General features: G+C 65.8%; 57 protein-coding genes and 1 tRNA gene (1 of these 58 only partly in view). 16 read left to right on the top strand and 42 right to left on the bottom strand.

What is annotated here, in order from left to right:
• The 12 genes in view from HAV22_RS26540 to flgB are tightly spaced (at most 45 nt apart) and all read right to left on the bottom strand, a layout consistent with a single transcriptional unit that may run on beyond the window.
• Positions 1 to 66: the 5' end (the start) of a hypothetical protein gene (locus HAV22_RS26540; protein WP_229421436.1), read on the bottom strand. 975 nt of this gene lie to the left of the window's left edge; 66 of the gene's 1,041 nt are visible here — the first part of the coding sequence; it begins with the start codon at positions 64 to 66; its stop codon lies off the left edge, out of view.
• A gap of 5 nt (positions 67 to 71) precedes the next feature.
• On the bottom strand, positions 72 to 983 hold the full coding sequence (gene flgL / locus HAV22_RS26535) for a flagellar hook-associated protein FlgL (protein ID WP_166863540.1): 912 nt from the start codon (positions 981 to 983) through the stop codon (positions 72 to 74).
• 11 nt (positions 984 to 994) lie between these two features.
• Positions 995 to 2,368: a flagellar hook-associated protein FlgK gene (gene flgK / locus HAV22_RS26530; protein WP_166863538.1), complete on the bottom strand. Its 1,374-nt coding sequence runs from the start codon at positions 2,366 to 2,368 to the stop codon at positions 995 to 997.
• Between the two features lie 45 nt (positions 2,369 to 2,413).
• Positions 2,414 to 2,770: a rod-binding protein gene (locus HAV22_RS26525; RefSeq protein WP_166863536.1), complete on the bottom strand. Its 357-nt coding sequence runs from the start codon at positions 2,768 to 2,770 to the stop codon at positions 2,414 to 2,416.
• A complete protein-coding gene (locus HAV22_RS26520) occupies positions 2,770 to 3,930 on the bottom strand; it encodes a flagellar basal body P-ring protein FlgI (protein ID WP_166863534.1) in 1,161 nt (386 codons plus the stop codon). Before HAV22_RS26520 ends, HAV22_RS26525 begins: the two co-directional genes overlap by 1 nt.
• Positions 3,931 to 3,937: 7 nt before the next feature.
• Positions 3,938 to 4,606 (bottom strand): flagellar basal body L-ring protein FlgH, encoded by a 669-nt coding sequence (gene flgH, locus HAV22_RS26515; protein WP_166863532.1) that lies wholly within the window; start codon positions 4,604 to 4,606, stop codon positions 3,938 to 3,940.
• A 2-nt stretch (positions 4,607 to 4,608) separates the two neighbouring features.
• Complete coding sequence (gene flgG / locus HAV22_RS26510) at positions 4,609 to 5,394, bottom strand: flagellar basal-body rod protein FlgG (RefSeq protein WP_208296381.1); 786 nt, start codon at positions 5,392 to 5,394, stop codon at positions 4,609 to 4,611.
• Positions 5,395 to 5,428: 34 nt separating this feature from the next.
• Positions 5,429 to 6,154: a flagellar basal body rod protein FlgF gene (locus HAV22_RS26505; RefSeq protein WP_166863530.1), complete on the bottom strand. Its 726-nt coding sequence runs from the start codon at positions 6,152 to 6,154 to the stop codon at positions 5,429 to 5,431.
• 12 nt (positions 6,155 to 6,166) lie between these two features.
• A complete protein-coding gene (locus HAV22_RS26500) occupies positions 6,167 to 7,348 on the bottom strand; it encodes a flagellar hook protein FlgE (protein WP_166863528.1) in 1,182 nt (393 codons plus the stop codon).
• Positions 7,349 to 7,392: 44 nt separating this feature from the next.
• A complete protein-coding gene (locus HAV22_RS26495; RefSeq protein ID WP_166863526.1) occupies positions 7,393 to 8,058 on the bottom strand; it encodes a flagellar hook capping FlgD N-terminal domain-containing protein in 666 nt (221 codons plus the stop codon).
• A gap of 2 nt (positions 8,059 to 8,060) precedes the next feature.
• A complete protein-coding gene (flgC, locus tag HAV22_RS26490) occupies positions 8,061 to 8,465 on the bottom strand; it encodes a flagellar basal body rod protein FlgC (protein WP_166863524.1) in 405 nt (134 codons plus the stop codon).
• A gap of 10 nt (positions 8,466 to 8,475) precedes the next feature.
• Positions 8,476 to 8,835, bottom strand: a complete 360-nt coding sequence (gene flgB, locus HAV22_RS26485) for a flagellar basal body rod protein FlgB (RefSeq protein WP_166863522.1) — start codon at positions 8,833 to 8,835, stop codon at positions 8,476 to 8,478.
• A 73-nt stretch (positions 8,836 to 8,908) separates the two neighbouring features.
• Here flgB and flgA point away from each other — a divergent pair, with 73 nt between their 5' ends.
• On the top strand, positions 8,909 to 9,622 hold the full coding sequence (flgA, locus tag HAV22_RS26480; protein WP_166863520.1) for a flagellar basal body P-ring formation chaperone FlgA: 714 nt from the start codon (positions 8,909 to 8,911) through the stop codon (positions 9,620 to 9,622).
• Here the strand turns inward: flgA and HAV22_RS26475 are convergent.
• From HAV22_RS26475 to fliE, 17 genes are read right to left on the bottom strand one after another with little or no spacing between them, the layout of a single operon-like run.
• Positions 9,612 to 10,334, bottom strand: a complete 723-nt coding sequence (locus HAV22_RS26475) for a glycoside hydrolase family 73 protein (protein ID WP_166863518.1) — start codon at positions 10,332 to 10,334, stop codon at positions 9,612 to 9,614. The two genes, flgA and HAV22_RS26475, sit on opposite strands and share 11 nt — an antisense overlap.
• The gene (flgN, locus tag HAV22_RS26470) at positions 10,321 to 10,749 is read right to left on the bottom strand and encodes a flagellar export chaperone FlgN (RefSeq protein WP_166863516.1); all 429 of its coding nucleotides are present in this window, start codon (positions 10,747 to 10,749) and stop codon (positions 10,321 to 10,323) included. The genes HAV22_RS26475 and flgN overlap by 14 nt, the downstream gene beginning before the upstream one ends.
• Positions 10,750 to 10,752: 3 nt before the next feature.
• Positions 10,753 to 11,031, bottom strand: a complete 279-nt coding sequence (flgM, locus tag HAV22_RS26465; protein WP_166863514.1) for a flagellar biosynthesis anti-sigma factor FlgM — start codon at positions 11,029 to 11,031, stop codon at positions 10,753 to 10,755.
• A gap of 29 nt (positions 11,032 to 11,060) precedes the next feature.
• Complete coding sequence (locus tag HAV22_RS31870) at positions 11,061 to 12,029, bottom strand: flagellar motor protein MotB (protein WP_166863512.1); 969 nt, start codon at positions 12,027 to 12,029, stop codon at positions 11,061 to 11,063.
• Positions 12,030 to 12,047: 18 nt separating this feature from the next.
• Entirely contained in the window at positions 12,048 to 12,938 is an 891-nt protein-coding gene (motA, locus tag HAV22_RS26455; RefSeq protein WP_166863654.1) for a flagellar motor stator protein MotA, read from the bottom strand.
• Positions 12,939 to 12,962: 24 nt separating this feature from the next.
• A complete protein-coding gene (gene fliA / locus HAV22_RS26450; protein WP_166863510.1) occupies positions 12,963 to 13,694 on the bottom strand; it encodes an RNA polymerase sigma factor FliA in 732 nt (243 codons plus the stop codon).
• Between the two features lie 23 nt (positions 13,695 to 13,717).
• On the bottom strand, positions 13,718 to 14,179 hold the full coding sequence (locus HAV22_RS26445) for a flagellar basal body-associated FliL family protein (RefSeq protein WP_166863508.1): 462 nt from the start codon (positions 14,177 to 14,179) through the stop codon (positions 13,718 to 13,720).
• Positions 14,180 to 14,231: 52 nt separating this feature from the next.
• On the bottom strand, positions 14,232 to 15,428 hold the full coding sequence (locus HAV22_RS26440) for a flagellar hook-length control protein FliK (protein WP_166863506.1): 1,197 nt from the start codon (positions 15,426 to 15,428) through the stop codon (positions 14,232 to 14,234).
• A 2-nt stretch (positions 15,429 to 15,430) separates the two neighbouring features.
• A complete protein-coding gene (locus HAV22_RS26435; RefSeq protein ID WP_229421435.1) occupies positions 15,431 to 15,760 on the bottom strand; it encodes a hypothetical protein in 330 nt (109 codons plus the stop codon).
• Positions 15,753 to 16,139 carry a flagellar export chaperone FliS gene (gene fliS, locus HAV22_RS26430; protein ID WP_166863505.1) on the bottom strand — a complete coding sequence of 129 codons (387 nt, stop codon included), beginning with the start codon at positions 16,137 to 16,139 and terminating at the stop codon, positions 15,753 to 15,755. Before fliS ends, HAV22_RS26435 begins: the two co-directional genes overlap by 8 nt.
• A gap of 10 nt (positions 16,140 to 16,149) precedes the next feature.
• Complete coding sequence (fliD, locus tag HAV22_RS26425) at positions 16,150 to 17,553, bottom strand: flagellar filament capping protein FliD (protein ID WP_166863502.1); 1,404 nt, start codon at positions 17,551 to 17,553, stop codon at positions 16,150 to 16,152.
• A 31-nt stretch (positions 17,554 to 17,584) separates the two neighbouring features.
• A complete protein-coding gene (gene fliJ / locus HAV22_RS26420; RefSeq protein ID WP_166863500.1) occupies positions 17,585 to 18,037 on the bottom strand; it encodes a flagellar export protein FliJ in 453 nt (150 codons plus the stop codon).
• On the bottom strand, positions 18,034 to 19,350 hold the full coding sequence (gene fliI / locus HAV22_RS26415) for a flagellar protein export ATPase FliI (protein ID WP_166863498.1): 1,317 nt from the start codon (positions 19,348 to 19,350) through the stop codon (positions 18,034 to 18,036). The genes fliJ and fliI overlap by 4 nt, the downstream gene beginning before the upstream one ends.
• Positions 19,347 to 20,039, bottom strand: coding sequence for a flagellar assembly protein FliH (gene fliH / locus HAV22_RS26410; protein ID WP_166863496.1), 693 nt, complete (start codon positions 20,037 to 20,039; stop codon positions 19,347 to 19,349). The genes fliI and fliH overlap by 4 nt, the downstream gene beginning before the upstream one ends.
• Positions 20,036 to 21,058, bottom strand: coding sequence for a flagellar motor switch protein FliG (locus HAV22_RS26405; RefSeq protein ID WP_166863494.1), 1,023 nt, complete (start codon positions 21,056 to 21,058; stop codon positions 20,036 to 20,038). The genes fliH and HAV22_RS26405 overlap by 4 nt, the downstream gene beginning before the upstream one ends.
• A complete protein-coding gene (fliF, locus tag HAV22_RS26400; RefSeq protein ID WP_166863492.1) occupies positions 21,039 to 22,772 on the bottom strand; it encodes a flagellar basal-body MS-ring/collar protein FliF in 1,734 nt (577 codons plus the stop codon). The genes HAV22_RS26405 and fliF overlap by 20 nt, the downstream gene beginning before the upstream one ends.
• Before the next feature lie 17 nt (positions 22,773 to 22,789).
• Positions 22,790 to 23,137 carry a flagellar hook-basal body complex protein FliE gene (gene fliE, locus HAV22_RS26395; RefSeq protein WP_166863490.1) on the bottom strand — a complete coding sequence of 116 codons (348 nt, stop codon included), beginning with the start codon at positions 23,135 to 23,137 and terminating at the stop codon, positions 22,790 to 22,792.
• Positions 23,138 to 23,490: 353 nt separating this feature from the next.
• Here fliE and HAV22_RS26390 point away from each other — a divergent pair, with 353 nt between their 5' ends.
• The 8 genes from HAV22_RS26390 to HAV22_RS26355 are packed head-to-tail and all read left to right on the top strand — an operon-like array spanning position 23,491 to position 30,473.
• On the top strand, positions 23,491 to 24,345 hold the full coding sequence (locus HAV22_RS26390; RefSeq protein WP_166863488.1) for a FliM/FliN family flagellar motor switch protein: 855 nt from the start codon (positions 23,491 to 23,493) through the stop codon (positions 24,343 to 24,345).
• Between the two features lie 5 nt (positions 24,346 to 24,350).
• The gene (locus tag HAV22_RS26385) at positions 24,351 to 24,704 is read left to right on the top strand and encodes a FliM/FliN family flagellar motor switch protein (protein ID WP_166863486.1); all 354 of its coding nucleotides are present in this window, start codon (positions 24,351 to 24,353) and stop codon (positions 24,702 to 24,704) included.
• Entirely contained in the window at positions 24,701 to 25,489 is a 789-nt protein-coding gene (fliP, locus tag HAV22_RS26380; protein ID WP_166863484.1) for a flagellar type III secretion system pore protein FliP, read from the top strand. Before HAV22_RS26385 ends, fliP begins: the two co-directional genes overlap by 4 nt.
• Before the next feature lie 21 nt (positions 25,490 to 25,510).
• Entirely contained in the window at positions 25,511 to 25,780 is a 270-nt protein-coding gene (gene fliQ / locus HAV22_RS26375; RefSeq protein ID WP_166863482.1) for a flagellar biosynthesis protein FliQ, read from the top strand.
• Positions 25,780 to 26,559: a flagellar biosynthetic protein FliR gene (gene fliR, locus HAV22_RS26370; protein WP_166863480.1), complete on the top strand. Its 780-nt coding sequence runs from the start codon at positions 25,780 to 25,782 to the stop codon at positions 26,557 to 26,559. The genes fliQ and fliR overlap by 1 nt, the downstream gene beginning before the upstream one ends.
• Complete coding sequence (locus HAV22_RS26365) at positions 26,552 to 27,694, top strand: EscU/YscU/HrcU family type III secretion system export apparatus switch protein (RefSeq protein WP_166863478.1); 1,143 nt, start codon at positions 26,552 to 26,554, stop codon at positions 27,692 to 27,694. The genes fliR and HAV22_RS26365 overlap by 8 nt, the downstream gene beginning before the upstream one ends.
• Complete coding sequence (locus tag HAV22_RS26360; RefSeq protein ID WP_166863476.1) at positions 27,691 to 29,787, top strand: flagellar biosynthesis protein FlhA; 2,097 nt, start codon at positions 27,691 to 27,693, stop codon at positions 29,785 to 29,787. Before HAV22_RS26365 ends, HAV22_RS26360 begins: the two co-directional genes overlap by 4 nt.
• Before the next feature lie 17 nt (positions 29,788 to 29,804).
• A complete protein-coding gene (locus HAV22_RS26355; RefSeq protein WP_166863474.1) occupies positions 29,805 to 30,473 on the top strand; it encodes an acetyltransferase in 669 nt (222 codons plus the stop codon).
• On the opposite strand, the gene HAV22_RS26350 is transcribed toward HAV22_RS26355, so the two are convergent.
• From HAV22_RS26350 to HAV22_RS26335, 4 genes are all read right to left on the bottom strand, one after another.
• On the bottom strand, positions 30,470 to 31,306 hold the full coding sequence (locus HAV22_RS26350) for a hypothetical protein (protein WP_166863472.1): 837 nt from the start codon (positions 31,304 to 31,306) through the stop codon (positions 30,470 to 30,472). The two genes, HAV22_RS26355 and HAV22_RS26350, sit on opposite strands and share 4 nt — an antisense overlap.
• 86 nt (positions 31,307 to 31,392) lie before the next feature.
• Positions 31,393 to 32,244, bottom strand: a complete 852-nt coding sequence (locus HAV22_RS26345) for a flagellin N-terminal helical domain-containing protein (RefSeq protein WP_166863470.1) — start codon at positions 32,242 to 32,244, stop codon at positions 31,393 to 31,395.
• A 206-nt stretch (positions 32,245 to 32,450) separates the two neighbouring features.
• Positions 32,451 to 33,623: a DegT/DnrJ/EryC1/StrS family aminotransferase gene (locus HAV22_RS26340; RefSeq protein WP_166863469.1), complete on the bottom strand. Its 1,173-nt coding sequence runs from the start codon at positions 33,621 to 33,623 to the stop codon at positions 32,451 to 32,453.
• A 9-nt stretch (positions 33,624 to 33,632) separates the two neighbouring features.
• On the bottom strand, positions 33,633 to 35,807 hold the full coding sequence (locus HAV22_RS26335) for an O-linked N-acetylglucosamine transferase, SPINDLY family protein (protein ID WP_166863467.1): 2,175 nt from the start codon (positions 35,805 to 35,807) through the stop codon (positions 33,633 to 33,635).
• Between the two features lie 455 nt (positions 35,808 to 36,262).
• Here HAV22_RS26335 and dusA point away from each other — a divergent pair, with 455 nt between their 5' ends.
• From dusA to HAV22_RS26315, 4 genes are all read left to right on the top strand, one after another.
• Positions 36,263 to 37,252: a tRNA dihydrouridine(20/20a) synthase DusA gene (gene dusA / locus HAV22_RS26330; RefSeq protein ID WP_166863465.1), complete on the top strand. Its 990-nt coding sequence runs from the start codon at positions 36,263 to 36,265 to the stop codon at positions 37,250 to 37,252.
• Between the two features lie 325 nt (positions 37,253 to 37,577).
• On the top strand, positions 37,578 to 39,356 hold the full coding sequence (locus HAV22_RS26325) for a methyl-accepting chemotaxis protein (protein ID WP_229421433.1): 1,779 nt from the start codon (positions 37,578 to 37,580) through the stop codon (positions 39,354 to 39,356).
• 73 nt (positions 39,357 to 39,429) lie between these two features.
• Positions 39,430 to 39,777: an energy transducer TonB gene (locus HAV22_RS26320; RefSeq protein ID WP_166863462.1), complete on the top strand. Its 348-nt coding sequence runs from the start codon at positions 39,430 to 39,432 to the stop codon at positions 39,775 to 39,777.
• Positions 39,778 to 40,026: 249 nt separating this feature from the next.
• Entirely contained in the window at positions 40,027 to 40,230 is a 204-nt protein-coding gene (locus HAV22_RS26315) for a hypothetical protein (RefSeq protein WP_166863461.1), read from the top strand.
• A gap of 3 nt (positions 40,231 to 40,233) precedes the next feature.
• Here HAV22_RS26315 and HAV22_RS26310 read toward each other — a convergent pair whose 3' ends face one another.
• From HAV22_RS26310 to HAV22_RS26275, 8 genes are all read right to left on the bottom strand, one after another.
• Positions 40,234 to 41,445, bottom strand: a complete 1,212-nt coding sequence (locus HAV22_RS26310) for a YbdK family carboxylate-amine ligase (protein ID WP_229421432.1) — start codon at positions 41,443 to 41,445, stop codon at positions 40,234 to 40,236.
• Entirely contained in the window at positions 41,442 to 42,650 is a 1,209-nt protein-coding gene (locus HAV22_RS26305; protein WP_166863459.1) for a cation:proton antiporter domain-containing protein, read from the bottom strand. The genes HAV22_RS26310 and HAV22_RS26305 overlap by 4 nt, the downstream gene beginning before the upstream one ends.
• Complete coding sequence (locus HAV22_RS26300; RefSeq protein ID WP_166863457.1) at positions 42,643 to 43,701, bottom strand: hypothetical protein; 1,059 nt, start codon at positions 43,699 to 43,701, stop codon at positions 42,643 to 42,645. Before HAV22_RS26300 ends, HAV22_RS26305 begins: the two co-directional genes overlap by 8 nt.
• A 286-nt stretch (positions 43,702 to 43,987) precedes the next feature.
• Positions 43,988 to 45,874 carry an asparagine synthase (glutamine-hydrolyzing) gene (gene asnB / locus HAV22_RS26295; protein WP_229421431.1) on the bottom strand — a complete coding sequence of 629 codons (1,887 nt, stop codon included), beginning with the start codon at positions 45,872 to 45,874 and terminating at the stop codon, positions 43,988 to 43,990.
• 216 nt (positions 45,875 to 46,090) lie between these two features.
• A tRNA-His gene (locus HAV22_RS26290) sits at positions 46,091 to 46,166 on the bottom strand.
• Between the two features lie 102 nt (positions 46,167 to 46,268).
• The gene (gene murI / locus HAV22_RS26285) at positions 46,269 to 47,108 is read right to left on the bottom strand and encodes a glutamate racemase (protein ID WP_166863453.1); all 840 of its coding nucleotides are present in this window, start codon (positions 47,106 to 47,108) and stop codon (positions 46,269 to 46,271) included.
• 43 nt (positions 47,109 to 47,151) lie between these two features.
• Entirely contained in the window at positions 47,152 to 48,678 is a 1,527-nt protein-coding gene (locus tag HAV22_RS26280) for a fumarate hydratase (RefSeq protein WP_166863451.1), read from the bottom strand.
• A 37-nt stretch (positions 48,679 to 48,715) separates the two neighbouring features.
• Positions 48,716 to 49,327: a TIGR00645 family protein gene (locus HAV22_RS26275; RefSeq protein ID WP_166863449.1), complete on the bottom strand. Its 612-nt coding sequence runs from the start codon at positions 49,325 to 49,327 to the stop codon at positions 48,716 to 48,718.
• 197 nt (positions 49,328 to 49,524) lie between these two features.
• On the opposite strand from HAV22_RS26275, the gene acs reads away from it, so the two are divergent.
• Positions 49,525 to 51,516, top strand: a complete 1,992-nt coding sequence (gene acs / locus HAV22_RS26270) for an acetate--CoA ligase (RefSeq protein ID WP_166863447.1) — start codon at positions 49,525 to 49,527, stop codon at positions 51,514 to 51,516.
• Between the two features lie 258 nt (positions 51,517 to 51,774).
• On the opposite strand, the gene HAV22_RS26265 is transcribed toward acs, so the two are convergent.
• Positions 51,775 to 52,044 carry a KTSC domain-containing protein gene (locus HAV22_RS26265; RefSeq protein ID WP_229421430.1) on the bottom strand — a complete coding sequence of 90 codons (270 nt, stop codon included), beginning with the start codon at positions 52,042 to 52,044 and terminating at the stop codon, positions 51,775 to 51,777.
• 164 nt (positions 52,045 to 52,208) lie between these two features.
• On the opposite strand from HAV22_RS26265, the gene HAV22_RS26260 reads away from it, so the two are divergent.
• Together HAV22_RS26260 and HAV22_RS31385 are read left to right on the top strand one after the other, a co-directional pair.
• Positions 52,209 to 53,135, top strand: coding sequence for an esterase/lipase family protein (locus HAV22_RS26260; RefSeq protein ID WP_166863442.1), 927 nt, complete (start codon positions 52,209 to 52,211; stop codon positions 53,133 to 53,135).
• Positions 53,132 to 54,082 (top strand): lipase secretion chaperone, encoded by a 951-nt coding sequence (locus HAV22_RS31385; protein ID WP_166863440.1) that lies wholly within the window; start codon positions 53,132 to 53,134, stop codon positions 54,080 to 54,082. Before HAV22_RS26260 ends, HAV22_RS31385 begins: the two co-directional genes overlap by 4 nt.
• Positions 54,083 to 54,219 lie beyond the last annotated feature (137 nt).

Below are 54,219 nucleotides of genomic sequence, written 5' to 3'. Positions count from 1 at the left end.
GTTCGTGCGCGTACCGAGGGTGCCGCCGGTTCCGCCGGCGGTCGTGGGTCTGAGCGTGGTATCCATGGCCATCAAAGTGCCGCGAACAGGGACAGGTTGCCGATCTTGCTATAGGCCTTGTAGCTGGCCTGGAGCGCCGTCTGGTAGCCGCTCAGTTCGATGGCGGCGGCGCCGTAGTCGAGCTGGCCGATGTCCGAGATCGCCTTCTGGTTCGACAGGCTGACGTTCTCGTGGTTGGCATCCAGCGTCTTCAGGATGTTCTGCTGGCCGCCGAGGACGGCGATCTTGCCCGACACGAGGTCCATGGCCTGGTCGAACCCATCCAGGCTGGCCTTCAGGACGCTGCGCACGGCCGGATTGTTGGCGTTGACGCCGCTGGCCGACAAGGTGCTGATCGTTTGGTCGAGCTGGTTCAGCAGCTGTTCCATGCCCTTGACGTTCTGGTTGGCGACCTGCGTGATGCCGTTGCCGACCACGACGAGCTGGTCGTTCGTGTTGCCGGCATAGGTGTAGCGGGAACCGAGCGGGGCGGTGGCGTCGTAGGCGATCGGGGCGGTGTCCGTCGCGGTGCCGGAAAAGATGTGGCGGCCTTCCTGGTCGATCGCGTTCGCCGAATACAGCAGGCTGTCGCGCAGCGAGGTCAGCGAGACGACCATCGCGTTCAGGTCGCTCGGCGTGTTCGAGCCGTCCGACGCCCACACGAGCAGGTCGCGCCCGGAGTGCATGTCGTTGACCATGTTCTGCAGCGAACCTTCGTTTTTCGACAGGCGGATCTGGACGGCGGCGATGTTGTTGCGATACTGCTTGACGGCCGCTTCCTCGCGATTCAGGCGCGACAGGCGCACGTTGTCGACAGGATCATCGGACGGCGTCTGGATGCGGTTGCCGTTGGCCATCTGCTGCGAGATGTAGCCGACACGCTCCTGGTTGACCTCGAGCGATTGAGTCATCATCGCCTGGTATTGGCTGGTGGCGATACGCATGCTGTTCTCCCTTAACCCATCATCTGCAAGGTGGCGTCGAACAGCGCATTCGCGACGGACATCACCTTCATGTTGGCCTGGTACATGTTCTGGTATTCGACGAGGTGCACGGCTTCCTCGTCCTGGTTGACGCCACTCGTCGATTGCCAGTCCGCTTGCGCCTGGTTGCGCATCGTTTGCGTGGTGGCGAGGGCGTTCTTGTTCTGCTGGCTGTCGACGGCGAGGCGGCCGACGAGCTGCGTGTCGGCGTCGCTGATCAGCATGGTGCCGATCTTGGTCACCGTGATCGACTGGCTCTTGATATCGACGAGTTTCTGCAGGTTGCCGGTGTCGCCGGGCGTGCCGTCGCCGGAAAATGCGAGATCGGACGTCTGGAAGCCGCTCGCCACCTGCAGCATGTTCGACGTGCTCCCCGGGTTGTAGACGAAAAGCGGCTTCCCGGGCGTGCTGCCGTCCATCGCATAGCCGGCCGCGAGCTGGGTGTTGACCTTGGCGGCGATTTGCTGGGCCATGTCGGCCACGCCTTGCTGCAGCGGCAGCAGGGTGTCCTGTTCATACGCCGACAACCCGCCCAGCTGGCCGCCCGCCTTGGTGGTATCGAGGTCGAAGCTGGTGCCGGCGAACGTCAAGCTGAAGGTCTGCGCGGCGCCGCCGCTGACGGACAGCTTGCCGGCCACGCCGCCCAGCACGAGCGACTGGCCGGTCTTGAGCGAGACGTTGCGCGTGCCGTCGGGCTGGTCGCTGACCTCCAGCCCCATCTGGCTGGCCAGGCTGTCGATGGCCTGGTCGCGCGCGTCCACGAGGGACGAGGAGTTGGTGCCGGACGCGTTGGCGTTGGCGATCTGCGCGTTCAGCGAGGCGATGGCCCCGATCGTGCTGTTGGCCGAATCGATGAGCGCGCTGCGCTGCTGGCGCACGGATTGCAGCTGGGCGTTGAACACGTTATTCAAGCTGTTGAAGCGCTGGCCCAGCAGGTTTGCCGCCGTCACCACCTGCTGGCGCAGCGGGGTCGACGTCGGGTCGACGCCGGCCACGGCGTTCAGCGCCGAGAAAAACCCGTCAATGCCGCTCGACAGGCTGGCGCTGTCGTCGCCCATCACCTGTTCGAGCTGCGTGAGGTAAGGCTGGGTCTGCGAATGTGCACCCAGGTCGGACGCGCTGCGCCACAGCTGCTGGGTCTTGTAGCTGTCGGAAAACCGCATCAGATCGGTCACGCGCACGCCGTTGCCGGCCTGGAACGACCCGGCTGCCGGTGCGACCGCGGACAGCAGGGCAGACTGGCGGGTGTACCCCTTGGTTTGCAGGTTGGCGATGTTCTGGCTGCTGGCCGACAGGGCCAGTTGGGAAGCAAGCGCGCCGGACAGGGCGTTGTTCAAGATGCTCATCGTGCGACTCTCTCTTGTGCGTGATCAGTAATGACAGGCGACCGTTCAGCTCGTTTTATTAAGCGGTGCCGGCAATATCTGCCGCAAAATCGCGTCGGCGACGCCGAACGCGCGCTGGTGTGCCATATTCCCTGCCAGCATGTTGTCCACCATGTCCGTCATGTCCTGGTTGACCTTGTCCTTGGTCGGGCTGTCGTCCGGGGCGATGGTGCGCGTGCTCTCGCGCATCTGGTGCAGCATGTGCGAGATGAAAAAGCTCTCGAACTCGATGGCTGCCTTGGTCGCCTTGGCGACGAGCGCCTTGTCGGGTGCGGCGGGCGAAGATGCGGCGGGCGCGACCTTGTCGTCGCCCGGGGCCTGGTCCGGCTTGCCCGGATCGATGGATTGGATGTTGTTCAGCATCAGATTACCACCAGTTCGCCTTCGATTGCGCCGGCCTGATCGAGCGCCTGCAGGATGGCCATGATGTCGTCCGGCGACGCGCCGAGACTGTTGACCGTGTCGATGATGGTCTGCAGGCGTGCGCCCGCCGGCCAGTGGAACATCTGGCCCGAGCCCTGGTCGACCGAGACTTTCGACTGCGGCGTGACTTGCGTCTGGCCCTTGGAGAACGGCCCGGGCTGGCTTACGGCCGAGCTTTCCGAGATCACGACCTTGAGCGAGCCGTGGGTGACCGCGGCCGATTTCACGCGCAGCCCGTCGGAGATGACGACGGTGCCCGTGCGCGAATTGAAGACGACGCGCGGCACTTCCTCGCCCGCTTCCACGATCATGTTTTCCAGCTTGGCGACGAACGCGACGCGCTCGGTCGGATTCGCCGGCGCGACGACTTCCACGCTCGTGCCGTCGGCCGTCGTGGCGACCTGGCCGAAACGGCGGTTGATCGCGTTCACGACGTTCGTGGCCGTGTCGAAGTTCGGGTGGCGCAGGCGCAGCAGCACTTGCGGGCGGGTGGCGAAATCGGTCGGGATCTCGCGCTCGATCTGGGCGCCGTTCGGGATGCGGCCGCCGGTCGGCGTGTTCACCGTCACCGACGAGCCGCTCTTGCCGGACGCGGAGAGGCCGCCGACGACGAGGTTGCCCTGGGCCAGCGCATACACTTCGTTGTCGGCCGCGCGCAGCTGGGTCAGCAGCAGCGTGCCGCCGCGCAGGCTCTTCGCATCGCCCAGCGACGAGACGGTCACGTCGATCTGCTGGCCGCGGCGGTAGCCCGGCGGGAACACGGCGGACACCATGACGGCGGCCACGTTCTTGTTCTTCGCTTCCTCGCCATCCGGCAGCTTGACGCCGAACTGCTTGAGCATGTTGACGACCGACTGGCTCGAGTATTTCACCTGCGTCGAGTCGCCGCTGCCGTTCAGGCCCACGACGAGGCCGTAGCCGACGAGCGGGTTCTCGCGCACGCCTTCGACGCTGACGAGGTTGCGTAGCGGCTGGGTGCGCGCCAGGATGGCCGCGTCGGGGCTTGCCGCCGCGGTCTTCGGCAGCGCGGGGGCCGCAAATGCCGGCAGGGCCAGCAGGGCGGCCATGGCCGCGGAAACGATGCGTTGGAATCGGGTCATGGGGGCGTCAGAACGGCATCAGGGGGCCGGTGAAGAAGCGGGTCAGCCAGCCGGGGCTGTTGGCATCGGCCAGCGAACCCTGGCCGGAATAGGCGATACGGGCATTGGCCACGCGCAGCGACGACACCTGGTTCTCGTTGTCGATGTCGGCGGCGCGCAGGTAGCCCTTGATGCGCACGAACTCTTCGCCCTGGTTCAGCTGCAGGCGCTTTTCGCCGGCCACGCGAAGCAGGCCGTTCGGCAGCACTTCCTGCACGAGCACGGTAATGGCGCCGGACAGCGCGTTCTGCTGGGTGCTGGTGGCGTCGCCGTTGAAGCTGCGGTCGCCGGAGACGCTCAGGCCCGTGCGGCCGAACGTCTTGCCGAGGGCGCCGATCGGATTGACGGACGCGGACGAGCCCTTGGAAAAGCTGGTCCCCGCCTTCTTGCTGGCCTGGGTCGTTTCCTGCAGCAGGACGGTGACGACGTCGCCCACGCGGAACGCGCGCGCGTCGGACGTCAGCGAGACGGTGTCGGTGGTGAACACGCCGCCCCCGACGCCGCCGCGCACCGGCTGCGTTTTCGGCAGGGCGAGGGCGTCGTCTTCCGGGACGTTGGTGGGCAGAGGGGTGCGCGAGGCGCATCCGGTCAGCACGAGGCTGGCCGCCATCCCGGCGGCGAGGGCGATACGTTTCATGGTCAGCGGGAAGCCTGGGACAGGTATTGCAGCATGTTGTCGGCGGCCGACAACACCTTCGTGTTCATCTCATAGGTACGCTGGGCGGCGATCATGTCGACCATCTCTTCGACGACCTGCACGTTCGAGCCCTCCAGCGCGCCCTGCTTGATCTTGCCGAAGGCGCCGTCGCCGGCCTTGCCTTCGTTCGGATTGCCGCTGGCGGCCGTTTCCTGGAACAGGTTCTCGCCCAGTGCCTGCAGGCCGGCCGGGTTGACGAACGTGGTCAAGGTCAGCTGGCCCAGTTCCGTCGGCGCGGTGTTGCCGGGGACGGTCGCGCTGACCATGCCGTTTTCGCCGATCGTGAGCGAGGTGGCGTTGTTCGGGATGGTGATCTGCGGCACCAGGGGCAGGCCCTGGGCGTTGACCAGCACGCCGTTCGAATCGACTTGCAGCTGGCCGGCGCGGGTGTAGGCCGGCTGGCCGTCCGGGCGGCGCACCTGCAGGAAGCCGTTGCCGGTGATGGCGACGTCGAGCGGCTGGCTCGTCGTCTGGATGCTGCCGTTGGTGAACACCTTCTGCGTGCCGACGATGTTCACGCCGTTGCCGAGCTGGACGCCGTTGCTGACGGTGTTGTCGGCCGTCTGCGCGCCCGGCTGCTTGTCGACCTGGTAGAACAGGTCTTCGAACACGACGCGGTCGCGCTTGAAGCCGACCGTGTTCACGTTGGCCAGGTTGTTGGCGATGGCCTGAAGTTTCGCATCCTGGGCCTGCACACCGGTCTTGCTGATCCACATTGCTGGATTCATGGTTTCACTCCTGTATTCGTAGGTTGGACGTGCGTCAGCCGCTGATCAGCTTGTTGCCCGCTTCATTCATGCTGTCGCTCGCCTTGAACAGGCGCATCTGCACCTCGAAGCTGCGGTTCAGGCTCATGGTGGCGACCATTTCCTCGACGGCCGAGACGTTGCTGCCTTCGAGCGCGCGCGGGCGCACCTTGACGCCCGGGTCGGTCGGCAGGTTGGCGCCGTCGCGGGCGACGACGAGGCCGGCCTCGTTCTTGGTCAGTTCGGCGCCCGTGGCGTTCACGAGGCGCAGCTTGTCGACGACCTGCATCTGCTTGGCGCCTTCGGTCAGCACGGAAATCGTGCCGTCCGTGCCGATCTCGACCGCGGTGTTCTGCGGCAGCACGATCGGACCGCCTTCGCCCAGCAGCGGATGGCCGTGCACCGACAGTGCGCCGTCGGGGCCGATCTCGATTTCGCCCGAACGCGTATAGGCTTCGCCGTCGCCGTACTGCACGGCCAGGAAGCCTTGGCCGCCCAGTGCCACGTCGAGGGGGCGGCCCGTCTCGCGGATGGTGCCGGCGCGGGTCGAGATCATGTCCGACTGCATGACGGACAGATGGCGGTCGTCGAAGCCGTAGCCGCCCAGCTGCTGCTGGGTCGCGACTTCCATGCTGGCGCGGAAGCCGGCCGTGTCGAGGTTGGCCAGGTTGTTCGCGTGCACCTGCTGCGAACGCATCAGGCGTTCGGCGCCGGAGACGGCGGTGAAGATCAGTTTATCCATGGCGTCTCAGGCTTACAGGGCCTGCATCAGGGCCTGCATCATCTGGCTTTCGGTGGTCAGGACCTTCGAGTTTGCCTGGTAGTTGCGCTGCGACGTCATCAGGCCCACGAGCTGCGACGTGATGTCGACGTTCGAACCTTCCAGTGCGCCGGTCGTCAGCTTGCCGGACAGGCCCACGCCCGGCGGATCGATCAGGGCGGCGCCGGACTCGGCGTTGGCGACCCAGCTGGTATTGCTGATCGACGACAGGGCGCCTTCGTTGGCGAAGGTCGCGAGGGCGACGGTGCCGACCACCTGCGACTGGTCGTTGCTGTACTTGGCCACGAGCGAACCGTCGCTGGACAGTTCCACGCCGACGAACGAGCCGGACGCATAACCGTCGCTGCGGTTCGTGGTGGTGCTGGCTTCGCCGGCGAAGCGGGTGGTGCCGGTGTAGTCGATGGCGACGCTGCCGGCCGACGCACCGTTGGCCGCCGGGATGGCGACCGTGCCGCCGGTCGCGCCGGTCAGCTGGCCGGTGGCGTCGAACGTCAGCACGGCCGGACCCGTGACCGGCTTGCCGTCCAGCGAGTAGTACACGTTGACGGTGTTCGCGTCCTGCTTGGCGAAGTACTGCGACAGCGTGTGCTGGGTGCCCAGCGAGTCGTACGCGATCGACTGCTTCACCATGTTGTAGGTGTCGCTCTTGGTCATGTCGAAGCTGGCGGCCGGCGTGACGGTCCAGTCGGCCGACAGGTTGCCGACGTACTTGATGCCGGTCGTCGCGACGGCCGGGATCTGGCCGGTCGGGATCTGGATGTCGCCCACCGGGCCGAGTGCGCCGCCCTTGGTCGGACCGTAGCCCTGCACCTTGTTGCCGTTGCTGTCGATCAGGAAGCCCTTTTTGTCGGGCGAGAAGATGCCGACGCGCGAGTACTGCGAGGTGCCCTGGCTGTTGACGCTGACGAAGAAGCCGCGGCCGTCGATGGCGGCGTCGAGGCCGCGGCCGGTGGTCTGCGTGCTGCCGTTCTGGCTGATGTTCTGCGTGACCGAACCGATTTCCACGCCGTTGACCTGGCTGCCGGCCATGACGGACGAGAAGTTGGCACGGCCTGCCTTGAAGCCATAGGTGGCGGCGTTGGCGATGTTGTTCGAGACGGTATCCAGTTGTTCGTTGATAGCCTGGATGCCGGACAGTGCGATGTCGAAACTCATGTCGATTCCTTAAATGCGTTGCGGTCGAGGGAGGGCGTCCTGCTTCAGGAGCCGGTCTTGCCGTTGAAACCCGTGACGGACGAGGGGTCGACCTCGCCGACGTTGGCCACCTGGAGCACGACCTTGGTACCGTTCACGTGCACGCTGTTCAGGCGTGCCGCGACTTCGACCGTGGGCGTGCTGCCGTCCGATGGCTTGGCCTGGATCGTGTACGAACCGGGCGCGAGGCCAAGGGCGTCCGGATCGATGGTGAACGGCTGCGCGCCCGTACCGGGGCCCAGGTCGATCGTATGCTGCTTGCCGTCGGTGCCGGTCAGGACCAGGCTCGTGCCGGCCGACAGGCCGTTCAATTGCACGGTGCCGGAGACCTTGCTGCCGTCGAGCTTGAGGGTGTTCGTCGCCACCGTGACGTCGGAGCCGACCTGGCCGCCCATCGCGAGCGTCTGCAGGCTTTGCAGCACGGTTGCGCTGGCCGTGCTGGTCGACGACAGGTTCTGCAGCGCTTCCGTCTGCGACAGCTGCGACAGCTGGTTGACGTACGCGGTCGGATCCTGCGGCGACAGCGGATCCTGGTTCTGGATCTGCGCGACGAGGAGCTTGGTGAACATGTCCTTGTTGGCGCTGGTGGCCGCCTGCGTCGACACCTTGTCGGCGTTCGCCGCCGCGGTGCCGCCGAACTGGCTGTTGGTGGTGGAGTTCGTCGTCACCATGATCAGGATTCTCCCAGCTTGAGCAGCGACTGCTGCATGGATTTGATGCGTCCGAGGACTTCGACGTTGGTTTCGAAGGCACGGCTGGCGGACATCATGTCGGCCATTTCGGAGACTTCGTTGACGTTCGTGTAATAGACCATGCCGTCGGCGTCGGCCTTCGGATTGTCCGGCTCGTGCACGCGGCGCAGCGGCTCCGCGCTCTCGACCACGTCGAGCACGCGCACGCCCGCGCTGCCCTCGTTGCCCATGACGGCCGCGAAGACCGGCTTGCGCGCGCGGTAGGCTTCCGTCTCGGAGCCGGCCGCGACGTCGGCGTTGGCCAGGTTGCTGGCGATCGTGTTCAGGCGCACCGTTTGCGCCGCCATCGCCGAACCGGCGATCTGAGAAATGTCCTTGAAGCCCATTGTTGACCTGTTATTGACCGTTGATGGCTTTTGCCAGACCGCGCAACTGCATGTTGATGAAGGTCAGGCTCGTATTGAAATCGGAAGAGTTCTGGCCGAACGCTGCCTGTTCGACGCCGATCTCGACGGTGTTGCCGTCGGCGCTCGGGTGGAACGGTACGCGGTACAGGGGCTGGTCGTCGGAGAGGCTGAGCTCGCCGTTCTCCGTGTCGATGCGGTCCTGGAGCATGGCGCCAAAATCGACGTCGCGGGCGGTGTAGCCGGGCGTGCTCTCGTTCGCGATATTCGCCGCCAACACCTTGGTGCGCTCGGCGCGCAATTCCAGCGCGTCGGCATGCACACCCAGTGCGTCTTTGAAATTAATCGTCATGTCAGGAACTCCTGTCGGTTGAACTTCGGTGTGATTGGTTAGAATCAGTTTTTTTCGCAGACACTATTCTCTAATGATTGCTTTCTGTAAGGCAACCCTTGCCGCTTCGTCACTGATATTTATTTCTGCGTTCGCGCAAGCCGCAGCGCCGTCCGTTCCGGTGCAAATTGAACAAGCGGCCCGTGCCGAACTGGAAAGGCAGATGGCGGCGTCGGGCTTGACCGAACCGCAATTCGAGATCGCCGTCGTGACACCGCGTCCGGCGCCGCCGTGCAGACAGCAAGTGGCCATCGAAGCGCTCGATACCCGTTCTCCCCAGCGGATGCGCTTCGTAGCGCGCTGTCCGGACACGCCCGGGTGGCGGTACGAGTACGTCGTCCGCGCCCGCGTGAGTGCCATGGTGGCAATTGCAGCAGCCCCTGTCGCGGCCAACGAGGCATTGTCCGACGCGCAAGTCACGATCGAGCGCCGTGATATTTCGAACATTGCCGACCCGATCAGTAATCCGGCCGACGCGGTCGGACAAATGTCTCGTCGAATGTTGCGCCCAGGAGACATTTTGCGTAGCGGCCAGCTCAGCAGCCCCGTTTTGGTGAAGCGGGGGGATGCCGTCATGATGGTCGCGCGACGCGAAGGCATCGAAGTCAGCATGGCCGGAGAGGCATTGGATGCGGGCGGGAAAGGCGCGGTCGTGCGCGTGCGCAATGCCGGCAGCGGGCAGGTGGTGCGCATGCGCGTCGCCGGGCCGGGCACGGTCGAGCCGATCGATATGGAGCTCAACCGCTGACGTTCTGCAGTTTGCCGGCCAGGCGTGCGAGCTTGGCCGCGTACGCCGGGTCGGTGGCATAGCCGCCCTTGGCCAGGCCGGCGGCGAACGCCTGGGCGTTGTTGCCTGCGCCGAGTGCCGCGTGGAAGCGCGGATTGTCGATCAGCATCTGCGCATAGTCGCGGAAGGCGCTCGCCTGGTCCGGGTAGGCGCGGAATTTCGCGCTCGTCTTGATCGCTGCGCCGCCCACGTATTCGGTCGTGGCCGATTGTGCGACGTCGCCATGCCAGCTGGCGCCGGCCTTGATGCCGAACAGGTTATGGGATGAACTGCCGTCGGTATTGCGCAGCGGACGCTGGCCCCAGCCGGATTCCAGTGCCGCGTGCGCGGACACGAGCTCGGGCGCCACGCCAAGCTTGTCGGCCGCTTCCTTGGCCCACGGGGCGATGCTCTGCAGGAAAGCCTGCTGGTCGGGCGACGTGTCGCTGCCGTCACCCATGACGGCGGCCGTCGCTTCCTGGCTGCGTGCGGCCCACATGCGGCCTTCGGCGCTGAGCTGCGCGCTCGTGGCGAAGTCGCCGCCGCCGTTCTGGATGAAGTCGGCCACTTCGCCCTGCACCTCGTTGAAGATGCCGCCGAACTTCCCGCCGCCGTTGCCGAGGGGCGCGGTGGGCGCGGTGGCTGCGGTGGGGGGGAGGGCGGGGATCGATGTCGTGAATTCAGCGTGGCGCATAGGTACCGTCTTCGCCGTGGAGCAGGCGTTGCATGATCGTAAATTGTTCGGCCATCAGGCTGCCGTTGCGGACGGTTGCCTGCTTGCAGTCGCGCACGAGTTCTTCCAGGCGGCTCCAGTCGGCCCGGCCGCGCGTGCGCTGCGGCGCGGGCAGGCTGCCCAACAGGTCGTCCATGGTGGCGTTCTGGCCCAGCAGCGCGCGGACGAGCTGGACGCGTTGGCGGCGGCGCTGTTCCATCGCGTCCAGCTCGGGCGTGAGCTGTTCGGCCAGCACGGTCAGCTCGCTGCCGTGGTGACGCATGGCGGCCTGGAACTGGCGCTCCAGCAGGTCGCGGATCGTGCCGCAGGCGCCGAGGTCGGCCTCGACGCCGTCCAGCAGCCGGGCAACAGCCTGGTCGCGGGTGATGCGTCCCATGGATCAGCCCTTGCCGCCGCCGTGGAAGCGCTGGATCAGGCCGGCCAGACGGCCCGCATCGAACGGCAGCTCGCCCTTGGCCAGCGCATCGCGCAGCTCGGCCACGCGGGCGGCGTCGAAGTCGGGCAGGGCACCCAGGGCTTTCTGCGCCGGTTGCAGCACGGCGGATTCGAGCGCGTCCGTGCCCGCTGGGGCGCCGGCCGGTGCCGCGGCCGGTGCGGCGGCACCGCCGGCGAGCGGCGTGATCGAGACGGAGGGCGTGGAGCCGCTGGAGATCTTCATGCGTGTTCCTCGGGTTTTCGATTGAATCGTCATGGTTTCTTTACCATCTGGCTGCGCAGCGCCTTCAGCGCCGCATCGTCCGTCCGGGACGTGGACACGTCCTGTGTCAGGGAGTCGGTGGCCGCCGGCGTCCCGAACATGGTCTTGATGGCAGCGGCTTGCTTGCCGGTCAGGATCAACAATTCGATACGACGGTTGGCCGAAGCGTCCGGATGGGCCGCGTCGATCGGGGCGCGGTCGGCCATGCCGACCAGTTGCAGGATGCTTTCGCTGCGCATGCCGCCGATGAGCAGTTCGGACCGCGCAGCCAGCGCGCGGTTGACCGACAGGCTCCAGTTGGAATAGCCGGTCGGTCCGGCCTTAGTGTACTGCAAGGAATCCGTGTGGCCTACGATCAACATCTGATTTTCCATTTTTTCGAACAAAGGTGCCATCGCGCGCAACAGTTTTGCGAAGCGTTCCGTGGGCAGCGGGCTGCCGCGCACGAACATGCCTTGGCGATCCGTGTCGTGCAACATCACGCGCAGGCCGTCCGGTGTGATCACTGCGGCAAGATTCGATGCGAGGCCGGCATCGGCGCTCATCTGCTCCAGCTGGTGCGCCAGCGCCGCGAGTTCGGACGGCGATTCGTAGCGCGTGCGCATCTCGGGCGTATTCGATTTGTTACCCGTGGCCGGGCCCTGGCTGCCACCGTTGCTATGCGGAAGCTGGAAGCGTTCGATCAGGCTACCGGCCGGACTGTTCTTGACTTCCGGCATGCCGCCCGAGCCTTCCATCAGGCCGGCGGCCGTGTTGTCGCGCACGACGGCCTTGGCCTGCTGGGCGTCGCGCGCCGCGATCAGCCACAGCACGAGGAACAGCGCCATCAGCGCCATGCAGAAGTCGGCGAACGCCACTTTCCACGCGCCGCCGTGCTCGTCGTCGTGATGCTTGCCGCCGCCCCGCTTGACGATGGTCGCTTCGTGGTGCTTCTCGGCGCCTTTTTTGGTTGCTTGCACTTATTGCTCCAGGTCCGGTCAAGCCTTGCGCCTGGCGCTCGGTTCCTCGCCATCGGCCATCGCGTTGATCCACGTTTCGAGCTGGGCGAAACTGGGCTTGGTGTTCAGCTGGATCAGGCGGCGGCCCGCGTCGATCGCCAGCAGCGGCGGTTTGCCGGCCACGTGGGTGCACAGCACGACCTTCACCGTTTCCATCGTCGATGCCTCGGAATTGACGAGCTGTTTCATCATGCCGGAGATCGGATCGAGCACGCCGTAGCACATGAAGATACCGATGAACGTACCGACCATCGCGGCACCCACGCGTTCCGCGATTTCGGCCGTGTCGGCGCCTTCGCCGACGGAGTTCATCGTCATCACGATGCCCAGCACGGCGGCCAGGATGCCGAAGCCCGGCATCGCTTCCGCGATCTTGTGCAGCGATTTCGAAGGCTGGGTCAGCTCTTCGTGGATGGCGTCGAGTTCCTGCTCGAGCACGCCTTCCAGCTCGTGCGCGTTGATCTTGCCCATTGCCATCAGGCGGAAGTTATCGACGATGAACGCCAGCAGTTTCGGCTCTTCCAGGATCAGCGGATAGCGCTGGAACATCGGGCTGTCCTTCGGCGCCTCGACGTGGGCGTCGAGCGCCTTCAGGCCGCCGGCCGCCGTCTGCAGCAGTTCGTACATCAGGAGGAGCAGCTGGCGCTGGAATTCGGAGTCGTGCTTGTGCTTGCTCGCGACGCGCTTGAACTGGGAAAAGAGCTCGGCCAGCACGTGCTTGGGGTTGCCCAGCACGAGCGCGCCGGTGGCGGCGCCGCAGATGACGATCAGCTCGGTCGGCTGCCAGATGGCGCCGGCCGTGCCACCCATCATCGTGAAGCCGCCGAACACGGCGCCGAGCACGATCAGAATGCCAAGGATTTGCATGATTATTGTTACCTTTCTTGTAATCGGTCAGGCCTGGGCCAGTGCCGCTTTCATCTTGGCCAGCGCACTCTTGTTGAGCTGGCACACGCGGGCATCGGACAGGTCGAGCACGGCAGCGATTTCCTTGTAGCTGAGCTCGAATTCGTAAATCATCTGGATCACGCGCTGCTCCCGTTCGTTCAGCGCGGACAGCGCTTGTTCGAGGCTGCGGCGCACGAGGAACTGGTCTTCCGGTCCCGGCGAGCTGTGCGCGCGCTCCGTCGCTTCCTGCAGGATGTCGTCGAAGCTGAGCAGCTCTTCCGCGCAGTCGTCCAGCAGGAACTGGCGCCACTCTTCCTGGCTGATGCCCAGCGCGTCGGCCGCTTCCTTGTCGTTCGGCTCGTGGCCGAGCTTGCGGGTGAGGGCGCGCACGGCGTCGCGCATCCTGTGGCTGTCCTGGCGCACGGCGCGCGGACGCCAGTCCTGGCGACGCAGCTCGTCGAGGATCGCGCCCCGCACGCGCAGCGACGCGTAGCTGCCGAAGCCGGTGTCCGGCGTGCCGTAGCGGCGCAGCGCTTCGAGCAGGCCCATCAGCCCGATCTGCTCCATGTCCTCGCGGCCCAGCGCACCCGATACCTGCGAGTTGAGCTGGCGCGCGATGCGCTTGACCAGCGGCGCATAGGCGACGAGGTGTTTCTGCTCTTCGGCGGCGCTCATGGCCGCGTGGATCGCGGCATCGGCATATTCGCTGCTGGCGTAGCTGTCGGCGTAGTCGGTCATGTAACCCACGTTGTCCCCGGTGGTTATTCGATGATCAGCTTGCCGATCATGACTTGCACGAACGGTTTTTCCGTGTGCTCGTGCTCATAATTGGCGTCGAAGGATTTGTTCAGCTGCTCCGCGTACTGCTCGACCGTCATGCCGGACGCTTCCTTCATCGTGTAGGCCGAGAGGGTGCGCACCGCCAGGCTGCGCAGCAGCGGCAGGTTTTCCTTCGTTTCCTTTTCCTTCGACGCTTCCGTCGACAGCACGAGGTCCGTGGACAGGTAGTGCGCGTCGCTGTCGTCCGGACCGCGACGGAGCATCACGATGACCTTGTCCAAGGTCACGTACTTGAGCGGCTTGCCGTCCTTCGGCTTGTCCGGTTCGACCTTCTTGGCCGCACCGGCTGCCGCCGCGGGCTTGGGCATGAACCACCAGACCGCACCACCCGCGCCGGCCGCACTCACGATCACGGCGCCGGCGATGGCGATAATCATTTTCATTTTGCTCATGTTGGTACTCGCACCTTATAGGCGCTATCGATGCATCCGTTGCTTACGAGTCGCGGCCGAGGTTGAACACGGACGCGGGGTTGCCGGCCTCGGCCAAACCGCGGCCAGGCTCGTTGTCCTGATCGCGGCCTTGCTGGCGGCCGCGGCCCTGCTGCTGCGGGTCGCCGAACGGCGCCGCGTTGTTCTTCGGTGTCGGGGTGACCGTCACGGCCACTTCCGTGTACTGCCGCTGCGACAGATCGTTGCGCAGGTTGTCGCTGACGGTCTGCAACTGGCGCAGCACGTCGCCATTCGAGGCGGAGATGTTCACTTCCAGCGTACCGGCGCTGTGGCGGATCGCAATGTCGATGCGGCCCAGTTGCGGCGGCTCGATGCTGATCGTGGCCTGCTGCACGTTGTTTGCGACGTGCACGTTCAGGCGGTCGCCCAGCGTTTCCTGCAGGCTCTGGCGCCATGCGGTCGGCGGACCGGCCAACTTGACGGTATCGGCGGCGGGCTGGGCCGGCTGCACCGCCACGGCGCCAGGCACGGCCGCGGCGACGTTCGTGCCGGCCGGGACGCCTGGCGCGCCCTGGGCGGCCGCGCCATCCGCATTCGCATCCTGGCCGCCGGTGGCGTTGCCGGTGGTGACATTGGCCTGCGCGACCGCGGCCACGGCAGCACGGGTGTCCGCCACCGGTGCGACCGTCGCGCCGGCGGGCGCCGTCGGCAGCGCCTGCGCGAGGAAGGCCTGCGGCAGGGCAGTGGGCGCGCGGCGGCCGTCCTGGCCGGAGACAGCCGGCGCCGGGGCCGGCGCGTCGGCCTTGACGGCGTCGCCGGTCGTGGCGCGGGTGCCGCCCTGTGCAGCCTGTACGGCCTGCGTGATCTGTTGCGGCGACAGCGGCATCAGCGGCATTGCCATCGCGGCCAGCAGAGCGCTGTCGGGCACGGCGGCGGCGGGCTTGCCGGCATCGGTGCTCTTGTCGTCGGTGGCCACCGGCGCGGCGCTCGGCGCCGGCGTGCTGCCGTCATCCGCTTCGGGCGCGGCCGGCACGGCGGCCTGCGCGACCGGCACGGTGACGTCGAACTGCTGGCCGAGCCAGCGCGCGAACGGCTGTGCCGGCACCTGGGCGGCACCTGCGTTGTCGGACGGTGCCGATGCCGCGGCCGGTGCCGGCGCCGCGTCGTTGGCGGCGGCCGGGGCGCTGGCCTGCTGGGCAGGCTGGGCCGGGGTCGAAGGGGATACGGTGTTGAGCATCATCGTCATTCCTGGATTGGGTCGAGTTCGGTTTCGCTGTACATCGCATAGGCGACCCAGCCCTCTTTGTTGGCGCGCATGTGTTCCAGACGCGATTCGAGCGCGCATGTCGCCACAGCCGCTGCCGTTGCAGCTGCCACGTGCTGGGTACGAACCCGCTCCAGCGCCGTGCGTTCCGCGGCAGTCCAGGGTCCCTGCTGGGCCAGCGCGTGCAGCGCCGGGATCAGGGCGCGGACTTGGGTCTCCACCCGGTTCCAGTCGGCGCGCGCGGCGGCGGCCTGCATGGCGTCGCCGAGCTGCGCGAGCTTGGCCCGGCGGTCGAGTGGATCAGCCATTACGCGACCGTACGCCGTCCCAGCCCTGGCGAATCGTGGTCATGATCTTCATGACTTCGTCGACCATCGCCGGATCCTGCTTGATGCCGGCGCCGTGCAGGTGCGTGACGCAGAAGTCGTACAGATTGGCGAGGTTCGCCACGACCTGGCCGCCGCTCTCGAAGTCGAGGGAGCTCGACAGGCCGTTGATGATGTCGACGCACTTGTTGATGCTGTTGGCGCGCTGCTCGTAGCGCTTGGCGACGATGTGTGCGCGCGCGCGCGCCAGCTCGTCGATCAGGCCGTCGGTCAGGACCAGCACCAGTTCGACCGGCGAGGCGCGCGACGTCTGCGCGTCGAGACTCGTGGCGTGGTAGCTGCTGTAGGCTTCGTAAGACATGGCTGTTCTCTCAGGACTTATTGTTGCCGAACATTGCGTCGAACATGGACAGGTTGCTGTTCATTGCCGATTGCAGGGCTTGCAGGTCAGTAAATTGCTTCAGGTAACGCTTATAAGCGGAATCGTATTGCGCGCTCAGGTCGGTCTGGCGCTTGCCCAGGTCCGACTGCAGCTTCGTGTTGGCATCGGTACGCTGCTGGATCTGGCCCGTGGTGCTGTTGCTCCATAGGTTCAGGTAGGTGTTCAGGTTGCCGGCGATGCCGGTCGGGCTGCTGATGCTGCTCGAGCCGATCAACTGGTCAAGGCCGTTCGGATTGCTGGCCAGCTGCTTGGTCAGGCGGGTCGAGTCGAGCGCCAGCGTGCCGTCGCGGTTGGCCGTGATGCCGTAGGCGGCCAGCGACAGGGTGCCGTTCGGGCGCACCAGGTCGACCAGGCGGGCTTGCAGAGCCTTGATGCCGGAATCGTCGGCAAAGATGCCCGCGGCCTTGTTGCTGCTCGGGCTGCCAGGATCGACGAGCGAATCGATCGTCGTCTTGAGCTTGTTGTACGCGTCGACGAACGCCTGCACGTTCTTGGTCGTGCCGGCGCTGTCGCTGTTGACCGTCAGCGTGATCGGGTTTTCCGTCGCGCTTTGTGCGCGGGTGAACGTCGCCGATACGCCGCTGATGTTCGTGAAGGTGTTCGACGACTGCTGCATCGGCGTGCCGGCCTTGCCGCCAAACAGGACGATGGCGTCCTGGGCCGCATTGACGATGGAGCGCGAGCCGAGGCCGGTCTTCAGCGTGGCGTCGGTCACGAGCGACGGATCGAGCGACACGGTGTTGGCTGCGCCCGTATTCTTCGAGGTCAGCACGAGGCGGGTGTCGGTGCCGATCGTGACGACACCGGCCGAGACGAGCCCCGTGTTGCCGGAAGAGCGGTTGATCGCGGCGGCCACTTCGTTGATGCTCAGTACCCCGTCGCCATCGGTATCCGCGGAGGCGGCCGACAGGTCGACGTTGAACGAGGCGGTCGTGGTCGCCGTCGTTTCGTTCGACAGCACCACTTTCAGGGTGCCGCCCGCCGTCCTGCCGTTGGACAGGTTGTTGTACGACACCTGGCTCGCCGTCGCCAGCTGTTGCACGAACAGGCTGTAGGTGCCGGCGGCGGCCAGTGGCTTTGCGGTGGCGCTGCCGACCGACGTGTCGGAGAAGGTGGCGCTCTGCGCCAGCATGGAGCTGCCGAGGCCGGTCAACGAACTCAGGCTCGTCTGGAAGGCGGAGATCGCCGAGCTCAGCGTCGACAGCCCGCCCGCGGTGGCGTTTGCCAGGGCGGTCTGGTTGTTGATCATCTGCTGGGGTTCTGCGACGGACTTTTGTGCCATCGCGGCCGCCGTGGTGGTCGGATCGTAGGCCGGTGCGGTAATGGTCGACATGTTGGCTTCTTCAGAGTGGTGAGTGGCCTGATCAAGCCTGGCGGGCCAGCCAGGATTGCGTGGCGGTTTCGTCTTCGCGTTTGCGCTGCGTGCGTTCCTGCGTGCGCGCGTATGCGGTCTCGTGCTGCTCCAGCACCTTGCCCAGCAGCTCGCGCCGCGTCCAGGCCTGGGCCAGGTTCTGCTGCGCGATGGCCATGTCGGCTTCATGCAGTTGCAGATCGGTGCGGTGGGTGTCCGCCAGCGCGAACACGGCCTGCTTGTAATTCCCGCAGTTCAGCGCGAGCGCCGGCGACAGCGGCCGCGTGCCGGCCGGCTGGCCCGACGGGCCGCTGCCTTCGGCCAGCGCGGTCAGGCGCTCCACGCTCGTCTGGTAGCGTGCGCGCGTCGCTTCCTTGCGGGCCAGCGCCGTCTGCAGGCGCTCGACCTCGGTGCTGCGCACGCGCACGAGGGTGTCCAGGCTGGTGATCGTCTCGCGCTTGCTCATGCCATCATCGCTTTCAGTTGGTCGATACAACCCTCGAACGGTGCGTCTTCGCGCGTGCCCTGGCACAGGAATGCTTCGATATGCGGGTGCAGCTTGACGGCGCGGTCGGTCTCCGGATCGGCGCCCGGCTGGTACGCGCCGAGCGGGATCAGGTCGCGCACGCGCGCATGCTTGGCCAGCGCCGCCTTCAATTTGCGCGCGGCCAGCGCGTGTTCCGGCGACACCACCTGCGCCATGCATCGGCTGATGGATTGCGCCACGTCGATCGCCGGGTAGTGGCCGCGTTCCGCCAGCTCGCGCGACAGCACGATGTGGCCGTCCAGGATCGCGCGGGCGCTGTCGACGACGGGATCCTGCTGGTCGTCGCCTTCCGCCAGCACCGTGTAGATCGCGCTCATGCTGCCGTTCTCGTTTTCGCCATTGCCGGCCGATTCCACCAGCTGCGGCAGGTTCGAGAACACGGACGGCGGATAGCCGCGCGTGGCCGGCGGTTCGCCCAGCGACAGCGCCACTTCGCGCAGCGCCATCGCGTAGCGCGTCAGCGAATCGCACAGCAGCAGCACGTTCTGGCCGCGGTCGCGGAAGTGGGCCGCGATCGAGTGGCACAATTCCGTCGCCATCACGCGCATCAGCGGGCTCTCGTCGGCCGGCGCCACGACGACGACGGCGCGTTTCAGGCCTTCCGGCCCCAGCGATTTCTCGATGAATTCGCGCACCTCGCGGTTACGTTCGCCGATCAGGCCCACGACGATCACGTCGGCCACGGTCTGGCGCGTGATCAGGCCGAGCAGCACTGATTTGCCGACGCCGGAGCCGGCCATCAGACCCACGCGCTGGCCCTTGCCCAAGGTGAGCATCGAGTTGATCGCGCGCACGCCGACGTCCAGCGGCTCTTCCACCGGCGCCTTCTTGAGCGGGTTGACCTTCGGCGGCGTGGTCGACAGCGTTTCTTCGCCACCGAGCTTGCCGCGGCCGTCGATCGGCTCGCCGAGGCCATTCACCATGCGGCCCATCCACGACGGGCCGATCTGGATGCTGGACGGACCGGTGGCCGGCAGCACGCGCGCGCCCGTCACGAGGCCGTCGGCCTGCTTGAACGGCATCAGGTACGTCACCTTGTCGCGGAAGCCCACGACCTGCGCATCGAGCCAGTTGCCGTCGACGGTCTCGACGCGGCAGCGCTGGCCCGTGTGCAGGCGGCAGCCCACGCTTTCGAGCAGCAGGCCTTGCACGGCCACGAGGCGGCCGGTCGGCGTCGCGACGGGCGGCGCCTTGATCTCGAGGCTGCGCAGGGTGGCGGCCAGGGCGCTCATTCGGCGTCCTCCTTGGCGGATGCGTCCAGGCTGTCGCGCACCTGCGCCATGCAGGCGGTCAGGCGGCCCTGGCAGCCGGCGTCCACTTCATGGTCGCCCGCGCGCACGCGGCACTCGCCGAGTTCCAGGGCGGGATCGGACATCAGGTTCCATTTCTTGGCGCGCTTCGGATCCAGTTCCTGGATGCGCTTGAGTTCTTCCGGATTCATGAACACTTCCACGTCGTCGCGCGTGGGCGGCATGGCGGCCAGCGCCTCGTCGACGAGGTTCAGCATCTGCACGGGCTGCAGCGCCAGCTCGGCGCGGATCACCTGGCGGGCAATCTTGCCGACCAGGTCCACGACTTCCTTGCGCTGGGCGTTGCGGAATTCGGTCTTCATCTTCTTCAGGCTGCGCAGCATCGCGTCGACCGGCTTGGCCATCTGTTCCAGCTCGGCCAGCGCCTGCTGGCGGCCTTCGGCGATACTGCGCTCCACGCCTTCCGCGTGGCCCGCGTCGTAGCCGTCGGCGCGTCCTTCGTCCAGGCCGACTTCATAGCCTTCGCGCTGGCCCTGGCGATAGCCGTCGGCCACCGCGCTCTGCCAGTCTTCGGTCGGCGTGGCGGAGGACGACGATTGTGCGCCCTTGGCCGCGCCGGCGGCGATGAACTGCGCCAGCGGCGGGAAGTGATAAGGCCGGAACTGCTTCATTCCGCGGTCGCCTCGGCAAACAGCTGGACTTCGATCTCACCGTTGTCGACGAGCTCCTTGACCTGCGCCATGATCTCCTGGCGGGTCTGCACGATGCGCGACATCGGCACGGGGCCGGAACGCTTCATGAGGTCGTCGAAGCTCTGTGCCTGGCGCTTCGGCATTGCGCCCAGCACCGCGTCGCGCAGCGCGGGTTCCGCACCCTTGAGCGCGATCGCCCACTGCTCCAGCGGGATCTCGTCGAGCAGGCGCGTGATCGTCTGTTCGGTCTGCGTCGACAGGATGAAGAAGTCGTACATCGACATCTCGATCTTGGACACGACGTCCGGATCGTGCGCGCGCAGCAGCTCGACCATCGTGGCGCGGTTGTTCGGCAGGCGGTTCAGGATGTCGGCCGCCTGGCGCACGCCTTCCACGGTGGCGCTCTGGGTGTCGAGCGCGGACAGGCAGCGCTGCACCAGCTCTTCCAGCTCGGACAGCAGGTCGCGGTCGATCTCTTCCAGGCGCGCCAGGTTCAGCAGCACCAGTTCGCGGCCGTCTTCCGGCAGCGCGTCGATGATCTGGCCGGCCAGCGCGGGCGGCAGGAAGGCGAGGAACACGGCCTGCATCTGCACGTGCTCGGCAGCGATGTAGTCCGCGAGCCACTTCGGCGACGCGTACTGCAGGCGCGCCATCATCGGGCGGATGGCGTCGCCGTAGATCGTGTTGAGCACGGAGTTCGCGATTTCGCTGCCCAGCGCCAGGTCCAGCGAGCGCTTCAGGTAGCTGCGCGAGGCGCCGTGCAGGCCGCTCTGCTGGCGATAGTCGTCGAAGAACTTCTGGATCGAGTTCTTGACGGCATCGACCTTGATGCCGCTCATCCGGCTCATCACCTGGGTCAGCTCGATCAATTCCTCGCGCTCGAGGCAGCGCAGCACGGCCGCGGCCGGCTCTTCACCGATGGACAGCAACACGATCGCGGCCTGTTCGACCGGGCTCAGCACTGCTTCCTGCACGTCGTTATTGTTCAGATCCGCCATTTTTCTTTTGCACCCATTGTTTGACCACTTCCGCGACCCGCTCCGGCTCTTTACCTGCCAGGACCTTCAAATGGTCGACCATCACATCCACGGCCGAACCGGCCGGGGGCAAATCGTATTCCTCGAGCAGCGCCTGGACCGGCAGCGTGCCGCTGGCCGTCGCCGGCTGTGCTGCCGCCGCACCCAGCGCGGCGTTCGCGGCCGGGGCCGGCAGGGCGCCTGCGTTGTGGCCAGCCGCGAGGGCGTTGGCTGCGCCGGCCTGGACGGTCGCCAGGTTCGGGGCCGCCGCTGCCTTCGGTGCCACGCGCTGGTTCAGCATGCGCATCAGCGGACGCAGCACGAGCAGCCAGCCGAGCAGGGCGCCGATCGCGTACATCGCGTAGCCGGCCATGTCGACGATGTTGTCGCGCTCCTGGTACCACGGCTCGCTTGGTGCCGGTGCCGGGAAGCTCAGCGACGACACCGTCAGCACGTCGCCGCGGTTCGTGTCGATGCCCAGGCCGCCGCGCAGGATCTTGTCGATGTTCGCGATCTCGGCCGGGCTCCAGCCCGTCTTCGGCGTCGCGGCCTTGGCGTTGTTCAGCACCACCGCCACCGACAGCTTCTTCAGGCGGCCGCGCGAGCGCTTGATCTGCGTGATCGCGCGGTCGTAAGCGTACTGGCGGGTCGTCGCGTTCTTGCGCGCGCTGCCGTCGTCGGCCTTGGCGTTCGCGTCGCCCGCGGCGTTGGCGGCATTCGGATCGGCCGGTGGATTGCTCGCGACCGGCGGACGGTTCGACAGCGTGCCCGGCACGCCCAGCGCCATGCGGCTCTTTTCCATTTCCTCGCGCATCGCTTCGCTGGTGACCTTCGGATCCGCGCCGTACTTCTCCTGCGTTTCCTCGATCTTGTCGTTGTCGACGTCGGCCGTCACGCTGACCTTGAAGTTGTCGGCGCCCAGCACCGGACCGAGCAGGCCGGCCACGTTGGCGCGCACTTCATCCTGGTAGCGCTTGGCGGCGGCATCGCCCTGGGCGGCGCCGTCGAAGCCTTCGGTCAGGTCGACGCGCGACGACAGGTAGTTGCCGCTCTGGTCGACGAGCGACACGCGCGCCGGCGCCAGGCCCGCGACGCTGCCGGCGACCATGTTCACGATCGCGGCGATCTGTTCGTTCGACAGGTTGTGGCCCGGCTTCACGGCGACCACGACGGATGCCGACGATTTGTCGCCGTCGCTCGCGACGAACGACGACGACTTGGCGATGGCCAGGTGCACGCGTGCCGACGCGATGGCGTCCAGCGTGAGGATCGACTGCGCCAGCTCGCCTTCCAGGCCGCGGCGGAAACGCACGTCCTGCACGAACTGCGACACGCCCAGCGGGTCGTTCTTGTCCATCAGCTCCAGGCCGGCCGGCAGCTGCGCGGTCACGCCCTTGGCGGCCAGCAGCATGCGCACCTTGCCCAGCTGGCCCGTCGGGACCATCACCTGGCCGGAATCCGGATGGATGCGGTAGGGCACGTGCTCGGCGTCGAGCACGCTCATCATGTCGCTGGCGGCGACCTTCTCGTGGGCACCGAACACGGGCTTGTAGCCGGCCTGGTCGTTCCACGTGTACAGCATGACGGCCGCGGTGATGCCGATGGCCAGCACCAGCATCGGGGTCAGGTTCTTGGACAGCGCGGGCGGCAGGGCCAGGCGCTTGCCGCCGAAGGCGGACTTGAGAGTAGCGATCACGGTCGGTTGTCTTCCTGTCAGACGGGCAGCTTGAGCAGCTCGTCGACGGCGCCCATGACTTTGTTACGAACTTGCATGAGCATCGAAAAGGACAGGTTGGCCTGCTGCGACGACAGCATGGCGCCGACCAGGTCGTCGCTCTTGCCGCTGTCCACGGCTTCCATTTTCTGGTTGGCCACCTGCTGGTCCTGGTCCACGCTGGCCAGGGCATTCTTCATGCTCTGCGCGAAGGAGAAGTTGCCGCTGCCATCGCCCAGAGTCGGATGGCCGGCGTCCACTGACGGCGCCACGACGGCAAGTCGGCTGGCGTCGTTGTTAAGGGCTGCCAGGTCGGCCCTGATCAGGCCGGCAAGTTCAGTTCCCATCGTGTTCATCACTCCCATGCTGTAAGGTTGTGGGTTGTAGCTTTTCGTAAATGTTGCTATCCGCTTCGGCTGTTACATTTAATGAAACAGATGTTGTCATTTAGAAAATTGTTAAATGTTCAGCGGCATACTGTGGCTTGGTTTCTGGCGCGGAACCGAGGACAATAGCATCGGTCTCATCGAATACCCAGAGTGAGTTTTTGTTTTCCCCAGCGCAGTAACCGCATCTTACCGTAGGGCAATGGCGAATTCAAAGGGGAAAATCAAATAGCGCGACACAATTTCCCAGGTATAATAGTTGCCCATAGGAATGAAAAGAAAGCATCTCTGCTTATCATCTTTTTAATTTGACCATGCCGATTGCAACCCCCGACACCACCGTGCAGCACCAAGTGCTCGACCCCTCTCTCCTTGGGCGTCCGGTACACCTGCTGCCCCAGTTCGCGACGCGCCTGCAGGATGACCTGGAGGCGGCGATGCAGGGCTATGCCCGTCGCTATTGGGCCGGATGGCGCCTCGATCACGTTGAATTCGGCCGTGCGCCGCAAGACCACAGCCTGCGCTGGATGGCCGTATTGGGTGCGCTGGGCACCGTCGCGGTGACGTTCGAGCGTGGTTTATTACTGACACTGTTGGAGCGGCGCTACGGCGGACGTGGCGCTGGCGCAACTCAGCGGGACCCGCAAACCGAGCGCGTCACGGCCACCGAAGAAAGATTGGGCGTCGTATTGACGCAACAGATGGTGGACCTGTTGTATGCACGCGTCGCTGCCAGTGTGGCAATGGACGTCGCGCCGCGGCCCGTCCAGGCCAGTGCCGTGGTTGCAGCGGCAATGCCCGGCGAAAGCAACTGGGCCATGCGCGTCCACGTACGTGATAACAACGACAACACCGGCCAGTTCTGGATCGCGCCCGACCAGCAACTGATGGCCACGATCCTGGGCACGCTGCGCCCGGAGACTGGCCGCCAGGCCGCCGCGCGCGGTCCGGCCGAGCCCCTTGCGACCAAGCTCCAGGTGAAACTGGATGGCCGCCTGGTCAGCAAGGAGATCACCTTGGGCGCACTGTTCGACCTGCGGGTGGGCGACGTGATTCCGGTGAACGTGGGCCGGGCCGACGTCCTGCTCGACGAGGCGCGGTTGTTTACCGCCGCCGTCGCCGAGCACAAAGGCAAGCTGTGTTTAACCTCTTTTGAAGACGCCGAGTAATCAACATGAACCTCAACGATCAATTCGCCGGTGGCGACATCCTCATCGACGACGAGCAGATGGACGAAACCGCACCCGCGGCTGTCGCACCGAAAGCTGCGCCGCGCCTGCCCCAGATGATGCGCCGCATCCCGGTGACGCTGACCCTGGAAGTGGGCTCGGCCCGCATCTCGCTGCAGGAACTGATGGCGATCGGGCCGGACAGTGTGCTGCCGCTCGACGTCATGGCCGGCGAGCCGCTCGTCATCAAGGTCAACGGCGCCGCGATCGGCCGCGCCGAAGTGGTCGTCGCGGGCGAGCAGTACGGCCTGAAGGTGATCGACCTGGACGGCCTCAACCTGGACCTGATCACGTCATGACGTTGCAACGCCGCGGCGTTGAGGTGTCGACCAACCTCCGCCGCTTCGCGCCGCTCGCGGGCGGCGCCTTGCTGTTGCTGGCGAGTGCAAGCGTGTGGGCCGCCCCGGCGGGACCGGATGTCCTGCCCGGCGTGATTCCCGGATCGACCAGCGGACTGACGGTGAAGTCGCAGATCCTGGTCCTGATGACCATCCTCGGGCTGCTGCCCGTGATGGTCATGATGATGACCAGCTTCACGCGCTTCGTGATCGTGCTGTCGCTGCTGCGCCAGGCCCTCGGCCTGCAGCAGGGCCTGCCCAACCGGATCGTCACCGGCGTCGCGCTGATCCTCACCTTGCTCGTCATGCGTCCGGTCGGCGTGCAGGTCTGGAACGAGGCGTTCGTCCCTTACGACAAGGACAAGATCTCGCTGGAGCAGGCGCTCAAGATCGCCGAGGTGCCGCTGTCGCGCTTCATGCTCGCGCAGACGAGCAAGACGGCGCTCGCGCAGATCGCGCACCTGTCCGGCGAGCCGGCCGAGATGAAGCCGATGGAGCGCGGGTTCACCGTGAAGCTCGCCGCGTTCGTGCTGTCGGAGTTGAAGAGCGCGTTCCAGATCGGCTGCATGTTGTTCATTCCGTTCCTGATCATCGACCTGGTGGTGTCGTCGGTGCTGATGGCCATGGGCATGATGATGCTGTCGCCCCTCGTCATCTCGCTGCCGTTCAAGCTGCTGTTGTTCGTGCTCGTCGATGGCTGGACCTTGACCGTGAATACCCTCGTCGGCAGCATCCACGGCATCTAGCCGGCTGCCACTATCATTCGTATGACTCCTGATATCGCCGTCGACTTCGTCGTCGAAGCCCTGCAGCTGGTGATGCTGCTCGTGATGGTGCTGGTGGTGCCGGGCCTCGTGGCCGGCATCGTCGTCGCCCTCGTGCAGGCCGCCACCCAGATCAACGAGCAGACGCTCTCCTTCCTGCCGCGCCTCCTCGTGACCCTGCTGGCCCTGATCCTGTCTGCCCACTGGATGACGGGCAAACTGATGGACTATTGCGTGAGCGTGTTCCAGCGCGCCGCGACCCTCGTCGGCTGATGCTGGAAGTCTCGCACCTGCTGCTGCCGTTCATCAGCGCGCTGTGGTGGCCGTTCTGCCGCATCATGGCGCTGCTGTCGACGGCCCCCGTCGTCGGCGATGCGCTCGTCCCCGTGCCCGTGCGCGCGCTGCTGTCGCTGGCGCTCGCGTTCCTGATGCTGCCGCTCACGAAGGGCGCCGTGACGCCCGATGCGTTCTCGCTCGCGGGCGTCGTCGTGATGATCGAGCAGGCCGTGATCGGCGCCGTGATCGGCTTCGCGCTGCAGCTGACGATGGCCGTCGTGAACATGCTCGGCTTCCTCGTCTCGAGCCAGGTGGGCTTTTCGATGGCGCAGATGAACGATCCGCTCAACGGCCAGCAGTCGGACGTGATCTCGGGCCTGCTCGGCATCGTCGCGATCCTCGTGTTCTTCGGCGTCGACGGCCACCTCGTGCTCGCGGGCGTGCTGGGCCAGAGCTTTCTCGCCTGGCCCGTCGGCGGCGGCTACCAGGGCCTGCTGCTGCAGACGGTCGCGCTGAACGTGGGCTGGGTGTTCTCGGCCGCGATCCTGCTGGCGCTGCCGATCGTGTTCTCGACGATGGTCGTGCAGATCGGCTTCGGCTTCCTGAACCGCGTGGCGCCGGCGCTGAATCTGTTCTCGCTGGGCTTTTCGCTGGTGACGCTGTTCGGCCTGATGATGCTCGTGCAGGTCGTGCGCTTCATCCCGGAACACTACGTGCAGATGACCAACCAGGTGCTGGAGATGCTCCAGCAGCAGATGAGGGCGGCGCATGGCTGATACCGGCACCGGCGGCGACAAGACAGAAAAGGCGTCAGCCCAGAAGCTGAAGAAGGCGCGCGAGCAGGGCCACGTCGTCCGCTCGAAGGACCTGGCCACGGCCGTCGGCATCCTCGCAAGCCTGAAGCTGTTCGCGTACCTGCTGCCGGGCTATCTGGAATCGTTCCGGTCGCTGTTCCGGCTCGTGTACGCGCCGCTCGGTGCGGCCGGCTCGATGGAGAACGCGATGTCCGTCGTGTGGAGCGGCGCCGCCGTGCTGCTCGTGAAGATGGTGTTGCCGCTGCTCGGCGTGCCGTTCGCGGTCGTCGTGGCGGGCGTCGTGCCGGGTGGTTTCGTCTTCTCGACGAACAACCTGATGCCGAAGTTCGACCGTTTCTCGCCAATCAAGAACCTGGGCCAGCTGGCGTCGGGCAAGCACTGGACGACGTTCGCCACGTCGCTGGCAAAGGCCGCGATGCTGGCGATGGTGCTCGTGCACGTCGTGCGTTCCGCGCTGTCGGCCTGGGTCAATTTGCAGCGCATGCCGCTGTCGGACGCGCTGCTGCACGGTGCCGGCATGATGTTCGACGGCGTGATGGCGCTCGTCGCCGTGTTCGTGCTGTTCGCGCTGATCGACGTGCCGCTGCAGGCGTTCCTGTTCGCCCGCGGCCAGCGCATGAGCAAGCAGGAAGTGAAGGAAGAATACAAGAGCACCGAGGGCAAGCCCGAGATCCGTTCGCGCATCCGCCAGCTGCAGCATCAGATGGCACGCCGCAACGTGAACAAGACGGTGCCGACCGCCGACGTGGTGATCGTGAATCCCGAGCACTACGCGGTCGCGCTGAAGTACGACACCAAGCGTGCGGAAGCGCCCTACGTGGTGGCGAAGGGCATCGACGAGATGGCCTTGTACATCCGCCAGGTCGCGGCGAAGCACCAGATCGAGACGATCGCGCTGCCGCCGCTGGCACGTGCCATTTACAACACGAGCCAGGTGCAGCAGCAGATTCCCGCCGCGCTGTACCAGGCCGTGTCGCAGGTGCTGAACTACGTGCTGCAATTGAACGCTTTCCGTGCGGGCCGGCGCCAGGCCGCCCCCCGGTTCCCGAGTGACGTGGCCGTGCCGGCCGCTTTGAGTGAGGTATCTCCGACATGAATTTCCTGAACAGCTTGATGCTCGAGGTGCGCCGCCAGAAGGTCGCCACGCCGGCGTTCCTGCTGACGCTCCTGGCGATGATCATGCTGCCGCTGGCGCCCGTGGTGCTGGACGTGCTGTTCACGTTCAACATCGTGCTGGCGCTGATCGTGATCCTGACGTCCGTCTCGGCCAAGCGACCGCTGGACTTCTCGGTCTTCCCGACCGTCATCCTCGGCACCACGTTGCTGCGCCTCGCGCTGAACGTCGCGTCGACGCGCGTCGTGCTGCTGCACGGCCACGAAGGCACGGCGGCCGCCGGTCACGTGATCGAGGCGTTCGGCAATGTCGTCATCGGCGGCAATTTCGTCGTCGGTATCGTCGTCTTCGTGATCCTCATGATCATCAACTTCGTCGTCGTGACGAAGGGTTCCGAGCGTATTTCGGAAGTGTCCGCGCGCTTCACCCTGGATGCGCTGCCCGGCAAGCAGATGGCGATCGACGCCGACCTGAACGCGGGCCTGATCAACCAGGAAAAAGCGCAGCTGCGCCGCAAGGAAGTGGCGGCCGAGGCGGACTTCTACGGCGCGATGGACGGTGCGTCGAAGTTCGTGCGCGGCGATGCGATCGCGTCGATCCTCATCCTCCTGATCAACATGATCGGCGGCGTCGCCATCGGCGCGGTGATGCACGACCTGTCGTTCGCCGACGCGTTCCGCCAGTACGCACTGCTGACCATCGGCGACGGCCTCGTGGCCCAGGTGCCGGCGCTGCTGCTGTCGGCGGCGGCGGCAATCCTCGTCACCCGCATCAGCGATTCGGGCGACTTCGAACAGCAGGTCGGCGGCCAACTGCTCGCCAACCCCACCGTGCTGTACTCGGCCGCGGGCGTGATGGTGATCCTGGCCCTCGTGCCGGGCATGCCGTGGTTCTTCTTCATGGTGTTCGCCGCGGCGATCGGCTACGTGGGCTTCCGCCTCTCGAAGGAAGAAGTGAAGGCGCCGGACGATTCGGGTATCGCCGCCATCGAAGCCGCGCTGCGCGACGACCGCGCGCCGGAACTCGACTGGCAGCAGCTGCCCGTCGTGCAGCCGATCTCGATCACCGTCGGCTACAAGCTCGTGCACCTCGTCGACAAGGCGCAGGGCGAGGTCCTGCCGAAGCGCATCAAGGGCGTGCGCCAGAGCCTCTCCGAGCAAATGGGCCTGCTGCTGCCGCCGATCGGCGTGCGCGACGACCTCACGTTGCGCCCCAACCAGTACGCGATCGCGATCAACGGCACCGTCGTGGCCGAAGGCGAGGTCGTGGCCGAATGCCTGATGGCGATCCCGTCGCCGAACGTGTACGGCGACATCGACGGCATCCCCGGCATCGAGCCTGCGTTCGGCATGGCCGTCACGTGGATCGAGCCGGACCAGAAGGCGCACGCGCTGGGGCAGGGCTACCAGGTCGTCGAGGTGCCGAGCGTGATCGCCACGCACGCGTCCAAGGTCGCGCGCGACTACCTGGCGGAGCTGTTCCGCCACGAGGACGTGCCGGCGCTGATGGAACGCCTGACGGCGCTGTCGCCGAAGCTGGCCGGCGCGCTGGACAAGGCCCTCACGCACACGCAGCTCCTGCGCGTGTTCCGCGTGCTGCTGGCCGAGAACGTGTCGCTGAAGGACATCGTCGTCATCGCGACGACCTTGCTGGACAGCTCGGAAACGACGAAGGATCCGATCCTGCTCGCGGCCGAGGTGCGCTGCGCGCTGCGCCGCCAGATCGTCTCCGGCCTGTACGGCAAGAAGAAGGACATGCCCGCGTTTAACCTGTCGGGCGAACTGGAAAACATGCTGCTCGGTTCCCTGAACCAGGCGCGCCAGAACAACGGCGGCAAGGTGGTGCTGGACAACTACCCGATCGACCCGCAGCTGCTGTCGCAACTGCAGCTGAACATGCCGGTGGCGCGCGAGCAGATGAAGCAGCAGCACACGCCGCCGTTGCTGCTGGTGCTGCCGCAGATCCGTCCGCTGCTGGCCCGCTACGCGCGCCTGTTCGCGCCGGGGCTGAATGTGCTGTCGTATAACGAGATTCCGGAAAACCGCGAAGTGTCGATCATCGGCACCGTGGGGTGATCGGCGGGGAGAACCGTATGGAACAGCGTATCGCGATCTTTGGCGCAGGCGGGTTCGGGCGCGAAGTGCTCCAGGTCCTCCGCGATATCAATGCCGTGCAGCCGACCTGGGCGTGCGCCGGATTCCTTGTCGACCCGGGTTTCGACAGCCCCACGCATGTGGCGGGTCTGCCTGTGCTGGGCGGCATTGACTGGCTGGCCGCGAACCCGGACGTGTGGGTCGTCGTCGCCATCGGTTCCTCGGCGGCACGCCGCCACGTGGTCGAGCGCATCCGGCAGCGGTGCCCGAACCGCTTCGCGACACTGGTCCATCCGCGCGCCTGGATGGGCGAGGGCGTCCACCTCGGAGAGGGGACGATCTTCTGTGCCGGCGCCCTCGCGACGACCGACATCCGCGTCGGCGCGCACGTCCAGGTGCACGTCGGCTGCACCATCGGCCATGACGCCGACTTGCGCGATTTCGTCACGCTGACGCCTCGCGGTTGCGTGTCGGGCAATGTGTTGATCCATGAGGGGACGGACGTGGGGGCGGGCGCCGTCATCCTGCCCAAGTGCGTTATCGGACACTGGTCCGTCATTGGCGCGGGGGCCGTGGTCACACGCTCGCTGCCGGACAACGTCGTCGCCGTGGGTGTGCCGGCGCGCGTCGCCAAGGAACGCCAGCCGGGCTGGCATCTGCCGGTCTAGGCGGGCAGCAGCAGGGCCAGTTCGGCCATCGCCCGGAACACGGGCAGGCTGAGCGCCGTCGCGGCCTCGGTCGACGGCAGGCGCGCATGGACGGGGCCGGCCGGCAAGTCGTCACGCCAGGCCCAGCTCGACACGCGCAGCCGCGCGCGACGCACGGCCGCTTCCAGTTGCGGCTGCAGCTCGCGCAGTCGCTCCAGCGTGGGCAGGTCGGCCGCGCACACTTCCATCTTGATGCCGTCGGCAACGGGCGTCGCCTGTATCGTGACCACGGAGTCGTCGGCCAGCACGAGTTCCAGCCTCAGCGCGGCGCGCGTGCGGCGCCGCCGGTTCTGCTGTTGTTCGGGTTCGCCCTGCACCACGCGCAGGTGCTGGGGCCGGGACGTTCCTGCATGGACCGTGAAGCGCCACGCATCCGGCGGCGGATTCTGCAGCTGGGCCAGGCGTGCCGCGCGCGCGTCCTGGCCGGCCAGCAGGAGTGCCGTCGGCAACTGCCCCTCGCGCATCTGCTGTTCGCGGATGGCCTGCTGGGTGCCGTAGTTGCGCACCATGCCTTGCCAGGAGCCGGCCAGCGTGCTGCCGTTGGCGTTCGGCCAGGTCATCTGACGCGCCATCGCCACCTGGTCCGGGCGCATCGCCGCCCCGTCCTGGCCTGCCTCGGCGGCGGACGGCAGTGCCGGGACCGGTTGCGCGGCCGGCAGCGGCACGGACTCGATCTCCGCCTGCAGCAGGGCGGCTGAACCGGCGGCCGCCAACGCCGGACCGATCTGCGACGGCGCCGCGGCCGGGATCACGGGCGCAGGCGGAAGGAGCGGCGGAAAAAGGATGCTGGCCATGGTATCGGGCGGTTAAAAAGTAAAAAGGCCAACCGCGTGGTTGGCCTTCGAGGATTCCCGGCTGGGTTACACCGGGAGAAAGCCCATTACTGGAGCAGCGACATGACCATCGAGGACATGCTGTTGCTCTGCTTGAGCATCGCGGTACCGGCTTGCAGCAGCATCTGGCTGGAGGTCATGTTCGACGATTCGGTCGCGAAGTCGACGTCCATGATGCGGCCTTCAGCGGCCTTGCTGTTGGTGCTGATGTTCGACAGGTTGTTGTAGACGTGGCTCAGACGGTTCGCCGCAGCGCCCAGGCCCGAACGCAGCGTGCTGACGTCTGCCAGGGCGGTGGTCAGGGTGCCGATCGTGGCGTTGGCCGACGCGGTCAGTTCGGTGCCGGTCGTGGCGGCGCTGTAGTTGGCCGTTGCGCTCGAGACGTCGGTCTGCACCTGGTTCAGGGCGGTGCTCAGGTCGACGCTCATGGTTTCGCTCGACGATGCGCCGATCTGGAAGGTCATCGCTGCGTTCACGGTGCCGCCGATCAGCAGCTTGTTGCCGGCGAACGAGGTGTTCTTCATGACGTTTGCCAGTTCCTTGCCCAGTGCGTCGAATTCCGACTGCATTGCGGTCTTGTCGGCAGCGGTCGACGAGGCGTCGGCAGCCTGGGTTGCCAGGTCTTTCATGCGGGTCAGCATGTTGTTGACTTCATCCAGCGCGCCTTCAGCGGTCTGCAGCATGGAGGTCGAGTTCTGGGTGTTGCGCATTGCGACAGCCATGCCCGAGGTTTGCGCTTGCAGACGCGAAGCGATCTGCAGGCCGGCGGCGTCGTCCATTGCCGAGTTGATGCGGTAACCGGTCGACAGGCGGGTCATCGAGGTCGACAGCGAAGCCTGGGTGCGGTTGATGGAGTTCTGGGCCGACAGTGCGGCGTTGTTGGTGTGAAGGCTCAGCATGGTTGGCTCCTAAGTATTCAGTAAGTGATCGGTTGGCTGCTAGGCTTGTGATTTCGAGTGTTTCGCTCGCTCTCACAAGTACAAGACGACCGGTTTCGCTTTGGCATTAAGTGCCATGCGGAAATTTTTTGAATTTTTTTCGGGCTTAGCATTTTGCGAAAGAAAAGGCCGGCGCGAGGCCGGCCTGATACTTTGGAACGGCGCCGTCAAGCGCCCTGGACCAGCGTACGGATCACCTGGGCCACCACGCCGATCTTGTGCGGGTCCATCGTCTGGCCAGTCGGCAGCACGATGACGCTGGCGGCCGCGGCCTCGGTGGCGGGCAACAGCAGTCCGGCGTGGGGGAACAGCGAGCGATATGGCTCCATCTTGTGGCAGCCTGGCCAGAAATAGCGGCGCGCCAGGATGTTCTCGGCGCGCAGCGCGTCGATCAGGGCGTCGCGCGACACGGGGCAGTCTGGCGTCACTTCCATGATGATGTATTGGAAATTGTTGCGTTCGCGCTCGTTGTACTCCAGCACGCGCACGCCAGGGATGCCGGCGAGCGCTTCGCGGTAGGCCCGGTAGTTGACGCGGTTGGCGGCGATCACGTCGTCGATGGCGTCCAGGTTGACGAGGCCCATGGCGGCGGCGATCTCGATCATCTTGCCGTTGGTGCCCGGGTAGCTCACCTGGTCGAGGCCGGAGAAGCCGAAGTTACGCATCAGCCGCATCGTGCGCGCCAGTTCGTCGTCGTTGGTGACGACGGCGCCGCCTTCGAAGCTGTTGAAGAACTTGGTCGCGTGGAAGCTCATCACTTCGCAGCGGCCGAAGTTGCCGATCTTGCGTCCGCCATGGGTGCAGGTGAACGCGTGCGCGGCGTCGAACATCAGTTCGAGGCCGTGTTCGGCGGCCACCGCCTCCAGCGCTTCCACCGGGGCGGCCCGGCCCCACAGGTGCACGCCGATGATGCCGGTCGTGCGCGGCGTGATCATCTTGCGCACCGCCTCGGGCGACAGCGTGTGCGTGGTCGGGTCGATGTCTGCGAACACGGGCGTGATGCCCTGCCATTGCAGCGCATGCGCCGTGGCGACGAACGTGTAGGCCGGCACGATCACCTCGCCTTCGAGGCCGAGGGCGCGGATCGCGATCTCCAGTGCGATGGTGCCGTTGCACATGGCGACGCAATGCTTGACGTCCAGGTGGGCGGCGACGCGGCGTTCGAATTCCTGCACGAGCGGACCATCGTTACTGAGCCAGCGGCGGTCGAAGATGTCGCCGACGTGGCGCATGAAGGCGTCGCGGTCCCCCATGTTCGGACGGCCCACGTGCAGGGCATCGTCGAAGGCGGGGGCGGCGCCGTTGATGGCGAGGTCGGCCTGGTGGCGAATGGGTTTCATGTCGTTGCCTTATTCAGAAGCGGGGACGAGTTCGGACAGGCGCACCTGGAGCGGTGCCGGCTCCTGTCCGTTGCACCAGCGTTGCCACATCTTGCGGAGGCCCAGTTCGAGCCCGGCCGCGGCGACGTCCGGATACCCCAGAATCGAATCCTGCAGGCGCTGGCGCATCGACGCGCGCATCAGCGCCAGCGTCTGCGTGTTCTGCGCGAGGAAGATGCCGAGCTTGACGTAGGTGTCGTCGTCCTCGGTGATGAACGAGCCCAGGCCGAGGTGCACCATGAAGACAGCCGCCGCGTGGCTCGGGTTGGTGGGGCCGATGGCGGCCAGGGTCGGTACGCCCATCCACAAGGCGTGTCCGATGGTGGTGGAGCCGGTGTAGGGGAACGGACTGAGGCACACGTCGACGTCGTAATGCTGCTTGAGGTATTCGTGGACGGGCGCGCGCGGGCGCAGCAACAGGCGCTCGCGCGGGATGCCTTCCAGTTCGAACCAGTCGATCAGCCGGTCGTCGATCCCTGACTGCAAACCACCCAGCAGCATGCGCGAGTCGGGCACGGCGTGCAGGAGCTTGGCCCAGTGCGCGATCACGCCGCGGCTCAGCTTGCTCGCGCGATGGAAGCTGCCGAAGGTGAGGTAGCCGTTCTTCAGTGCCGGCAGATCGTTGACCGGCGGCGCACCCAGGTCGGGCAGGAACAGGGCGCCCGAGGGCAGGCGCACGATCTGTTCGCTGAACTGGTCGTCATAGCGGCCTTCCGGCACGAGGAACTGGTCGCACAGGATGTAGTCCATCGAGCGCATGCCCGTGGTGCCGCCATAGCCGATGTAGGTGGCCTGGACGGGCGCCGGCTTGCGTGCGAACAGCGGCAGGCGGTTCCTGGCCGAATGGCCGGACAGGTCGATCAGGATGTCGATGGCGTCCGCGCGGATCAGGCGCTCGGCAGCGTCGTCGTCGAGGTCGGCGATCGGGCGCCAGACCGCGACGTTGGCGCGCATCCCGCGCGACGTCTCGTCGTCGATCGTGTTGTTGTAGTAGATGTAAAGGGCGACCGCGGGATTGTCCTTGAGCGACTGGAACAGCGGCGCGATGAAGTGGGATACCGCGTGGTTGTACAAGTCGGCCGACACGAAGCCGACGCGCAACTGGCGCATCGGATCGCGATCGTTCGGATGCGGCTGCCACTGCGTGCGCCATTCGGCTTCCCACCGTTCGCCAAAGCCGAAGTGTTCCCGCGTGAGCTCGTCCGCGTCCAGGCAGCAGTGGCTCAGGATGAACAGCAGCATGCTGTGCGTCTCCGGCGCGGGGCACATGTCGAGCAGGCGCCGGCTCAGGGCCACCGCTTCCTCCCATTCGCCCATCGAGAAGGCGGTGTGGGCGAGGGCACGAAGGGCGTGCTCGCTGGTGGGGTCGAGCGCGAGCGCCTTGCGCAGGATCGGCGCCGCCTTGTCCAGGTTGCCGTTCATCTGCAAGGTGGCGCCGAGGTCGCACAGGACGCCCACGTTGTCCGGCACCAGCTCGGCGGCGCGTTCGAGGCAGGCGATCGCCGCATCGTTCTGGCGCAGGTGGCGATGGCTGAGCCCCATGTGGCGGTGCGCGTTGACATGGCCGGGCCGCAGCGCGACGACGGCACGGTAGCAGTCGACCGCTTCGTCATGACGGTTCAGGCGATGCAGCATCTCGCCGAGGTCGAATTGTGCGTCGACCTGTTCCGGATCGAGCGCGAGCACTTGGCGGAACACGGCGGCGGTGTCCTCGAAATTCCCTTGGCCGTGCAGGGTCGAAGCAAGGCACAGCAAGGCGGGAATGCTGCGCGGCGCCAGTTCGACCGCGCGCCGTGCGCTGGGCTCCGCTTCCTGGGCCCGTTTCAGACGCACAAGGCTGTTGGCGAGGCCCCGGTGCAGTTCGGCCTCGTCCTCGAAACGCAGCGCTTGCCGATATGCGTCGGCGGCTTCCTCGTTTCGTCCGCATTCAAACAGGGCGGCGGCGAGCAGGCCACGGAGGTCGCGCAGTTTCGGGTTGAGTTCCAGCGCGCGCCGCAGGCATGCGATCCCTTCGTCGAGTTGGCCGTCCTTCAGCAAGGCCAGTCCCAGCAGCGCATGGGCCTTTGCATCGCGCGGGTTCAGCGATACCGAACGGCGGTGCTGCTTGATGTCGTTCGTCGTCGGGGAAGTCAGGACGCCGTTCATGGCCGTGCCTCCGGCCCGGAACAAAGAAGGAACGGCGCTGGGCCGAGGGTAGGGGAAAAGGTCATGGATATAAGGTCGGCTGCACAGGGCCTGGAGCGTTGCTATTTCTTTAAGGAAACAAATATCTTTGAATTGTAAACCGTCTGTGCACGCTGTGACGATACTTGTTGTATATCTGTGTCGTGATCACCGCAGATTTTTTGACATTGGCCGGTTCAAGGCACGCAGCAAGTCGCGCGGGCTTCATCGGGGCGGGTTCCGGACCAACAAGCCCTTTTAGGGTAAGATTCGCTGGCCCGCAATGTCATTCAAGCGCCGGGCATCCATCTCAACCCCGAACTCCCGCGATCACGCGGCGGCATGTTGCCGTCGCTGAAACGTTTCCGATATGGACTTGCGACCTTGCGGCATGCGCGCGGTGTCGCCACTTTTCGGAAAGAACAAGTAGAAATTTGATGAAGCAAAGCAAGCGAACTTTAAGTGTTGCCCCCATGATGGACTGGACCGACCGCCACTGCCGCGTCTTCCACCGCCAGATCACGAAGCACACGTGGCTCTACACGGAAATGGTGACGACTGGCGCCCTGGTCTATGGCGACGTCGAGCGCCACCTCCGGTATGACGACGTCGAGCACCCGATCGCGCTGCAGCTGGGCGGCAGCGACCCGGCCGACCTCGCGAAGAGCGCGAAGCTGGGCGAGCAGTGGGGCTATGATGAGGTCAACCTGAATTGCGGCTGCCCGTCCGAGCGCGTGCAGAAGGGCGCGTTCGGCGCCTGCCTGATGCAGGAGCCGCAACTCGTTGCCGATTGCGTCAAGGCGATGCGCGACGCCGTCAGCATCGACGTGACCGTCAAGCATCGCATCGGCATCGACCACAACGAGGAGTACGGGTTCGTCCGCGATTTCATCGGCACCATCGCCGACGCGGGTTGCCAGACTTTTATCGTGCATGCCCGCAATGCGGTGTTGAAAGGGCTGTCGCCCAAGGAAAACCGCGAGATCCCGCCGCTGCGCTACGAGGTGGCATATCAGTTGAAGCGCGAATTCCCCGAACTCGAGATCATCATCAATGGCGGCATCAAGACGGACGACGAGATCGCCACGCACCTGCAGCATGTCGACGGCGTCATGATCGGGCGCGAGGCCTACCACAACCCATATTCGATGGCTGCCTGGGACGCCCGTTTCTACGGCGACGCGACGCCGCAGAAGTCGCGCGAGCAGGTGCTGGAGGCGATGATTCCCTATATCCGCGCCGAACTCGACCGCTACGGCCCGCTGGGCCTGCGCCTGAACAGCATCACGCGCCATATGCTGGGCCTGATGGCCGGCCTGCCCGGTGCGCGCGGGTATCGCCAGATGCTGTCCGACGCGCGCCGCCTGGCCGAAGGCAATCCCGAACTCCTCCTCGAAGCCGCGGGCCGTCTCCGCTTGGCGGCCTGAATTGTTCCTTTCCTACCCCGGTCGCATGACGCGGCCGGGCTGTTCAAAATCCGCTACAAAAAATGATGCAATTGTGAAATCATTTGCATTGTCTTCCTTGCTGAAAAGCAAGAATGGGCCGATAATGCGGGTTCTTCTCCTTGCACGACATCTAGTCCTGTTGTTGTGGTGAAACATAATTACAGTGGTGCATGTTTTCTGTCTGAAAATTCGTCGTTTTGATTTATCCTGACGGAAATACGCAAGTCCACCGGGAAGATGGACTTTCTGTAACAAAAAAGAAAGCCCGGAACGGGCCGTTCACTTGAAACAGGGAAGATAAGGAATGAATCTAGCAAACATGAAGGTCGGCATGCGTCTGGGCCTGGGCTTTGCGCTTGTGCTCGTGCTGCTGGTCATGGTCACCGTCGTCGGCATCCTGCGCATGGCGCAGATCCAGAACCGGCTCGACCACGTCGTCACCGTCAATAACGTCGTGACGCGTCTGGTCGTCGACATGCGCAACAACGTCAGCGAACGCGTGACGTCGCTGCGCACGCTGACCCTGATGACGGACCCGGCGGACATGGAACCGGAACTGAACCGCTTCAAGGAACAGACCGCCAAGTACGACGCCCTGCAGGGCAAGCTGGTCGCCAAGTTCTCGGAAGAAGCGTCGGCCGAAGAAAAATCCCTGCTGAACCAGGTGAAGGATGCCGAAGGCGCCGCCATGCCGGCCATCGCCAAGGCATCGGCACTGTACCTGGCCAACAACGCGATGGACGCCACCCGCGTGATGGTCAAGGAAATCCGCCCGGCCCAGAAGAAATGGCTGGAGGCGCTCGACCAACTGGGTACGCTGGAAGACAAGTTGAACGCACAGGCCCAGGTCGATGCGGAAGCCGCCTTCGCCAGCGCCCGTAACTTCATGCTGGTGCTGCTGGGCGTGGCCGTCGCGATGGGCATCCTGGCCGCCACCGTCATCACCCGCGGCCTGCTGAAGCAGCTTGGCGGCGAACCGGGCTATACCGCGAAGATCGCCGGCAGCATCGCCGAGGGTGATCTGTCGATCGGCATCGAGACCAAATCGTCGGATCGCGGCAGCCTGCTCGTGGAAATGAAACAGATGCGCAACAGCCTGGTCGACATCGTCAGCCAGGTGCGTCGCGGTACGCACACGATCACGACCGCATCGCGTGAAATCGCGGCCGGTAACACCGACCTGTCGTCGCGTACGGAACTGCAAGCCAGCTCGCTGGAAAAGACGGCGTCGGCAATGGAAGAACTGACGTCGACCGTGAAGCAGAACGCGGACAATGCCCTCGAAGCCAACCACCTGGCCGCCACCGCATCGGACGTGGCACGCAAGGGCGGCGAAGTGGTGTCGCAAGTCGTCGGCACGATGGGCGAGATCAACAGCTCGGCCAGCAAGATCGCCGACATCATCGGCGTCATCGACGGCATCGCATTCCAGACGAACATCCTGGCGCTGAACGCGGCCGTCGAGGCGGCCCGTGCCGGCGAGCAGGGCCGCGGCTTCGCCGTCGTCGCCTCGGAAGTGCGCAACCTGGCCCAGCGTTCCGCTGCGGCAGCGAAAGAAATCAAGCAGCTGATCGGCGATTCCGTCGAGAAGATCGGCCGCGGCAGCAAGCTCGTCGGCCAGGCCGGCGAGACGATGGATGAGGTGGTCGCCAGCGTCAAGCGCGTGACCGACATCATGAGCGACATCGCCAGCGCCAGCGCCGAACAGAGCGCCGGCATCGAGCAGGTCAACCTGTCGATCATCGAGATGGACGGTATGACGCAGCAGAACGCCGCGCTCGTCGAGCAAGCGGCCGCCGCCTTCCAGAGCCTGCAGGACCAGGCCGCGGAACTGCAGCGCGTCGTCAGCATCTTCAAGCTGGCCGAAGGCGAAGAGCCGGCGGTCGTGGCTGCGCCGGCACCGGCCGCCGCAGCCACCCGCGCCGTCGTCGTCCGTCCGGCCAAGCCGCACTTGAAGAAGCCGGCGGCGCCAAAGGCACGCGCCGCGGCGCCGGTCCAGGAAGAACGTTCGGCCGATGCGCCAGCGTCGACCGCGAAGAAAGTCGCAGCGGCTGCCGCCAGCGACGATTGGGAAGAATTCTGAGCCAGGACGGCTCGTCCAGCGCCGGCGGGAGCGCCGGCATCAAAAAAAACTTTGTTTTTCGGGGGTAATAAAAATGTCCAACAAGAAATTTGCCGTGAGCTTGGTTGCTCTGCTGGTCTCGGGTATCGCTGGTTCCGCTTTCGCAGGCGAGACGCCGGCAACGTTTGATCCGTCCAAGTGCAAGGTCGAGTACCCGAAGGCCTCGCTGATGAACGAAGAGCAGGGCATCACGTCCATGTCCTTCCTCGTCGCAGCCGACGGCTCCGTGGCCGACTCGAAGCTGGAAAAATCGAGCGGCTTCAAGGGCCTGGACAAGGCCGCGCTGAAGGGCCTGTCGTCCTGCAAGTTCAAGCCGGGCACGAAGGATGGCGCGCCGGCCCAGACCTGGACCAAGGTCGACTACGCCTGGAAGCTGGACTGATCGCTTTGCGGGTGCCGGCCGGCCAGGCTCGGCGCCCCAGGTGAGGCTCTGCGTCCCCGGCATCTTGGCCGGGTGCGCGCGAGACCTGCGGCCTGGCGGCACCCGACAGTCCGAAAGGGCGTCCCTGCGGGGACGCCCTTTTTGTATGTTGCTCCGTGAAAATCTGTTGCGGGCTGTGGCGTCAAGTTCGGACGTAAGCGCCTGCTTCAGGGCCGTCGGCACGCACCATGAATCGCTGTAGTGGTGGTCGTGCCGGCTCCCCGCCACGCCCATGAATGGGCGCCGGGCTACTGGAACGGGAACGGCCACCGCCACGTGTGGATGCGCGGCCACTGGGAGCGCGTGCGCCCGGGCTACGTCTGGCATCGTCCGGAATGGCGCCAGGGCGACCGCGATGGCGACGGCGTGCCGAACGGCGTCGACCGCCGCCCGGACAATCCGAAGCGCTCGTGACGGTCAGGTCGACGCGGCGCCGTCCTCGAACATCTCGCTGGCCATGCGCGCCAGGTCGTTCATGCCGCCGCCCGCGTCCAGGTGGGCGCGCAGCCAGTGTGCCTGGCCGCCGTCCCGCATGAGGTGTTCGATCACGTCGCACGCCTTGGCGAAGCCGGGGTCCTGCGAGCGGCGCCGCAGCCGTTCCAGGTCGGCGCGGATCGCCTCAGCGGCCGGCATCGAGACGCCTGTCTCCGGATCGATCCAGGTCGCGTCGACGCCGTCGCGTGCGGCGTTGAAACGGTTCCAGATGTACAGCTCGCGGCTGGTGCTGCCTGGCCAGCGGCCTGGCTGGTCGGCCCATTCGAGGCACAGCTCGCGCGCGTAGCACGCCAGCGCGGCCGCGTACACGGGCTTCAATGGCGTGTCGAGCACGCGCAGCTCGATCGTCCCGTATTCCGGTTTCGGGCGCACGTCCCAATAAAAATCCTTGATGCTGTTGACGATGCCGTGCGCGGCCAGCCCGTCGAAGTGGGCGCGGAAATCGTCCCACGTGCGGATCTCGTACGGCAGGATGCCGCTCATCGGGAACGCGCCGACGACGTTGCTGCGCGAGCTGCAGAAGCCCGACACTTCGCCCTGCCAGCACGGCGAATTGGCGGAGAGGGCGATGAACAACGGGGCGCGCTGCGTGAGCCAGGCGCACAGCCGCATCGCTTCGTCCGGCGTGCCGGCACCGATGTGCACGTGCATGCCAAACACGGTAAACAGTTTAGCCAGATAGCCGAACTTGCGTTCGGACGCAAAATAACGTTCCTTCGGATAGATGCGCTGCTCGTTCCACTTCTGGAAAGGGTGCGCGCCGCCGCCGGAGATCGACGCGCCGACCTCGAACGCGGCGCGCTGCACCGTCGTGCGGATGTGTTCCAGCTGCTCCGCGGCCTCGTCGAACGACGTCAGGATCGCGGTCGCCACTTCGAGCATCGACGTCGTGATCTCGGGCGTGTGCACCCACGGCTTGTCGTGCTTGTCGAGCAGGCGCAGGATGTCGGGCGCGGCGGGGAACAGGTCGTAGGTCAGGCGGTCGAGCACCATCAGTTCCAGCTCGATGCCCATCGTGCCGATCGTGGACGGCTTGAAGTCGGGGAGGTATGCAGGCCCTTGTCCCGACACGGCCTGCGCCTGCGCATCCTGTTTCAATTTGCCCAGCGCTTCATCGTTCATCAATTCGCTCATTGTGTGCTTCCTCGGTAGGTTTCGCCCGCCAGGTGCAGGCCGACCCAGGTCAGGCCGGGCGCCAGCAGGACGTTCAGGGCCAGCAGCGCGCCCATCACGGCGGTGGACGTCGCATCGAGCCCGGTGTAGGCGTTGAGGGTGTTGTCGACGACGAGGCCGCCGTAGCTCACGAGGGAGCACATCGACAAGGCCATCGCATGCTGCTTGTGCGTGTCCCACGCAGTGCCCGGCCACAGCGCCAGGCGCGTTGCCGCGATGCGCACGGCGAACACCGTCACGGCGGCCAGGATCGCCCAGCCGTGCAGCAGCTGCTGCAAGTCGACGAGGGCGGCCGACATCAGGAACAGCAGCACGTAGCCGATGTCCTGCGCCGTCTTCAACTGGGCCTGGAACACGTTGTCGCGCTTCTCGGCATTGCGCAGCAGGACGCCCATCAGCAGCAGCGAGAGCAGGGCGCTCGCGGACATCACGGAGCACAGGCCGAGGTCGATCAGCAGCGCGGCCAGCAGCATGCCGGGGCGCAGCGTGGCGGGCACCTTGCATGCCCGCGTGGCGATGGCATACACGCCGTACGACAGCACGGCGATCAGCGCACCCACCACGAGCTTGCCGCCCTGGCGCATCAGCTCCGTCGCGAAGTCGCCGCCGGCGTCGGGGCCGTGGCTGCGGGTCCACGCGAGCGTGACGGCGAGCGCCAGCAGCGCGACGAGGTTCGAGAGGCCGACCATGTTCGACGTGGCGAAAGTGCTCGTGCCGCTCGCGTTTTCGTCCGCCACCATCGAACTGTGGATGACAGGATTGACGGCGATGAGGATCGATCCGATGAAGATCGCGGCGCCCCACGGCAGGGCGAGAAGCCCCAGCGCGACGGCCGCCGCGGCGCCGCGCAGCAGCGTGGCCAGCAACAGGCTCGCGCCCTGGCGTCCGCTGCGCAGCAGCCACGCGAGGTCCATCTTGCGGCCGACCTCGAACAGCACGAGCGCGGCGGCGCCGTTCAGGAGTTCCTGGAACTGGGTCAGCAGCGCGCGGTCGATGAAGCCGCCGCCGGTCGCGCCGAGCAGCAGGCCCGCGATCACGGCGCCGTACAGCTTGGGAATGCGGAAGCGCTGCAGCGTGAGGCCGATCACGAGCGCCAGCATCAGGCCGGCGCCCAGCACGGCCAGCGGCGACAGCAGCCACAGGGGCGTGGACAGTTCGTCATTCATGGCGCACCTCCCATGCGTGGGCGAGCGCCGTCAGTTCGCGTTCGACGACGGCCGCGCGCTGCTTCGGGTCGGGGGATGCCGCCGTCAGGTCGCTGACGATGCGCGCGCGCACGATTCCCGCGTCGTCGCGCAGCGGGATCCACAACTGTCCCTTGACGCTGCGGCCTTCCTTCCAGACGGCGATGAATTTGGCGCCCGTGCGCTCGCCGGGCCGGGCCGGGTCCAGCAGCGTGAACGGCTGCAGCCATTCGGCGTCGGGCAACCGGCGCGCCAGTTGCACCTGCATGCCGCTGCGCTGCTCGAGCCGTGCATCGTCGCGCGAATAGGGCAGGTGGATGCGCGTTTGGCTGATGCCCGAGGTCTCCAGTCGCAGGCACGTCTTGTCGGACACCCAGCGCCACGTATCGCCGTCCAGCATGCGCGGCTTGCCCTGCGACGCGTCGCGCCAGGCGACGAACAGTGGCGAGGGGGCGGGCAGCGGATTGCCCGCGTCGATGGCGTGCGCGGCCTGCGTCACGCCATTCCAGTGCGCGGCTTGCCAGGTACGCGTGGCGGGCTTGTCGGATGGCCGCCAGCGCCACAGCGTGGCCGACCACTGGCCATCGCCGCCGCGCCAGACCGCGGCCAACTGCTGCGCGTCCGACGTGCCTGCCGCGATGGTTCTGCCGGACCAGGCGGCGCTCCACGGCGGTGCGTCCGCATGGATGGCTTGCGTGAGGCGGTACCACGCGATCGCGGCCGGCGGCAGGCAGGCGCCCGCCGGGGCGGGGATGCTGCGCCAGTACAGCATTTCCACGCGCTGGCTCCAGGCGCAGCGGTGCATGGTCGGCACGCCCATCGTGGACAGGGCCGGATCGGACGGCGCGGCGCAGTCGCCGGGCCGCGCGCCGCTCAACTCGGTGAAGTCGGCGATGGCGGGTGTCGGCGGGGCGATCGGCGCCGGCTTGCGGCCGGCGGCCTGCGCCAGCAAGGCGGCGCACAGCGCGCACGTGCCCGCGACCAGGTGGATCGCGATGGAAGGGTGGCGCTGCGATGGACGTGTTGGGGTCATGCGTGTTTGGCCCTCGATGAAAGACCTCGGCGCGCGCCGGTGCGGGATGGAGGATCCGGTCCGGGGCGCGGAGGCGGGCGGTCACAGCGCGGCCGTGGCGGCCGTCGTCCGGACCCGTTGAAAGAGTGGATGCGGAGCGCATCCGGCGATGCGGCGAGGCCGCAGGGCGGTCAGGTCAACGCAAGGCCTGCCGCCCGGTTTTTAGGATGTTTGCCGAGGTCAAGTATAGAGCAAACAATTCATTTGCTCAAATATGATTGACGTAATTACATTTCTGGCATGCATTTTAATTCATGCGGATGGGATGTGGCGTACGGTTGGGATTGCTGCAGCCGGATGACCTGGGCGATTCACCCGCACCCGCCGTCAGTTGCACCGAGTAGATGGCTTCCCATTTGGCGATACTGTAGAGGCGCCAGAGCGTCCCTCTGTCGATCTTGTCGAAGTCCGGCTTGTCCTTGCACATGTGCTTCACGATGGCGGACCGGCCGATCGCCGCTTGCATGTCGGCGCCGGCGGCCTCGAGCCAGGCAGCGTCAGGCGCTTCGAAGCCGAGTTTGACCTTGCGCCACAAAATATTGTCCGGCACGAGACCGGCCAGCGCGACCCTCAGGATGTGCTTCGTCCAGCCGTTCCTGATCTTGAAGCGGGTGCTGACGGCAAAAGCCGCTTCAACGAGCTGGTGGTCCAGGAAAGGGAGGCGAGCTTCGACCGAATGGCGCATCGAGTTGCGGTCCGCGTACCTGAGCAGATGGGGCAGCTGAAACCGTTCGATTTCCATCCTTTGCAGGGCGCGGACGTTGCGACATGCCGCATTCAAATTCGCGATATTGGGAAACCGGAGCAGATACTCCGGCCTGACGTAGGCGAACTTCCGTTTCAGCCGCGCGATGCGGATTCTCGACACCGAAAAATACAGCAAATAGCCGAGTACTTCCCTGGGCGAGAGCCTGGAATGGCCGGTGATGGAAAAGAATTCGCGAATCGCGGCGTGCCACGGCAGCGAGCGGAGGTAGGCGGAATAATAGCGCTCGTAGCCGAGCAGGACCTCATCGCCGCCCTGGCCGTCGAGGACGACTTTGCATCCGATCTGTTTCGCTTTCTGGAACACGAAATACTGCATGAAGATGGACGGGGTGGCGAACGGCTCTTCCTGGCAATAGACGACCTCGTCGATGGCCTCGATGAAGTCATCGACGCTCGGTTCGATGACGAACAAGTCGATGTCGCATTTTGCGGCGAGGTCGCGAGCAAAGCCACTTTCGTCGAGCCTGCCGGAGCCACCCTTGGCGTGAATGGCCTGGAACCGTGCCGACGATGTCGCGCGGGTGACGGCTGACGAGAGGGCCGCGATGGCGGAACTGTCGAGCCCGCCGCTCAGGCAGGTGCCGACCTTGACGTCCGATCGCATCCGGTACGCGACCGACCGGTGCAGTTCTGCCAGGAAACGCTCGGAGGCGGCCCATTCGTCCAGGGCCGGCAGGTCATCCCGCGCCGTCAACGTGTAATAGCGGCGTTCGTCGACACGGTGGGATCGCAGCGAATACACGAGGTTATGGCCGGCTGCCAGCGCGGACACGCCATCGAAAAACGTTTCGCGCGTGTGGTCGGAATAGCCTTCGATCAGAAAATCCCGTACCGCGCGCACGTTCGCGACGGCGCTGCCTCCCTTGCCGCACAGGACCTGCTTAATTTCCGAGCCGAAGACGAACCGTCGGGGCGTATCCGAGTAATAAAATGGCTTGATGCCGAATCGATCGCGGCTGCAGAACAGGATGTCTTTTTCCCTGTCATACAGGCAGAAGGCCCACATGCCGTTGAAGCGCTCGACGCAGGCCGTGCCCCACTTGTCGTAGGCGCACAGAATGACCTCGGTGTCCGTTTCGGACGAAAAGCGATAGCCGTCGAGAAGCAGCTGCTCGCGGATTTCCAGGTAATTGAAAATCTCGCCGCTGAACGTGATGACGTATCTTTTTCCATATGCCATGGGCTGATGGCCGTCCCGCGACAAATCGAGGATGGCCAGGCGGCGGTGCCCGAGTGCAAACTGCTTGCCGAAGAAGAAGCCTTCGCCGTCCGGCCCCCGATGAGCGGCCAGGTCGTTGATGGCCTTGATCGCCTTGCGGCCGACGGCCGAAGCGTTCTTGTTCACAACTCCGCTGATTCCGCACATCGCGATCGCCTTTCCTATGCACGCAGGGACACTCACGCTCGAGCGACTGCCAAACCGATGTTGAGGCGCGCGATTCGGGCGGGTCTTGCGCCAGGACGAAAAAATCGGGAAAAGATCGGCGCGGGGGCCGGTGGGACCGACTGGCCGGCTGGGAGGGGAAAGAGACTTACGACGGTGAAACGCAAAAAGCCCGGACTGGCCGGGCTTTCGAATTCTTGGGGTGGCTGATGGGACTCGAACCCACGACAACAGGAATCACAATCCTGGACTCTACCAACTGAGCTACAGCCACCACTGTCTTACTTCGCGTCCCGTTGTTGCCGAGACAGAACGAGATTATATAGGGTCATTCGCATTCTGGCAAATCGAGTTTTCCCAGCAGTGCGACGCGCGCTCAGGCCACGCCGAACGTCGTCTCGTGCACGGGCGGATCGATGCCGATCAGGCCGTTGAACGCGGCCGACAGCGCCGTGGCACTCGCGCTCGTGTAGGCCTCCAGGGACGCAGGCGCGTCCGGCCGTGCGGTGCGCAGCAGGTGGCCGGCATCGAGCAGGCGGACGAGCTGGCGCGTCACCGCGTCGCCCGTGTCGACGAGCGCGACGTCGTGCGCGCCCGCGGAGGCGATCACGTCTTCGATGGAAGCCCGCACGAGCGGGTAGTGCGTGCAGCCCAGCACGAGGGTGTCGGCGCCTTGCTCGAGCAGCGGCGTCACGTAGCGCACCAGCAGCTCGCGCGTGCCGGCCGTGTCGCCCAGTTCGATGCGGTCGACGAGGCCGCGGCACGGCTGCAGCAGGAATGCCGCGCCCGTCGCTTCCGTGATCTGGTCGCGCAGTTGCAGGAACTTGCTGCCTTCCAGCGTGCGCGCCGTCGCCAGCACGCCGACCTTGCCGCTGCGCGTGATGGCGGCCGCCGGCTTCAGGCCCGGTTCCACGCCCACGATGGGCAAGTTCGGAAAATGCTCGCGCAGCACCTTCACGGCGGAGACGGTGGCCGTGTTGCAGGCCACGACGATGGCTTTCGCGCCCCGTTCGACGAGGAAGCGGGCTACCGCGAGCGAGCGTTCGGCGACGACGTGTTCGGCCTTGTCGCCGTACGGTGCGAACCCCGTGTCGGCCACGTAGATCAGGTGTTCGTCAGGGAGTGCCGCGCGGATGTGGCGCAGGATCGACAGGCCGCCGAGGCCCGAATCGAAGACGCCGACCGGCGCGTCGTTGGAAGACGATGGTGTGGACATGGGGGTATAGTAAAACGGGCGGCCGAGCCGCCCGTTGCACGCATTACGCCGGGATCAGCTTCAGCGATTCGATTTTCGCGGCCCATTCCTTCGGACCGGTCTGGTGCACCGACGTGCCGGTCGCGTCGACGGCGACGGTCACCGGCATGTCCTTGACTTCGAACTCGTAGATCGCTTCCATGCCCAGGTCTTCGAAGCCGACGACCTTCGCCGACTTGATCGCCTTCGACACGAGGTAAGCGGAACCGCCGACGGCCATCAGGTATGCCGACTTGTGGTTCTTGATGGCCTCGATGGCGGCCGGACCGCGTTCGGCCTTGCCGATCATCGCGATCAGGCCCGTCTTCTCGAGCATCATGTCGGTGAACTTGTCCATGCGCGTCGCCGTCGTCGGGCCGGCCGGGCCCACGACTTCGTCACGCACCGGGTCGACCGGGCCGACGTAGTAGATCACGCGGTTCGTGAAGTCGACCGGCAGTTGTTCGCCTTTCGCCAGCATGTCCTGGATGCGCTTGTGCGCGGCGTCGCGGCCCGTCAGCATCTTGCCGTTCAGGAGCAGCGTCTGGCCCGGCTGCCACGATGCCACTTCTTCCTTCGTCAGCGTGTCGAGGTTCACGCTCTTCGATTTCTGCGTGTCCGGCGTCCAGTTCACGTCCGGCCAGGTCGACAGCGCCGGTGGTTCGATGTACGACGGGCCCGAGCCGTCCAGCACGAAGTGCGCGTGGCGCGTGGCGGCGCAGTTCGGGATCATCGCGACCGGCTTCGACGCCGCGTGCGTCGGGTACATATTGATCTTCACGTCCAGCACGGTCGTCAGGCCGCCCAGGCCTTGCGCGCCGATGCCCAGCGCGTTGATCTTGTCGCACAGTTCGATGCGCAGCTCTTCCAGCTTGTTCTGCGGGCCGCGTGCCTTCAGTTCGTACATGTCGATGTCTTCCATCAGCGACTCCTTGGCCATCAGCATGGCCTTCTCGGCGGAGCCGCCGATACCGATGCCCAGCATGCCAGGCGGGCACCAGCCGGCGCCCATCAGCGGGACGGTCTTGAGCACCCAGTCGACCAGCGAGTCGGACGGGTTCAGCATGACGAACTTGGTCTTGTTTTCCGAGCCGCCACCTTTTGCGGCGACCATCACGTCGACCGTGTCGCCCGGGACCAGTTCCATGTGGACGACGGCCGGCGTGTTGTCCTTCGTGTTCTTGCGCTCGAAGTGCGGGTCGGCGACGATCGAGGCGCGCAGCTTGTTGTCGGCGAAGTTGTACGCGCGGCGCACGCCTTCGTTGACGGCGTCCGTGATCGAGCCGCTGCCGAAGCCTTCGAAGCGCACGTTCATGCCGATTTTGAGGAACACGTTGACGATGCCGGTGTCCTGGCAGATCGGGCGCTTGCCTTCCGCGCACATGCGCGAGTTGGTCAGGATCTGCGCGATGGCGTCCTTGGCGGCCGGGCTCTGCTCGGCCTCGTACGCGCGCGCGAGGTGCTGGATGTAGTCGGCGGGGTGGTAGTAGCTGATGTACTGGAGCGCGGCGGCGACCGATTCGATCAGGTCGTCCTGTTTAATGACAGTCATGGGGTTCTCGCTGTGGGGGTCTTGGATTACGGTGGTATCAGTGGTGCTTGTTGTCACTCTGGGTGGTCATCATGATCCGGTCTGTGTAGGCGATCGCCATCGCCGACAGCAGGAACACGACGTGGATGCAGGTCTGCGCGATGATCGTCTGCGCATCGTACGACTTGGCGTTGATGAACGTCTTGAGCAGGTGGATCGACGAGATGCCGATGATCGCCATCGCCAGCTTGGTCTTCAGCACGGACGCATTCACGTGCGACAGCCATTCCGGCTGGTCCGGATGGTCTTCCAGGTACATGCGCGAGACGAACGTCTCGTAGCCGCCCACGATCACCATGATCAGGAGGTTCGAGATCATGACGACGTCGATGAGGCCCAGCACGACGAGCATGATCGTCGTTTCGTTCAATTTGTCCGGCAGCGGCGCGCCCGGCACGGCGACGGCCTGGAACACGTGGTGCAGCGCGTCCTCGTTGCCCATCGCGGCCAGCACGAGGTCTTTCAATTCGACCCAGAAATGGAACACGTACACGCACTGGGCGAGGATCAGACCCAGGTAAAGGGGCAGTTGCAGCCAGCGGCTGGCGAACATGAAACTGGCGAGGGCGCTGCGTTTTCTTGCGCTGGACGAGGGTTGCGAATCAAGCATCTGGCGGGCTTTCCAATGCGGCTGCGGTCGAGACAGCTCAACATTCTACACCCGTCGAGCGTTGCCGGCTTGCCTTCGTCGTCCGCCGATGTTGGTAGAATGACCCGATCCGAGGCCAGCGCGCGCCTGTAAGGGCTCAGTAAGCGAGGGCGCCTAAGGTATGAGGCAAAATTACTACTACTTAATTGGAGACTAGTATGGCCGAGAACGAAACCCAACAGCAGGGATTGCAAGAGAACCGCGTGTTCCAGCCGTCCCCGCAATTCGCAGCGCATGCCGCCATCTCCGGCATGGACGCCTACCAAAAGCTGTGCGACGAAGCCGCCAGCGACTACGAAGGTTTCTGGGCCCGCCTGGCGCGCGAGAACATTGCGTGGCACAAGCCGTTCACGCAGACTCTCGACGAATCGAACGCCCCGTTCTACAAGTGGTTCGCGGACGGGCAGCTGAACGCATCGTACAACTGCCTCGACCGCCAGATCGAGAACGGCAACGGCGACAAGACGGCAATCATCTTCGAAGCGGACGATGGCCAGGTCACCCGCGCCACGTACCGCGACCTGCACGAGCGTGTCTGCAAATTCGCCAACGGCCTCAAGGCCCGCGGCATCAAGAAGGGCGACCGTGTCATCATCTACATGTCGATGTCGATCGAAGGCGTGGCCGCCATGCAGGCGTGCGCGCGCATCGGCGCGACGCACTCCGTCGTGTTCGGCGGCTTCTCCGCGAAGTCGCTGCAGGAGCGCATCATCGACGCGGGCGCCGTCGCCGTCATCACGGCCGACGAGCAGTTGCGTGGCGGTAAGTCGCTGCCGCTGAAAGCCATCGTCGACGAGGCGCTGGCGCTGGGCGGCTGTGACACGATCCGCGACGTCATCGTGTACAAGCGCACGGGTGGCAACATCAACTTCCAGCAGGGCCGCGACCTGTGGCTGCACGACCTCGTCGACGGCCAGAGCGCGCAATGCGAGCCGGAGTGGGTCGATGCCGAGCACCCGCTGTTCATCCTCTACACGTCCGGCTCGACGGGCACGCCGAAGGGCGTCCAGCACTCGACCGGCGGCTACCTGCTGTGGGCCGCGCTGACGATGAAGTGGACGTTCGACGTCAAGCCTGACGACGTCTACTGGTGCACCGCCGACATCGGCTGGGTCACGGGCCACACGTACATCTGCTACGGCCCGACGGCGGTCGGCGCCACGCAGATCGTGTTCGAAGGCGTGCCGACGTACCCGAACGCCGGCCGTTTCTGGGACACGATCGCGAAGCACAAGGCCACCATCTTCTACACGGCGCCGACGGCGATCCGGTCGCTGATCAAGGCCTCGAACACGGACGAGAAAGTCCATCCGAAGAACTACGACCTGTCCAGCCTGCGCCTGCTGGGCACTGTCGGCGAGCCGATCAACCCGGAAGCGTGGATGTGGTACTACACGCAGGTGGGCGGCGAGCGTTGCCCGATCGTGGACACGTTCTGGCAGACGGAAACGGGCGGTCACATGATCACGCCGCTGCCGGGCGCGACGCCGATGGTGCCGGGTTCCTGCACGCTGCCGCTGCCGGGCATCATGGCCGCCATCGTCGACGAGGCGGGCCACGACGTGCCGAACGGGCAGGGCGGCATCCTCGTGGTGAAGCGTCCGTGGCCGTCGATGATCCGCACCATCTGGAACAACCCGGACCGCTTCCGCAGCGCCTACTACCCGGAAGAGCTGGGCGGCAAATACTACCTGGCCGGCGACGGCGCGATCCGCAACAAGGACACGGGCAATTTCACGATCACGGGCCGCATCGACGACGTGCTGAACGTGTCGGGCCACCGCATGGGCACGATGGAGATCGAGTCCGCGCTCGTGGCGCATCCGATCGTGGCGGAAGCCGCGGTCGTCGGCAAGCCGGACGACACGACGGGCGAGGCGATCTGCGCGTTCGTCGTGCTGAAACAGGCGCGTCCGACCGGCGAAGATGCGAAGAAGCTGGCGGCCGAGCTGCGCAACTGGGTCGGCAAGGAGATCGGTCCGATCGCCAAACCGAAGGAGATCCGCTTCGGCGACAACCTGCCGAAGACGCGCTCCGGCAAGATCATGCGCCGCCTGCTGCGCGTGCTGGCCAAGGGCGAGACGATCACCCAGGACATCTCCACGCTGGAAAATCCTGCGATCCTCGAACAATTGAAAGAATCTGCCTGACCATTCGGGCCGCTGATCGGTTACACTGATCACAGCAGAGTTGACGCCGCGCCGGGAGACCGGGGCGGCGTTTTTTTATCCCGTGCACGCTCTACGTTTGGTGGGCACGGGGTGCCCACCCTACGCCCTGGGCGGAGTCTTATCATTTCCGCACATTTGCCGTAGGGTGGGCGGCCCCCGCCCACCAAGCCGTGGCGTCGCGTCAATGCGCGCGTTTGGTGGGCACGTTCGCAAACGAGGCCCCGGCCTCGCTTGCCCCTACGAATCGTCGCCCGGGTTCTTGAACAGCGCGTCCAGCGCCGCACGTTGGTTCGCCACGGCCGCGCGCCCGCGCTTGCCCGCGAACTCTTCCTCGATATTGTCGCGATAAAAACTCCAGGCGGCGCCCGACGTCGAGAACCGGCGCCAGACCTCGCTGCCGACGCCCGCATAATCGATCGCGCTGCCGTCGTCGAACTCCACGCGCAGGATGCGCTCGCGTGCGTCGTAGCCGATGGCGCGCAGCTTGCCCGCGTTAATGCGTTTCATGTCCATGGTGTCGTTTTCTCCTCTGCGATGCATGGATTATTGGGACATTCGCCTGATTCGGCAAGCCAAGACGCCTTGCGCTCGCGTGCGCGGCTTGTTGCGGCCGATGCTTGTCCGTACCCTGGCTCGGCTGTATCGACCAAGACGATAAAGGAGACCGCTTGATGAAAACCTTCGCAAGATGGCTGAGTGCCCTTGTGCTCGCCCTTTCGTTCCTGCCCCTGACCGCATCCGCCACTGGCTACACACAGACCCGCTACCCGATCGTGCTCGTGCACGGCTTCCTCGGCTGGGACAGCATCGGCCCGTACGATTACTGGTTCGGCATCGCCGACGCCCTGCGCCGCGACGGCGCGCAAGTCTACGTCGCCCAGGTGACCGCATCCAACAGCACGGAAGTGCGCGGAGAGCAGCTGCTCACCTACGTCAAGCGGGTGCTTGCGGCGACGGGCGCGCCCAAGGTCAACCTGATCGGCCACAGCCACGGCGGCCCGACCGTGCGCTACGTCGCGTCGGTGGCGCCGGACCTCGTGGCGTCCGTGACGAGCGTCGGCGGCGTCAACAAGGGATCGAAGGTGGCCGACGTCATCCGCGGCACCGTCGCGCCGGGCACGTTCTCGGAGGCGGTGCTCGGGTCGATCGTCGACGGCGTCGCAGGCACCATCGCGTTCCTGTCCGGCGACAGCAGCACGCAGATGTCGACGGCGGCCCTCGATTCGATGACCACGGCGGGTGCTGCGAAATTCAATGCCGCGCATCCGGAAGGCGTGCCCGCCACGGCGTGCGGCGAAGGCGCGTACCAGGCCCGCGGCGTCTATTATTTTTCGTGGAGCGGCGCGCAGCCGTTCACGAACCTGTTCGACCCGCTCGACGGATCGCTCGGCCTGTTGTCGCTGGCCTTCCTCGGCGAGAAGAACGATGGCCTCGTCGGCAGCTGCTCCAGCCACCTGGGGCGCGTGATCCGTGACGACTACGCGATGAATCACCTGGACGAGGTGAACCAGGTCGCGGGCCTCGTCAACCTGTTCGAGACGAGTCCCGTCACCCTGTACCGCCAGCACGCCAACCGCCTGCGCGGGATGGGACTGTGAAGGGACGCGCGACGCCACTCGTCGCCGCGACCGCGGCCGCGGCGCTGTTCCTCGCCGCGCTGGCGGGCCGCCATGCACCGCCGGTGGCGGCGCCGCAGGTCGTGACGGTGGCGCCGCCCGCCACGCCGTTCGCTCGTTCGCTGCAGGGCACGCGGCCGGACGGCGCCGTGCGCGTGGCGCCGGACGACAGCGTCGTCGCGGACGCCCAGCTGATCGAACTGTTCGACTATTACCTGAGCACCGTGGGCGAGAAATCGCCCGACGCCGTGCGCGCGGAGATCGGGCGGGAACTGGGCCGGACGTTGCAGCCGCAAGCATCCGCCGCGGCCAAGCGCGTGCTGGCGCGCTACATCGCGTACCGGCAGGCGATGGCGGGACTCGAAGCGGACCGCCGCCTGGCCGGTCCGGACGCAGCGGCGCTGAAGAGGCGCCTCGCCGCGCTGCACGGGCTGCGCGCGCAGTACTTCAGCCAACGCGAAATGGCCGCGATCTTCGGCCGCGAAGAGGCCGCGAATGCCGACGCGCTGGCGCGCCTGGACATCCGCGACGACCGCACGCTGACGGCGCAGCAGAAGCGGGACCGGCTGGCTGCGCTGGACGCCGGCTTGCCGGCCGACGTGCGCGCCGCGCGCGAGGCGCCGTTGAAGATCGTGCGGGTGCAGGAGGAAGCGGAGCGGCTGCGGGCAAGCGGCGCCGGCGATGACGACGTGTTCCGCCTGCGCGCCGCGGCGTTTGGTGCCGACGCGGCCGTGCGCCTTGCCGACGTGGACCGCGAGGAGGCCGCGTGGAAGCGGCGTATCGATGCCTACCTGGCGGAGCGCCGCGGCCTGCACGACGAGGCCGCGGTGGCGGCGCTGCGCAGCCGCATGTTCAGCGCGGACGAGCAGCGGCGCTTGGCGGCATACGACCCGGCGCGGTCGGAAACGGGCGCCAATCCGCGGGAATGACGGTCCATGGTCGTAACGTGAAAGAACGTATCCAAAAGACGTGCGGATGCCTGGCCGGGGTAGGCCATCAAAAATTGTGCAGCTCGCGACTCAGGCAGGTTGGTCGATCAGACCGAATTTCTTGAGAGCCTTGATCC

It is taken from the genome of Telluria antibiotica, from assembly GCF_011682055.1.
Taxonomy (GTDB): Bacteria; Pseudomonadota; Gammaproteobacteria; order Burkholderiales; family Burkholderiaceae_D; genus Telluria; species Telluria antibiotica.
Note: the sequence above shows the minus strand (reverse complement) of the source record. Positions and strands in the feature narration are given on the sequence as shown.

What these genes read in the sequence shown, in the direction of transcription:
- HAV22_RS26445 (WP_166863508.1), bottom strand. Translation starts at nt 14,179, where the DNA reads ATGAAAATGATTATCGCCATCGCCGGCGCCGTGATCGTGAGTGCGGCC.
- fliP (WP_166863484.1), top strand. Translation starts at nt 24,701, where the DNA reads ATGACGTTGCAACGCCGCGGCGTTGAGGTGTCGACCAACCTCCGCCGC.
- HAV22_RS26365 (WP_166863478.1), top strand. Translation starts at nt 26,552, where the DNA reads ATGGCTGATACCGGCACCGGCGGCGACAAGACAGAAAAGGCGTCAGCC.
- HAV22_RS26475 (WP_166863518.1), bottom strand. Translation starts at nt 10,334, where the DNA reads ATGCGCCACGCTGAATTCACGACATCGATCCCCGCCCTCCCCCCCACC.
- fliS (WP_166863505.1), bottom strand. Translation starts at nt 16,139, where the DNA reads ATGTCTTACGAAGCCTACAGCAGCTACCACGCCACGAGTCTCGACGCG.
- HAV22_RS26505 (WP_166863530.1), bottom strand. Translation starts at nt 6,154, where the DNA reads ATGGATAAACTGATCTTCACCGCCGTCTCCGGCGCCGAACGCCTGATG.
- fliQ (WP_166863482.1), top strand. Translation starts at nt 25,511, where the DNA reads ATGACTCCTGATATCGCCGTCGACTTCGTCGTCGAAGCCCTGCAGCTG.
- fliD (WP_166863502.1), bottom strand. Translation starts at nt 17,553, where the DNA reads ATGTCGACCATTACCGCACCGGCCTACGATCCGACCACCACGGCGGCC.
- flgN (WP_166863516.1), bottom strand. Translation starts at nt 10,749, where the DNA reads ATGGGACGCATCACCCGCGACCAGGCTGTTGCCCGGCTGCTGGACGGC.
- HAV22_RS26390 (WP_166863488.1), top strand. Translation starts at nt 23,491, where the DNA reads ATGCCGATTGCAACCCCCGACACCACCGTGCAGCACCAAGTGCTCGAC.
- HAV22_RS26300 (WP_166863457.1), bottom strand. Translation starts at nt 43,701, where the DNA reads ATGACCCCAACACGTCCATCGCAGCGCCACCCTTCCATCGCGATCCAC.
- dusA (WP_166863465.1), top strand. Translation starts at nt 36,263, where the DNA reads ATGAAGCAAAGCAAGCGAACTTTAAGTGTTGCCCCCATGATGGACTGG.
- fliA (WP_166863510.1), bottom strand. Translation starts at nt 13,694, where the DNA reads ATGACCGACTACGCCGACAGCTACGCCAGCAGCGAATATGCCGATGCC.
- HAV22_RS26525 (WP_166863536.1), bottom strand. Translation starts at nt 2,770, where the DNA reads ATGCTGAACAACATCCAATCCATCGATCCGGGCAAGCCGGACCAGGCC.
- HAV22_RS26495 (WP_166863526.1), bottom strand. Translation starts at nt 8,058, where the DNA reads ATGGTGACGACGAACTCCACCACCAACAGCCAGTTCGGCGGCACCGCG.
- HAV22_RS26340 (WP_166863469.1), bottom strand. Translation starts at nt 33,623, where the DNA reads ATGAAACCCATTCGCCACCAGGCCGACCTCGCCATCAACGGCGCCGCC.
- HAV22_RS26320 (WP_166863462.1), top strand. Translation starts at nt 39,430, where the DNA reads ATGTCCAACAAGAAATTTGCCGTGAGCTTGGTTGCTCTGCTGGTCTCG.
- HAV22_RS26360 (WP_166863476.1), top strand. Translation starts at nt 27,691, where the DNA reads ATGAATTTCCTGAACAGCTTGATGCTCGAGGTGCGCCGCCAGAAGGTC.
- HAV22_RS26345 (WP_166863470.1), bottom strand. Translation starts at nt 32,244, where the DNA reads ATGCTGAGCCTTCACACCAACAACGCCGCACTGTCGGCCCAGAACTCC.
- flgB (WP_166863522.1), bottom strand. Translation starts at nt 8,835, where the DNA reads ATGACGATTAATTTCAAAGACGCACTGGGTGTGCATGCCGACGCGCTG.
- acs (WP_166863447.1), top strand. Translation starts at nt 49,525, where the DNA reads ATGGCCGAGAACGAAACCCAACAGCAGGGATTGCAAGAGAACCGCGTG.
- flgC (WP_166863524.1), bottom strand. Translation starts at nt 8,465, where the DNA reads ATGGGCTTCAAGGACATTTCTCAGATCGCCGGTTCGGCGATGGCGGCG.
- HAV22_RS26275 (WP_166863449.1), bottom strand. Translation starts at nt 49,327, where the DNA reads ATGCTTGATTCGCAACCCTCGTCCAGCGCAAGAAAACGCAGCGCCCTC.
- HAV22_RS26355 (WP_166863474.1), top strand. Translation starts at nt 29,805, where the DNA reads ATGGAACAGCGTATCGCGATCTTTGGCGCAGGCGGGTTCGGGCGCGAA.
- HAV22_RS26310 (WP_229421432.1), bottom strand. Translation starts at nt 41,445, where the DNA reads ATGAGCGAATTGATGAACGATGAAGCGCTGGGCAAATTGAAACAGGAT.
- flgL (WP_166863540.1), bottom strand. Translation starts at nt 983, where the DNA reads ATGCGTATCGCCACCAGCCAATACCAGGCGATGATGACTCAATCGCTC.
- HAV22_RS26500 (WP_166863528.1), bottom strand. Translation starts at nt 7,348, where the DNA reads ATGAGTTTCGACATCGCACTGTCCGGCATCCAGGCTATCAACGAACAA.
- murI (WP_166863453.1), bottom strand. Translation starts at nt 47,108, where the DNA reads ATGTCCACACCATCGTCTTCCAACGACGCGCCGGTCGGCGTCTTCGAT.
- HAV22_RS26440 (WP_166863506.1), bottom strand. Translation starts at nt 15,428, where the DNA reads ATGATGCTCAACACCGTATCCCCTTCGACCCCGGCCCAGCCTGCCCAG.
- asnB (WP_229421431.1), bottom strand. Translation starts at nt 45,874, where the DNA reads ATGTGCGGAATCAGCGGAGTTGTGAACAAGAACGCTTCGGCCGTCGGC.
- HAV22_RS26520 (WP_166863534.1), bottom strand. Translation starts at nt 3,930, where the DNA reads ATGACCCGATTCCAACGCATCGTTTCCGCGGCCATGGCCGCCCTGCTG.
- HAV22_RS26435 (WP_229421435.1), bottom strand. Translation starts at nt 15,760, where the DNA reads ATGGCTGATCCACTCGACCGCCGGGCCAAGCTCGCGCAGCTCGGCGAC.
- fliR (WP_166863480.1), top strand. Translation starts at nt 25,780, where the DNA reads ATGCTGGAAGTCTCGCACCTGCTGCTGCCGTTCATCAGCGCGCTGTGG.
- fliJ (WP_166863500.1), bottom strand. Translation starts at nt 18,037, where the DNA reads ATGAGCAAGCGCGAGACGATCACCAGCCTGGACACCCTCGTGCGCGTG.
- flgG (WP_208296381.1), bottom strand. Translation starts at nt 5,394, where the DNA reads ATGAATCCAGCAATGTGGATCAGCAAGACCGGTGTGCAGGCCCAGGAT.
- HAV22_RS26325 (WP_229421433.1), top strand. Translation starts at nt 37,578, where the DNA reads ATGAATCTAGCAAACATGAAGGTCGGCATGCGTCTGGGCCTGGGCTTT.
- HAV22_RS26305 (WP_166863459.1), bottom strand. Translation starts at nt 42,650, where the DNA reads ATGAATGACGAACTGTCCACGCCCCTGTGGCTGCTGTCGCCGCTGGCC.
- HAV22_RS26260 (WP_166863442.1), top strand. Translation starts at nt 52,209, where the DNA reads ATGAAAACCTTCGCAAGATGGCTGAGTGCCCTTGTGCTCGCCCTTTCG.
- HAV22_RS26405 (WP_166863494.1), bottom strand. Translation starts at nt 21,058, where the DNA reads ATGGCGGATCTGAACAATAACGACGTGCAGGAAGCAGTGCTGAGCCCG.
- HAV22_RS26265 (WP_229421430.1), bottom strand. Translation starts at nt 52,044, where the DNA reads ATGAAACGCATTAACGCGGGCAAGCTGCGCGCCATCGGCTACGACGCA.
- fliI (WP_166863498.1), bottom strand. Translation starts at nt 19,350, where the DNA reads ATGAGCGCCCTGGCCGCCACCCTGCGCAGCCTCGAGATCAAGGCGCCG.
- HAV22_RS26335 (WP_166863467.1), bottom strand. Translation starts at nt 35,807, where the DNA reads ATGAACGGCGTCCTGACTTCCCCGACGACGAACGACATCAAGCAGCAC.
- flgH (WP_166863532.1), bottom strand. Translation starts at nt 4,606, where the DNA reads ATGAAACGTATCGCCCTCGCCGCCGGGATGGCGGCCAGCCTCGTGCTG.
- HAV22_RS26385 (WP_166863486.1), top strand. Translation starts at nt 24,351, where the DNA reads ATGAACCTCAACGATCAATTCGCCGGTGGCGACATCCTCATCGACGAC.
- flgM (WP_166863514.1), bottom strand. Translation starts at nt 11,031, where the DNA reads ATGAAGATCTCCAGCGGCTCCACGCCCTCCGTCTCGATCACGCCGCTC.
- fliH (WP_166863496.1), bottom strand. Translation starts at nt 20,039, where the DNA reads ATGAAGCAGTTCCGGCCTTATCACTTCCCGCCGCTGGCGCAGTTCATC.
- fliE (WP_166863490.1), bottom strand. Translation starts at nt 23,137, where the DNA reads ATGGGAACTGAACTTGCCGGCCTGATCAGGGCCGACCTGGCAGCCCTT.
- flgK (WP_166863538.1), bottom strand. Translation starts at nt 2,368, where the DNA reads ATGAGCATCTTGAACAACGCCCTGTCCGGCGCGCTTGCTTCCCAACTG.
- HAV22_RS26280 (WP_166863451.1), bottom strand. Translation starts at nt 48,678, where the DNA reads ATGACTGTCATTAAACAGGACGACCTGATCGAATCGGTCGCCGCCGCG.
- flgA (WP_166863520.1), top strand. Translation starts at nt 8,909, where the DNA reads ATGATTGCTTTCTGTAAGGCAACCCTTGCCGCTTCGTCACTGATATTT.
- HAV22_RS26350 (WP_166863472.1), bottom strand. Translation starts at nt 31,306, where the DNA reads ATGGCCAGCATCCTTTTTCCGCCGCTCCTTCCGCCTGCGCCCGTGATC.